57 protein-coding genes and 3 pseudogenes (2 of these 60 running past the window's edge) are annotated in these 55266 nt (G+C 72.6%); 28 read left to right on the top strand and 32 right to left on the bottom strand.

All coding sequences use genetic code 11. From position 1 onward, the window contains the following. The 9 genes from GTY67_RS20050 to GTY67_RS20010 all read right to left on the bottom strand — a co-directional run. Nucleotides 1-2739, bottom strand: the beginning of a protein-coding gene (locus GTY67_RS20050) for a hypothetical protein (RefSeq protein WP_343238713.1). It extends 2739 nt beyond the left edge of the window; 2739 of the gene's 5478 nt are visible here — the first part of the coding sequence; its start codon is at nt 2737-2739; its stop codon lies off the left edge, out of view. Between the two features lie 201 nt (nt 2740-2940). Continuing rightward, nucleotides 2941-3549 (bottom strand): TetR/AcrR family transcriptional regulator, encoded by a 609-nt coding sequence (locus GTY67_RS20045; RefSeq protein WP_161279564.1) that lies wholly within the window; start codon nt 3547-3549, stop codon nt 2941-2943. Further along, nucleotides 3537-4271, bottom strand: coding sequence for an enoyl-CoA hydratase family protein (locus tag GTY67_RS20040; protein ID WP_161279563.1), 735 nt, complete (start codon nt 4269-4271; stop codon nt 3537-3539). Before GTY67_RS20040 ends, GTY67_RS20045 begins: the two co-directional genes overlap by 13 nt. After that, entirely contained in the window at nt 4268-5851 is a 1584-nt protein-coding gene (locus tag GTY67_RS20035; protein ID WP_161279562.1) for a 4-coumarate--CoA ligase family protein, read from the bottom strand. The genes GTY67_RS20040 and GTY67_RS20035 overlap by 4 nt, the downstream gene beginning before the upstream one ends. A 142-nt stretch (nt 5852-5993) precedes the next feature. Continuing rightward, complete coding sequence (locus GTY67_RS20030) at nt 5994-7166, bottom strand: acyl-CoA dehydrogenase (RefSeq protein ID WP_161279561.1); 1173 nt, start codon at nt 7164-7166, stop codon at nt 5994-5996. Then, a complete protein-coding gene (locus GTY67_RS20025; protein ID WP_161279560.1) occupies nt 7163-9145 on the bottom strand; it encodes a biotin carboxylase N-terminal domain-containing protein in 1983 nt (660 codons plus the stop codon). Before GTY67_RS20025 ends, GTY67_RS20030 begins: the two co-directional genes overlap by 4 nt. Before the next feature lie 7 nt (nt 9146-9152). Beyond that, nucleotides 9153-10751: a carboxyl transferase domain-containing protein gene (locus GTY67_RS20020; protein WP_161279559.1), complete on the bottom strand. Its 1599-nt coding sequence runs from the start codon at nt 10749-10751 to the stop codon at nt 9153-9155. Continuing rightward, nucleotides 10748-12472, bottom strand: a complete 1725-nt coding sequence (locus tag GTY67_RS20015) for an acyclic terpene utilization AtuA family protein (protein WP_161279558.1) — start codon at nt 12470-12472, stop codon at nt 10748-10750. The genes GTY67_RS20020 and GTY67_RS20015 overlap by 4 nt, the downstream gene beginning before the upstream one ends. Next, entirely contained in the window at nt 12469-13281 is an 813-nt protein-coding gene (locus GTY67_RS20010; protein WP_161279557.1) for a TIGR03084 family metal-binding protein, read from the bottom strand. The genes GTY67_RS20015 and GTY67_RS20010 overlap by 4 nt, the downstream gene beginning before the upstream one ends. A 224-nt stretch (nt 13282-13505) precedes the next feature. Here GTY67_RS20010 and GTY67_RS20005 point away from each other — a divergent pair, with 224 nt between their 5' ends. Genes GTY67_RS20005 through GTY67_RS19995 form a run of 3 tightly spaced genes read left to right on the top strand, consistent with a single transcriptional unit; the run spans nt 13506 to nt 14951 of the window. Continuing rightward, a complete protein-coding gene (locus GTY67_RS20005) occupies nt 13506-14219 on the top strand; it encodes an NUDIX domain-containing protein (RefSeq protein WP_161279556.1) in 714 nt (237 codons plus the stop codon). Between the two features lie 58 nt (nt 14220-14277). Beyond that, complete coding sequence (locus GTY67_RS20000) at nt 14278-14520, top strand: CopG family transcriptional regulator (protein WP_078907951.1); 243 nt, start codon at nt 14278-14280, stop codon at nt 14518-14520. Continuing rightward, nucleotides 14517-14951, top strand: coding sequence for a PIN domain-containing protein (locus GTY67_RS19995; protein WP_161279555.1), 435 nt, complete (start codon nt 14517-14519; stop codon nt 14949-14951). The genes GTY67_RS20000 and GTY67_RS19995 overlap by 4 nt, the downstream gene beginning before the upstream one ends. 80 nt (nt 14952-15031) lie before the next feature. Here GTY67_RS19995 and GTY67_RS19990 read toward each other — a convergent pair whose 3' ends face one another. Further along, the gene (locus GTY67_RS19990; RefSeq protein WP_093694144.1) at nt 15032-15994 is read right to left on the bottom strand and encodes an EamA family transporter; all 963 of its coding nucleotides are present in this window, start codon (nt 15992-15994) and stop codon (nt 15032-15034) included. Nucleotides 15995-16250: 256 nt separating this feature from the next. On the opposite strand from GTY67_RS19990, the gene GTY67_RS19985 reads away from it, so the two are divergent. Then, on the top strand, nt 16251-17102 hold the full coding sequence (locus tag GTY67_RS19985; protein WP_161279554.1) for a LysR family transcriptional regulator: 852 nt from the start codon (nt 16251-16253) through the stop codon (nt 17100-17102). Between the two features lie 28 nt (nt 17103-17130). Here GTY67_RS19985 and GTY67_RS34645 read toward each other — a convergent pair whose 3' ends face one another. From GTY67_RS34645 to GTY67_RS19975, 3 genes are all read right to left on the bottom strand, one after another. Next, entirely contained in the window at nt 17131-17364 is a 234-nt protein-coding gene (locus GTY67_RS34645) for a hypothetical protein (protein ID WP_202462324.1), read from the bottom strand. Nucleotides 17365-17431: 67 nt separating this feature from the next. After that, nucleotides 17432-17965 (bottom strand): chloramphenicol phosphotransferase CPT, encoded by a 534-nt coding sequence (gene cpt / locus GTY67_RS19980; RefSeq protein WP_343238712.1) that lies wholly within the window; start codon nt 17963-17965, stop codon nt 17432-17434. Between the two features lie 44 nt (nt 17966-18009). Further along, on the bottom strand, nt 18010-20931 hold the full coding sequence (locus GTY67_RS19975) for an FAD-binding and (Fe-S)-binding domain-containing protein (RefSeq protein WP_161279553.1): 2922 nt from the start codon (nt 20929-20931) through the stop codon (nt 18010-18012). Nucleotides 20932-21173: 242 nt separating this feature from the next. Here GTY67_RS19975 and GTY67_RS19970 point away from each other — a divergent pair, with 242 nt between their 5' ends. The 8 genes from GTY67_RS19970 to GTY67_RS19935 all read left to right on the top strand — a co-directional run bounded on the left by GTY67_RS19970 (nt 21174) and on the right by GTY67_RS19935 (nt 28597). Continuing rightward, nucleotides 21174-22712 carry an ATP-binding protein gene (locus tag GTY67_RS19970; RefSeq protein ID WP_161279552.1) on the top strand — a complete coding sequence of 513 codons (1539 nt, stop codon included), beginning with the start codon at nt 21174-21176 and terminating at the stop codon, nt 22710-22712. Further along, nucleotides 22709-23146 carry a roadblock/LC7 domain-containing protein gene (locus GTY67_RS19965; RefSeq protein ID WP_093694139.1) on the top strand — a complete coding sequence of 146 codons (438 nt, stop codon included), beginning with the start codon at nt 22709-22711 and terminating at the stop codon, nt 23144-23146. Before GTY67_RS19970 ends, GTY67_RS19965 begins: the two co-directional genes overlap by 4 nt. After that, nucleotides 23143-23514 (top strand): DUF742 domain-containing protein, encoded by a 372-nt coding sequence (locus GTY67_RS19960; RefSeq protein ID WP_093694138.1) that lies wholly within the window; start codon nt 23143-23145, stop codon nt 23512-23514. The genes GTY67_RS19965 and GTY67_RS19960 overlap by 4 nt, the downstream gene beginning before the upstream one ends. Further along, entirely contained in the window at nt 23495-24154 is a 660-nt protein-coding gene (locus GTY67_RS19955; RefSeq protein WP_093694137.1) for an ATP/GTP-binding protein, read from the top strand. The genes GTY67_RS19960 and GTY67_RS19955 overlap by 20 nt, the downstream gene beginning before the upstream one ends. Further along, the gene (locus tag GTY67_RS19950) at nt 24151-25434 is read left to right on the top strand and encodes a cytochrome P450 (RefSeq protein ID WP_093694136.1); all 1284 of its coding nucleotides are present in this window, start codon (nt 24151-24153) and stop codon (nt 25432-25434) included. The genes GTY67_RS19955 and GTY67_RS19950 overlap by 4 nt, the downstream gene beginning before the upstream one ends. Beyond that, nucleotides 25431-26660, top strand: a complete 1230-nt coding sequence (locus GTY67_RS19945; protein WP_093694135.1) for a cytochrome P450 — start codon at nt 25431-25433, stop codon at nt 26658-26660. Before GTY67_RS19950 ends, GTY67_RS19945 begins: the two co-directional genes overlap by 4 nt. Nucleotides 26661-26758: 98 nt before the next feature. After that, nucleotides 26759-27877, top strand: coding sequence for a phosphoserine transaminase (gene serC / locus GTY67_RS19940; RefSeq protein WP_161279551.1), 1119 nt, complete (start codon nt 26759-26761; stop codon nt 27875-27877). A gap of 195 nt (nt 27878-28072) precedes the next feature. Continuing rightward, nucleotides 28073-28597 carry a DinB family protein gene (locus GTY67_RS19935; RefSeq protein ID WP_161279550.1) on the top strand — a complete coding sequence of 175 codons (525 nt, stop codon included), beginning with the start codon at nt 28073-28075 and terminating at the stop codon, nt 28595-28597. A gap of 13 nt (nt 28598-28610) precedes the next feature. On the opposite strand, the gene GTY67_RS19930 is transcribed toward GTY67_RS19935, so the two are convergent. The 5 genes from GTY67_RS19930 to GTY67_RS19910 all read right to left on the bottom strand — a co-directional run bounded on the left by GTY67_RS19930 (nt 28611) and on the right by GTY67_RS19910 (nt 31322). After that, nucleotides 28611-29024, bottom strand: coding sequence for a DUF4259 domain-containing protein (locus GTY67_RS19930; protein ID WP_093694132.1), 414 nt, complete (start codon nt 29022-29024; stop codon nt 28611-28613). 22 nt (nt 29025-29046) lie between these two features. Then, on the bottom strand, nt 29047-29769 hold the full coding sequence (locus GTY67_RS19925; protein ID WP_161279549.1) for a class I SAM-dependent methyltransferase: 723 nt from the start codon (nt 29767-29769) through the stop codon (nt 29047-29049). A 103-nt stretch (nt 29770-29872) separates the two neighbouring features. Then, nucleotides 29873-30157 carry a (4Fe-4S)-binding protein gene (locus tag GTY67_RS19920; RefSeq protein ID WP_161279548.1) on the bottom strand — a complete coding sequence of 95 codons (285 nt, stop codon included), beginning with the start codon at nt 30155-30157 and terminating at the stop codon, nt 29873-29875. 33 nt (nt 30158-30190) lie between these two features. After that, nucleotides 30191-30499 (bottom strand): GNAT family N-acetyltransferase, encoded by a 309-nt coding sequence (locus GTY67_RS19915; RefSeq protein ID WP_093694129.1) that lies wholly within the window; start codon nt 30497-30499, stop codon nt 30191-30193. A gap of 163 nt (nt 30500-30662) precedes the next feature. Beyond that, nucleotides 30663-31322: a hydrolase gene (locus GTY67_RS19910; protein WP_161279547.1), complete on the bottom strand. Its 660-nt coding sequence runs from the start codon at nt 31320-31322 to the stop codon at nt 30663-30665. Nucleotides 31323-31458: 136 nt separating this feature from the next. On the opposite strand from GTY67_RS19910, the gene GTY67_RS19905 reads away from it, so the two are divergent. Beyond that, on the top strand, nt 31459-31923 hold the full coding sequence (locus GTY67_RS19905) for a MarR family transcriptional regulator (protein WP_093694127.1): 465 nt from the start codon (nt 31459-31461) through the stop codon (nt 31921-31923). Between the two features lie 30 nt (nt 31924-31953). On the opposite strand, the gene GTY67_RS19900 is transcribed toward GTY67_RS19905, so the two are convergent. Further along, nucleotides 31954-32793 (bottom strand): ABC transporter permease, encoded by an 840-nt coding sequence (locus GTY67_RS19900; RefSeq protein ID WP_161279546.1) that lies wholly within the window; start codon nt 32791-32793, stop codon nt 31954-31956. After that, nucleotides 32790-33833, bottom strand: a complete 1044-nt coding sequence (locus tag GTY67_RS19895) for an ATP-binding cassette domain-containing protein (RefSeq protein ID WP_202461505.1) — start codon at nt 33831-33833, stop codon at nt 32790-32792. The genes GTY67_RS19900 and GTY67_RS19895 overlap by 4 nt, the downstream gene beginning before the upstream one ends. A 137-nt stretch (nt 33834-33970) precedes the next feature. Here GTY67_RS19895 and GTY67_RS19890 point away from each other — a divergent pair, with 137 nt between their 5' ends. Together GTY67_RS19890 and GTY67_RS19885 are read left to right on the top strand one after the other, a co-directional pair. Beyond that, nucleotides 33971-34852, top strand: a complete 882-nt coding sequence (locus GTY67_RS19890) for a TetR/AcrR family transcriptional regulator C-terminal domain-containing protein (RefSeq protein WP_161279545.1) — start codon at nt 33971-33973, stop codon at nt 34850-34852. Between the two features lie 31 nt (nt 34853-34883). Beyond that, a complete protein-coding gene (locus GTY67_RS19885; RefSeq protein ID WP_093694124.1) occupies nt 34884-35285 on the top strand; it encodes a PPOX class F420-dependent oxidoreductase in 402 nt (133 codons plus the stop codon). A gap of 45 nt (nt 35286-35330) precedes the next feature. On the opposite strand, the gene GTY67_RS19880 is transcribed toward GTY67_RS19885, so the two are convergent. Further along, nucleotides 35331-36365 carry a hypothetical protein gene (locus GTY67_RS19880; RefSeq protein WP_093694174.1) on the bottom strand — a complete coding sequence of 345 codons (1035 nt, stop codon included), beginning with the start codon at nt 36363-36365 and terminating at the stop codon, nt 35331-35333. Nucleotides 36366-36477: 112 nt separating this feature from the next. On the opposite strand from GTY67_RS19880, the gene GTY67_RS19875 reads away from it, so the two are divergent. Then, nucleotides 36478-37218 carry a GDSL-type esterase/lipase family protein gene (locus tag GTY67_RS19875; RefSeq protein ID WP_093694172.1) on the top strand — a complete coding sequence of 247 codons (741 nt, stop codon included), beginning with the start codon at nt 36478-36480 and terminating at the stop codon, nt 37216-37218. On the opposite strand, the gene GTY67_RS19870 is transcribed toward GTY67_RS19875, so the two are convergent. Both GTY67_RS19870 and GTY67_RS19865 read right to left on the bottom strand, forming a co-directional pair. Further along, nucleotides 37202-37945 (bottom strand): N-acyl homoserine lactonase family protein, encoded by a 744-nt coding sequence (locus GTY67_RS19870; protein WP_343238754.1) that lies wholly within the window; start codon nt 37943-37945, stop codon nt 37202-37204. The two genes, GTY67_RS19875 and GTY67_RS19870, sit on opposite strands and share 17 nt — an antisense overlap. Before the next feature lie 292 nt (nt 37946-38237). After that, a complete protein-coding gene (locus GTY67_RS19865; protein ID WP_093694123.1) occupies nt 38238-38879 on the bottom strand; it encodes a TetR/AcrR family transcriptional regulator in 642 nt (213 codons plus the stop codon). Nucleotides 38880-39252: 373 nt separating this feature from the next. On the opposite strand from GTY67_RS19865, the gene GTY67_RS19860 reads away from it, so the two are divergent. After that, nucleotides 39253-40299 carry an NADP-dependent oxidoreductase gene (locus GTY67_RS19860; RefSeq protein ID WP_161279544.1) on the top strand — a complete coding sequence of 349 codons (1047 nt, stop codon included), beginning with the start codon at nt 39253-39255 and terminating at the stop codon, nt 40297-40299. A 28-nt stretch (nt 40300-40327) separates the two neighbouring features. Continuing rightward, the gene (locus GTY67_RS19855; RefSeq protein ID WP_161279543.1) at nt 40328-40702 is read left to right on the top strand and encodes a MerR family transcriptional regulator; all 375 of its coding nucleotides are present in this window, start codon (nt 40328-40330) and stop codon (nt 40700-40702) included. 12 nt (nt 40703-40714) lie between these two features. On the opposite strand, the gene GTY67_RS19850 is transcribed toward GTY67_RS19855, so the two are convergent. Beyond that, nucleotides 40715-41239: a MarR family transcriptional regulator gene (locus tag GTY67_RS19850; RefSeq protein ID WP_161279542.1), complete on the bottom strand. Its 525-nt coding sequence runs from the start codon at nt 41237-41239 to the stop codon at nt 40715-40717. 19 nt (nt 41240-41258) lie between these two features. On the opposite strand from GTY67_RS19850, the gene GTY67_RS19845 reads away from it, so the two are divergent. After that, nucleotides 41259-42209 carry an EamA family transporter gene (locus GTY67_RS19845; RefSeq protein WP_161279541.1) on the top strand — a complete coding sequence of 317 codons (951 nt, stop codon included), beginning with the start codon at nt 41259-41261 and terminating at the stop codon, nt 42207-42209. A 64-nt stretch (nt 42210-42273) separates the two neighbouring features. Here GTY67_RS19845 and GTY67_RS19840 read toward each other — a convergent pair whose 3' ends face one another. After that, entirely contained in the window at nt 42274-44556 is a 2283-nt protein-coding gene (locus GTY67_RS19840) for a glycoside hydrolase family 3 N-terminal domain-containing protein (RefSeq protein WP_161280186.1), read from the bottom strand. A 207-nt stretch (nt 44557-44763) separates the two neighbouring features. Here GTY67_RS19840 and GTY67_RS19835 point away from each other — a divergent pair, with 207 nt between their 5' ends. Further along, complete coding sequence (locus tag GTY67_RS19835) at nt 44764-45363, top strand: TetR/AcrR family transcriptional regulator (RefSeq protein WP_161279540.1); 600 nt, start codon at nt 44764-44766, stop codon at nt 45361-45363. Nucleotides 45364-45479: 116 nt separating this feature from the next. On the opposite strand, the gene GTY67_RS19830 is transcribed toward GTY67_RS19835, so the two are convergent. Beyond that, entirely contained in the window at nt 45480-46421 is a 942-nt protein-coding gene (locus GTY67_RS19830; protein WP_161280185.1) for a type II CAAX endopeptidase family protein, read from the bottom strand. Nucleotides 46422-46712: 291 nt separating this feature from the next. Between GTY67_RS19830 and GTY67_RS19825 the strand changes: the two genes are divergently transcribed. Continuing rightward, complete coding sequence (locus tag GTY67_RS19825; protein WP_161279539.1) at nt 46713-47513, top strand: SAM-dependent methyltransferase; 801 nt, start codon at nt 46713-46715, stop codon at nt 47511-47513. A 19-nt stretch (nt 47514-47532) separates the two neighbouring features. Here GTY67_RS19825 and GTY67_RS19820 read toward each other — a convergent pair whose 3' ends face one another. Together GTY67_RS19820 and GTY67_RS19815 are read right to left on the bottom strand one after the other, a co-directional pair. Then, the gene (locus GTY67_RS19820) at nt 47533-48153 is read right to left on the bottom strand and encodes an alpha/beta hydrolase (protein ID WP_161279538.1); all 621 of its coding nucleotides are present in this window, start codon (nt 48151-48153) and stop codon (nt 47533-47535) included. 365 nt (nt 48154-48518) lie between these two features. Beyond that, complete coding sequence (locus tag GTY67_RS19815; RefSeq protein ID WP_161279537.1) at nt 48519-49097, bottom strand: TetR/AcrR family transcriptional regulator; 579 nt, start codon at nt 49095-49097, stop codon at nt 48519-48521. 98 nt (nt 49098-49195) lie between these two features. On the opposite strand from GTY67_RS19815, the gene GTY67_RS19810 reads away from it, so the two are divergent. Next, entirely contained in the window at nt 49196-49642 is a 447-nt protein-coding gene (locus GTY67_RS19810) for a DUF1772 domain-containing protein (protein WP_161279536.1), read from the top strand. 247 nt (nt 49643-49889) lie between these two features. On the opposite strand, the gene GTY67_RS19805 is transcribed toward GTY67_RS19810, so the two are convergent. Further along, the gene (locus tag GTY67_RS19805; protein ID WP_161279535.1) at nt 49890-50534 is read right to left on the bottom strand and encodes a dihydrofolate reductase family protein; all 645 of its coding nucleotides are present in this window, start codon (nt 50532-50534) and stop codon (nt 49890-49892) included. A gap of 210 nt (nt 50535-50744) precedes the next feature. Here GTY67_RS19805 and GTY67_RS19800 point away from each other — a divergent pair, with 210 nt between their 5' ends. After that, nucleotides 50745-50942, top strand: coding sequence for a hypothetical protein (locus GTY67_RS19800; RefSeq protein ID WP_161279534.1), 198 nt, complete (start codon nt 50745-50747; stop codon nt 50940-50942). On the opposite strand, the gene GTY67_RS19795 is transcribed toward GTY67_RS19800, so the two are convergent. Both GTY67_RS19795 and GTY67_RS19790 read right to left on the bottom strand, forming a co-directional pair. After that, complete coding sequence (locus GTY67_RS19795) at nt 50926-51249, bottom strand: hypothetical protein (RefSeq protein ID WP_161279533.1); 324 nt, start codon at nt 51247-51249, stop codon at nt 50926-50928. The two genes, GTY67_RS19800 and GTY67_RS19795, sit on opposite strands and share 17 nt — an antisense overlap. Before the next feature lie 121 nt (nt 51250-51370). After that, nucleotides 51371-52498: a hypothetical protein gene (locus tag GTY67_RS19790; RefSeq protein ID WP_161279532.1), complete on the bottom strand. Its 1128-nt coding sequence runs from the start codon at nt 52496-52498 to the stop codon at nt 51371-51373. Between the two features lie 275 nt (nt 52499-52773). Between GTY67_RS19790 and GTY67_RS35565 the strand changes: the two genes are divergently transcribed. Continuing rightward, nucleotides 52774-52872 carry a type II toxin-antitoxin system RelE/ParE family toxin gene (locus tag GTY67_RS35565; RefSeq protein ID WP_256063279.1) on the top strand — a complete coding sequence of 33 codons (99 nt, stop codon included), beginning with the start codon at nt 52774-52776 and terminating at the stop codon, nt 52870-52872. A 19-nt stretch (nt 52873-52891) separates the two neighbouring features. Here the strand turns inward: GTY67_RS35565 and GTY67_RS19780 are convergent. Continuing rightward, a pseudogene (locus GTY67_RS19780) lies at nt 52892-53265 on the bottom strand (hypothetical protein). Between the two features lie 81 nt (nt 53266-53346). Between GTY67_RS19780 and GTY67_RS19775 the strand changes: the two are divergent. The 4 genes and pseudogenes from GTY67_RS19775 to GTY67_RS35075 form a co-directional block, all read left to right on the top strand. Then, a pseudogene (locus GTY67_RS19775) lies at nt 53347-54173 on the top strand (helix-turn-helix transcriptional regulator). Further along, nucleotides 54170-54409: a DUF397 domain-containing protein gene (locus GTY67_RS19770; protein WP_161279531.1), complete on the top strand. Its 240-nt coding sequence runs from the start codon at nt 54170-54172 to the stop codon at nt 54407-54409. Before GTY67_RS19775 ends, GTY67_RS19770 begins: the two are co-directional and overlap by 4 nt. A gap of 40 nt (nt 54410-54449) precedes the next feature. Beyond that, nucleotides 54450-54944 (top strand): annotated as a pseudogene (locus GTY67_RS35080) (class I SAM-dependent methyltransferase); the annotation flags it as partial. Further along, nucleotides 54942-55266, top strand: partial view of an NUDIX hydrolase gene (locus GTY67_RS35075; RefSeq protein ID WP_237502838.1) — the 5' portion only. Its footprint extends 173 nt past the window's final position; the window shows 325 of its 498 coding nt (coding positions 1-325); the start codon lies at nt 54942-54944; its stop codon lies beyond the right edge, outside the window. The pseudogene GTY67_RS35080 and the gene GTY67_RS35075, both read left to right, overlap by 3 nt.

Genomic DNA, 55266 nt, shown 5'->3' with positions numbered 1-55266 from the left:
CACCGCGCGGGCCAGCTTCCGCTTCCGCGAGGTCATCGTGACGTCCACGTTCAGCCGCAGCGCCGCCCCGAACGCGCTCGCGCTCTCCGACCCGTTGGTGAGGACATCGGTGCGGGTGGAGGGGCCGGCCTGGTTGCGGCGGGTCCCGGTGTTCTGCCGCTCGTAGCGGACCGAGCCGGTGAGCACGCCCGGGACCATCCGGGCCTGGGCCAGCACCATGCCACCGATCGACCGCGAACTGCTGCGCCCGCTCTGGACGTTGGTGGCGACCCCGGCGTGGCTGCGCACCAGCCAGTCGTCGATGTCGCCGAGATGGCTCAGCGTTCCCATGGTGCCGTGGACCCGCAGCTGTACGTCGTGGGAGTGCATCGAGGACTTGCGGCGCAGCCGGACGCGGATGCCGGTGGACAGCAACTGGTCCTTGTTCACCCGCAAGTTGGTCTCCGAGAGGGCGGCCATCAGCTCGCGGTAGTTGGCGCGCTGCGCCTCGTGCTCCTCCTTGCTGATGTCCGCCGCGGGCCGCGTGGCGCCGAAGGCGGGCAGATATCCAGCCAGTTGGGGGTCGGTGGCGAACATGTTCTCCACGGCCCGCACCATGGGCCTGGCGTCGATCCGGCCGAGCGTGACACTCGATCCCATCGCGCCGAACGGCAGGTGCCGGGCGTCCGCCGCCGGAGCGGCCGTCCCCGGCGCCGCCGCGCCTGTCGCGCCTGTCGCAGCCGTTGACCCCGGTGCTGTCGCCGGGCCCACGCCTGTACCGTCCCCGGCCCCCGCCTGCGGCACCGGCCTCTTGATGAAGTCGCCCGCGGTCACCCCCGGCGGCAGCGGCAGTCCCAACTCCTTCGCCTCGTCGGCCCGCAGGCTGATCCAGACCTGCATCGCGTGTGTGGCGACCCGGGTCTCCGGGTGCAGGATCATCCGGGCCGACCGGGGCCCGGTGCCCTCCGCGGTGAACTGCACCGTCCCCCTGTACAGCACCTTCTCCCCGCGCACCTCCGCACCCTGCCGGGTCGAGACGGTCTGCTCGTTCACGCTGAACCGGGCCTTGCGGGCCGCGGCGACCGGCATCGCGGCGGCCCGCACCACGGCCGCGTTGGGGGCGCCACCGAACCCGATCGCCGGGCCGATACCGGCGGTGAGCGCGCGCCCCTTGCCCGCCGTCTCGGTCTTGGAGTGCTGAGCCTGCTGGTGAGTACGCAGCTGGGTCTTCCCGGTGCCCCAGGCGGGGGAGAGCCCGGTGACGACGGCGCGCATCCGGTACGTACCCGCGATGCTGCCGTCCTTGGACTGGAGGTCCTCACCGGTGACGCCGTCGCGCAGCAGCCGGGGCAGGTCCTCCAGCACGGTCTGGGTGGAGGTCGCCTCGTACAGCCGGGAGCGTCCGGGGGCGCCGGGCGCGGTCAGCGAGGGGTGCAGGACGGAGGCGACCGTGTCGAAGAGGCCCCCGCCGCCCTGGTGCGGCGCGGCGGTGTCGGAGACGCCGACCGGGGCCAGCGAGTCGGCGAGCGAGACCCGCCGCGCGAGGCCGCCGCCCACCGGCTGCGGCCGGGCCGGCGCATCGGTGCCGTCCGGCACGAGGTGCTCGGTGGGCACCCGCTGGGTGAGCCCTCCCGAGCCCCGGAAGACCTGCTCGCCCCCGCCCGCCTGGGGCCGGGTCCGTACGACGTACACCACCCGGCGGGGCACCTCCACCGAGCCCTTGTCGCTGCGCAGTACGCGGGGTTCGGCCATGCCGCGCTGGCTGCGGGACTCCCGCGAGGACTGCCAGGGCTGCACGCTGCCCGTCACCGCGGCGCCCAGCCACAGGCCCGGTACGACCGGGGCGAGCCCGAACGCCGTACCTCCCGCCCCCTTGCTGGAGGAGCTGCCGACCGTACTGCTCGCGGAGGTCGCGCTGTTGTGCTGGACGTCGACCTTGGTCTCCTTGCCCTCGGGGTCGTCCACCGCGGCGAACGGCGTCCCGTCCGGGTGCGGTGCGGCCGTCGCGATGTCGGCGGCCGGGTGGAACAGGGGCAGCTGGTCGTCGGGGGCGCGGGCGATGGACACGGTGACGTCGCACCCGTCACCGCCCTCGGCGCCCTCCACCGCGAACGCGCGGCCCTGGCCGAAGAACGACTCGGGCCGCCCGGCCAGTTCGGCGGTGATGGCGGCCACCGTGCCGCCGCTGTGCCCCACGACGGTCGCGATCGCGGTGCTCACGAACTCCTGGCCGGTCATCCCGTACGCCGTGGACAGCCCGCCCGTCTCCAGGTCCCGCAGGTACGACGGCAGTACGAGGCCCCGCTCGGCGCTCTCGGGGATGGGCGTGGGCAGGGCGACGGGCCGCCCCGCTCGCCGCACCGCCCGCCGGGGGCCTTCGTCGGCCATCCTCCGCCGCGCGCCCGGCACCCCCCGGGAGCCCCCGCCCTCAACCTCCTCCTCGACGCCCTCGTCGATACGCGGAGGCGGAACGAAGGGCTGCTTCCCGCGTCGAACCGACCGCCGAGAGCCCTCACCGCCCACCCCCCGCCGCGCGTCGAACCCGCCCCCGGAGCCCCCGCCCTCAACCTCCTCCTCGACGCCCTCCTCGATGACCGGAGGCGGCACGAAGGACGGCTGCTTCCCGCGCCGCACCGCTCGCGTGGTGGCCGCGTTGCCCAGCGTCTGCTGCATGCCCTGCAAGCCCTGGGGGCCGCCGCTGAGGACGCCGGGGCCGGCCGGGTGTGCCATGCGGGGCGCCCGCGCGGTCTCCTCGGACACGTCCCGCGCGCTCGCGCTCGAACTCGCGCTGCTGCCGACGCCGTCGTTCCCTGACCGCTGCTGCCTCCGCACAGCGTCAACGTAGCCAGCGGTACGGCGGCCTACGGCCGTTCGGGCGGCCGTACGGATGTTCGCCGCCGACTCCTCATCCGCGCGTCAACTCCCGTACACCGGAAGGTCGGGAGCGAACCCGGCCCGCACTCACCCCAGCCCGTCCTCCACCAGCGCCGCCCACTGCGCCACCACCCGCGCGCGCCGGGCGGTGTCGTCGGTGAGGAGGTTGGCGAGGCCGAGGCCCCGGGCCATGTCCAGCAGGCCCTGGACCGTTTCGCGGACGCCGGGGCGGGACTCGTCGGCGCCCAGGAGTTCGACGGCGATCCGGTGCGTCTCGCGGCCCACCCGCGCCTCCAGCTCCGTGACGCGCGGCCGCAGCTGCTCCTCGTTGGAGGCGGCGACCCAGAGCTGGAGCGCGGCCCGGAACAGCGGGCCCGTGTACAGGTCCACCAGCGCCGCGACCACCTCCGCGCGCCCCTGCACGGGGAGCGCGCGCAGGGCGGCCGAGCGCTCCTCGGCCACGTACTCCACCGCCCCCGTGAACAGGTCCTCCCGGGTGGGGAAGTGGTGCTGGGCCGCGCCCCGCGAGACCCCGGCCCGCTCGGCGACGACCGAGACGGTGGAGCCCGCCCAGCCGTGTTCGGCCAGGCAGGCCACCGCCGCCTCCAGGAGCCGCTGCCGGGTGGCCCGGCTGCGATCCTGCTTGGGGGCGTGAGCCGCTTTCGCGACGCTGGAGGAGGAGGTCACCGCACCCATGCCGGGTCCCGTCGTTCAAGGAAGGCCGTCATCCCCTCCCTGGCCTCCTCGGAGGCGAACAGCGCGGCGGAGCGGGCGATGAGGTCTTCGGCGTACTGGTCGAAACTCCTCAGCACCGTAGCCGTGACCAGCTCCTTCGATGCGGCCAGCCCCTGCGGTGAGGCCCGGCGCAGGCCGTCCAGGACCGGGACGAGGGCCTTGTCCACGTCCTCGGCGGCCACCGTGACCAGCGAGATCCGTGCCGCCTCCGCCGCGTCGAACCGCTCCCCCGTGAGGTAGTAGCGGTTCGCCGCCGTACGGTCCACGCGCGGCAGCAGCGTCAGGGAGATGACCGCAGGGGCCAGCCCCAGCCTCGACTCCGTGAGCGCGAACGTCGCCGCCGGCCCCGCCACCGCGATGTCGCACGCCGCCAGCAGCCCCAGGCCGCCCGCCCGGACATGGCCGTCCACGCGGGCCACCACCGGTTTCGGCAGCGCCACGATCTCCCGCATCAGGCCCACGAACGCCTCCGGGTCCGGCGGCGCCTTCAGGTCCGCCCCGGCGCAGAACGTCGTCCCGGTGTGGGTCAGCACCACCGCCCGTACGGTCTCGTCGGCGGCGGCCTCCGCCAGCGCCTCCCGGACCCCGCCCACCAGGGCGGCCGAGAGCGCGTTGCGGTTGCCCGGGGAGTCCAGGGTCAGCGTCGCCACGCCCCGGTCCCACGTCCGTACGATCAGCGTCACTGCTCCTCCGTCTTCTCCCGGTCGCGCAGCTCGCGCCGGAGGATCTTGCCGGACGCGGCCCGGGGCACCGCCGCGATGAACTCGGCCTGCCGCACCTTCTTGTACGGGGAGACCCGCTCGGCGACGTACGCCATCACGTCGTCCTCGGTCAGCCCCTCCACCCCGGGCCCCCGGACCAGGAACGCCTTCGGGACCTCATTGCCCTCGGCGTCGTACACCCCGATCACCGCCGCGTCCGCCACCTGCTCATGGGTGAGCAGCAGCGCCTCCAGCTCGGCGGGGGCGACCTGGTAGCCCTTGTACTTGATCAGCTCCTTGACCCGGTCGACGACGTACAGCCAGCCGTCCTCGTCGGCCCGGCCCACATCCCCCGTGTGCACCCAGCCGCCCGCGTCGATCATGTCGGCGGTGGCGTCCGGGCGGCCCAGATACCCCTTCATCACCTGGGGGCCGCGGATCAGGATCTCGCCGTCCTCGCCCGGCTCCGCGTCCCGCGCCGGGTCCTCCAGGGACACGATCCGCATCTCCGTGTTCGGCAGCAGCTTGCCCACCGTCCCCGGCGGCGGCTCCTCCACGGAGAGCGGCACCACATGCGTACCGGGCGACAGCTCCGTCATCCCGTACGCCTGCCGCACCGGCGGCAGCCCCAGCCGGGCCGAACAGGCGGCGGCCAGCTCGGCGTCCAGGGGCGCCGCGGCGCTGACGATGTACCGGAGCGAGGACAGGTCGTACTCCCCCACCAGCGGGTGCTTCGCCAGCGCCAGCACGATCGGCGGGGCCACGTACAGACCGGTGATGCGGTGCGTCTGGATGGCCTCCAGGAACTGCGCCAGGTCGAAGCGGGGCAGGACGACGACGGTCGACCCGCAGCGCAGGGGCGCGTTCATGAGCGCCGTAAGCCCATAGATGTGGAAGAACGGGAGCACCGCGAGGATGCGGTCGCCCTCCCCCATCGGGATGAACGGTCTCAGCTGCTCCAGGTTCGTCCCGATCGACCGGTGCGTCAGCATCACGCCCTTGGGCGTGCCGGTCGTGCCGGAGCTGTACGGGAGCGCCGCCACGTCCTCGCCGGGGTCGATGGCGACGGCCGGTTCGGGGGCGGTCGAGGCGAGCATGTCCAGGATGGAGGTGTGGCCCTCCGCCTGGTCGCAGACGTAGATCTCCTGTACGCCGCCGGTGAGTTCGGCCGCGCGGCGGGCGGTCTCCAGGAGCGGGGAGACCGTCACGATCCACTTGGCCCCGCTGTCGGCCAGCTGCTTGGCGAACTCCTCGGCCGTCGCCAGCGGGTGGACCGTCGTGACGGAGGCGCCGGCGCGCGTGGCCCCGTAGAAGACGGCCGGGTACGCGATGGTGTTCGGGCTGTGCAGGGCGAGCACGTCGCCCTTCCTGAGCCCGGCCTCGGCGAGCGCGGCGGCGATCCGCCGGTGGAAACCGTCGAGTTGGGTGTACGTGAGGGAGGTGCCGTTCACCCCGTCGATCAGGGCGACCGTGTCACCGAAGCTCGCGGCTTCGCCGAGGACCGCTTCGTGGATGGGCACGTCGAGGGCCGGTACATCTGCGTACTCACTGCGGAACACCATGGCGGTTACCCCTGTCGTCGCGGTGGCACGCGCCGCCCCGGAGGGGGCGGGCGCGGGGAGGCCGTGCGGGTGTGGAGAGTCAGAATCGCCCCTGGGGGTGGGGAAGGGCGAGAGGTCGGACGGGCCGGGTTCTTCGCGGGTTCTAGTAAGACTTGGGCAGGCCCAGCGACTGGTGCGAGACGTAGTTCAGGATCATCTCCCGGCTGACCGGCGCGATCCGGGCCACCCGGGAGGCGGTGATCAGGGAGGCGAGCCCGTACTCGCGGGTCAGTCCGTTGCCGCCCAGGGTGTGGACCGCCTGGTCGACCGCCTTCACGCACGCCTCACCGGCCGCGTACTTGGCCATGTTCGCCGCCTCGCCCGCCCCGATGTCGTCGCCGTCGTCGTAGAGCCGGGCGGCCTTCTGCATCATCAGCCGCGACAGCTCCAAGTCGATGTGGGCGGTGGCGAGCGGGTGCGCGATGGCCTGGTGGGCGCCGATCGGGGCCTTCCAGACCTGGCGCGTACGGGCGTACTCCACGGCCCTGCCGAGCGCGAACCGGCCCATCCCGATCCCGAACGCGGCCGTCATGATCCGCTCGGGGTTGAGCCCCGCGAAGAGCTGGAGCAGCCCCGCGTCCTCGTCGCCGACCAGGGCGTCGGCGGGCAGCCGCACATCGTCGAGGACCAGCTCGAACTGCTTCTCGGGGGCGTGGAGTTCCATGTCGATCTGGTTCCGCCCGAACCCTTCCGCATCGCGCGGCACGATGAAGAGGCAGGGCTTCAGCTTCCCCGACCGGGCGTCCTCCGTGCGGCCCACGATCAGGGTCGCGTCGGCTATGTCGACACCGGACACGAAGACCTTGCGGCCGGTGAGCACCCAGTCGGTGCCGTCGCGGCGGGCGGTGGTGGTGATCCGGTGGGAGTTGGACCCGGCGTCCGGTTCGGTGATCCCGAAGGCCATGGTCAGGCTGCCGTCGGCGAGGCCCGGCAGCCACCGCCGCTTCTGTTCGTCGGTCCCGAAGCGGGCGATCACCGTTCCGCAGATGGCGGGCGACACGATCATCATGAGAAGGGGCGAGCCCGCCGCCCCCAACTCCTCCAGCACGATGGACAGTTCGGCCATGCCTCCGCCCCCGCCCCCGTACTCCTCGGGCAGGTTCACCCCGAGATAGCCGAGCTTGGCGGCCTCCGCCCACAGCTCGCTGGTGTGGGCGCCCTCGCGGATGACGGTGGTCATGTAGTCGCGCCCGTACCGCTTGCCGAGGGCGGCGACGGCGGCGCGCAGCGCCTGGTGCTCTTCGGTTTCGAGGACGGCGGTACGGACGATGCTCATGCGTTCTCCTCCGGTGCGGATGCGGCTATGGGGGTGGCGTCCGGGCCCTCCTGGACCACGGCGAGCAGGGCGCCCACCTCGACCTGGTGGCCGGGGGCGGCGTGCAGGGCGGTGAGGGTGCCGGAGGCGGGGGCGAGGATGCGGTGCTCCATCTTCATCGCCTCCAGCCAGATCAGCGGCTGCCCGGCCTCGACGGCGGCCCCGGGCGCCAGGCCTTCCGCGAGGCGGACGACGGTGCCGGGCATGGGGGCGAGCAGCGAGCCGGGGTCGGTCTGGGTGGCCGGGTCGGTGAAGCGGGGCAGGGCGGTGAAGGTGTACGAGGCTCCGGCGGTGTCCACGTAACGGCGGTCCCGATCGGTGGTGACGCTGAAGTCCCTTGTCACGCCTTCCAGTTCGAGGGTGACGCGATCCGGAGTGGCGGCGAGGACGCGGATGCCGGGGGTGTCGTACGGCTCCGGGGTGCCGGTGCGCGGGGTGCGGTAGGCGATCTCGTGCTCGGTGCCGTCCGGTTCGCTGCGGTAGCGCTTGACCTGGGGCTGCGAGGGGACGTTGCGCCAGGCGCCGAAGCGGGTGGGGGCGGGGCCCGGGGCGCTCGTCGTGCGTACGGCTTCCGCGAGCGCGGCGGCGAGGGCGGCGGTGGCGGGGTCACCGGGTCCGGGGGCGGTCAGGTCGGCGAGGTGCCGGTCGTAGAAGCCGGTGTCGAGTCGGGCCGCCACGAAGTCCGGGTGGCGCAACGACCTTACGAGCAGGGCGCGGTTGGTGACCGGGCCGTGGATACGGGCGCGCTCCAGGGCCCCGGCCAGCAGCCGTACCGCCTCCGTGCGCGTCGGGGCGTGGGCGATGACCTTGGCGAGCATCGGGTCGTAGTGGACGCCGATGGTGTCGCCGCCGGTGTACCCGGTGTCCAGCCGCAGCCCGGGCGCGTCCGGCACCTCCAGCGTGAGCAGTGCTCCGGTCTGCGGCTGCCAGTCACGCGCGGGGTCCTCGGCGTAGAGCCGGGCCTCGACGGCATGGCCGGACGGAGACGGGACTGCCGGGTCCAGCGGCTCCCCCTCCGCCACCCGGAGCTGCCACGCGACCAGGTCCACCCCGAACACAGCCTCGGTCACCGGGTGTTCGACCTGGAGGCGGGTGTTCATCTCCAGGAAGTACGGCCTGCCCTCGGCGGAGACCAGGAACTCCACGGTCCCCGCCCCCCGGTAGCCGACCGCCCGCGCGGCCGCCACCGCCGCGTCGTGCAGCCCGGTGCGCAGGGCATCATCCAGCCCGGGCGCCGGGGCCTCCTCGATGACCTTCTGGTGGCGGCGCTGGAGCGAACAGTCCCGGGTCCCCAGCGCCCACACGGTGTCGTACGCGTCCGCCATGACCTGCACCTCGACGTGCCGGCCCCGCTCCACGTACGGCTCCGCGAACACCTCGCCGTCCCCGAAGGCGGACGCGGCCTCGGCGGCTGCCGCCAGCAACTCCCAGCCCAGCGCGTCGAGTTCCCGCACGATCCGCATCCCGCGCCCGCCCCCGCCCGAGGCGGCCTTCAGCAGCAGCGGCAGATCCTCCGGGGTGGCCGTCGCCGGGTCCACGGGGGCCAACAGCGGCACCCCCGCCCCGCCCATCAGCTCCTTGGCCCGGGTCTTGGACGCCATCAACTCGATGGCCTTCACCGGCGGGCCCACCCACACGAGCCCCGCGTCCTGCACGGCGGCGGCGAAGGCGGCGTTCTCGGAGAGGAAGCCGTAGCCGGGGTGCACGGCGTCCGCCCCGGCGGCCAGGGCTGCGGCCACGACGAGGTCGCCGCGCAGATAGGTGTCGGCGGGGGCGGAGCCCGGCAGGCGCACGGCGAGGTCGGCCTCGCGTACGTGAAGGGCGCCGGCGTCCGCGTCGGAGTACACGGCGACCGTGGTGATGCCCAGGTCACGGCAGGTGCGGAAGATCCGGCAGGCGATCTCGCCCCGGTTGGCGACGAGCAGCGTGGTGATAGTCATCTGGGCCTCACATCCGGAAGACGCCGAAGCCGCCACGGGCGCCCTCGACCGGTGCGGTGTGGATGGCGGACAGGCACATCCCGAGGACGGTCCGGGTGTCGCGCGGGTCGATGACCCCGTCGTCGTACAGCCGCCCGGACAGGAACATCGGCAGCGACTCCGCCTCGATCTGCTGCTCCACCATGGCGCGCAGCCCGGCGTCGGCCTCGTCGTCGTACGGCTGCCCCTTTGCGGCGGCCGAGGCGCGGGCGACGATCGACAGCACGCCCGCGAGCTGCTGCGGCCCCATGACGGCGGACTTGCTGCTCGGCCAGGCGAAGAGGAAGCGCGGGTCGTAGGCACGGCCGCACATGCCGTAGTGCCCGGCCCCGTACGAGGCGCCCATCAGGACCGACAGATGCGGGACGCGGGAGTTGGCGACGGCGTTGATCATCATCGCGCCGTGCTTGATGATGCCGCCCTGCTCGTACTCCTTGCCGACCATGTAGCCGGTGGTGTTGTGGAGGAAGAGGAGCGGGATGTCGCGCTGGTTGGCGAGCTGGATGAACTGGGCGGCCTTCTGCGACTCCTCGCTGAACAGCACCCCCTGCGCGTTGGCGAGGATGCCGACCGGATACCCGTGCAGCCGCGCCCACCCCGTCACCAGGCTCGTCCCGTACAGCGGCTTGAACGCGTCGAAGTCCGATCCGTCGACCAGCCGCGCGATGACCTCGCGCGGGTCGAAGGGCACCTTCAGATCACCGGGGACGATCCCGAGCAGCTCGTCCTCGTCGTACTTCGGCGGCTCGGCAGGACCCGGATCGGCATGCGCCTTGCGCCAGTTGAAGCGGGCGACGATGCGCCGGGCCTGGCGGATGGCGTCCTGCTCGTCGACGGCGAAGTGGTCGGCGAGCCCCGATGTACGGGCATGCATCTCGGCCCCGCCCAGGGACTCGTCGTCGCTCTCCTCGCCGGTCGCCATCTTCACCAGCGGCGGCCCGCCGAGGAAGACCTTGGACCGCTCCCGGATCATCACTGCGTGGTCGGACATACCGGGGACGTACGCGCCTCCGGCGGTGGAGTTGCCGAACACGACGGCCACGGTGGGGATTCCGGCGGCCGAGAGCCGTGTGATGTCCCGGAACAGCGCCCCGCCCGGGATGAAGATCTCCTTCTGCGAGGGCAGATCGGCGCCGCCCGACTCCACCAGGCTGATGCAAGGGAGCCGGTTGGCGAAGGCGATCTCGTTGGCGCGCAGGGCCTTCTTCAGGGTCCACGGATTCGAGGCCCCGCCGCGTACGGTCGGGTCGTTGGCGGTGATCAGGCACTCGACGCCCTCCACCACCCCGATGCCCGTGATGAGCGAGGCGCCGACCGCGTAGTCACTGCCCCAGGCGGCCAGCGGCGACAGCTCCAGGAACGGGGTGTCGGGGTCGACCAGCAACTCGATCCGCTCCCGCGCCGGGAGCTTGCCGCGCTTGCGGTGCCGGGCCAGGTACTTCTCGCCGCCGCCCGCGAGCGCCTTGGCGTGCTCGGCCTCCAGCTCGGTGAGCTTGGCCAGCATGGTGGCCCGATTGGCTGTGTATTCCGGGCTGTTGGGGTCTATCGCGGTGGGCAGGACGGTCATGCGGACACCTCCGGTACGGGGACGCCTTCCAGCAGGGCCACGGGGATGGGCAGCCACCGCGACCGCAGCCACTCCCCCACCGCCTTGGCCTGCGGATCGAACCGGGCCTGCGCGGCGACGCCTTCACCGAGGAGGCCGTGCACGGTGAAGTTCAGGGCGCGCAGGTTGGGCAGGACATGGCGTACGACGGTCAATTCGGCGGCCTCCGGCAGGAGTTCCTTCAACCGCCGGACGGTCAGCTCGTGGGCCAGCCACCGCCAGGCGTCGTCGTCGCGCACCCAGACACCCACGTTGGCGTCACCGCCCTTGTCCCCGCTGCGGGCGCCCGCGACGAGCCCGAGGGGAGCGCGGCGGGTGGGGAGATCGGAGGGGTACGGGTCGGGGAGCGGCGGTTCGCCCACGGCGGCCAACTCCTCCGTACGGTTGGGTGGTTCGACGACTTCTCGTGTCCCGTCCGGCAGCACGGCGGTGTGCGCGACCTCCCCCGCCGGTACGTGGATCGCCTCGAACACCCCGTAGGGCGCGCCCTTTCCGGGTGGGGCGGTGACATGGAAGCCCGGGTAGCTGCCGAGGGCGAGTTCGACGGCGGCCCCGGAGACGGTCCGGCCCACCGCCTCCGCGTCCTGGTCGCGGACGACGAGCCGGAGCAGGGCACTGGCCCGCTCCTCGGTGTCGGCATCGGAGCGGTCGGTACGGGCCAGCTCCCACCGGACCTCGGCCGGCGGCCGCGCACCGCCCCGCTCCAGGGCGTCGGCGAACTGGTCCTGCACCAGGCGGGCCTTGGCCTCGATGTCCAGGCCCGTGAGCACGAACACGACCTCGTTGCGCCAGCCGCCGAGCCGGGTGAGCCCGGCCTTGAGTGTGGGCGGCGGGGCCTCGCCACGCACCCCGTCGATGCGGACCCGGTCCGGGCCGTCGGGCGTGAGCCGTACGGTGTCGAGACGGGCGGTGACGTCGGGTCCGGCGTACCGGGCTCCCCCGGTCTCGTAGAGGAGTTGGGCGGTGACGGTGCCGAGATCGACGACACCTCCCGTACCGCTGTGCTTGGTGATGACGGAGGACCCGTCGGCGTGGATCTCGGCGAGGGGGAAGCCGGGGCGGCGGATGTCGTGGGCGCCGAAGAAGGCGTAGTTCCCGCCGGTCGCCTGCGTACCGCACTCCAGGACGTGCCCGGCGACCACGGCACCCGCGAGGGCGTCCAGGTCGTCCGGGCCCCAGCCGAAGTGGGCGGAGGCCGGGCCGGTGACGAGGGCCGCGTCGGTGACCCGGCCGGTGACCACGATGTCCGCCCCGGCCCGCAGGCAGGCGGCGATCCCGCCACCGCCGAGGTAGGCGTTGGCGGTGAGGAACCCGTCGGGCACGGGCAGGCTGTCGCCCTCGACGTGGGCGACGGTGACCGGGACCCCGACCTTGGCCGCCAACTTCCGTACGGCGTCGGCGAGGCCGGCCGGGTTGAGGCCGCCCGCGTTGGCGACGATCTTCACCCCGCGCTCATGGGCAAGGCCGAGGCCTTCTTCCAGTTGGCGCAGGAAGGTGGTGGCGTACCCCTTCTCCGGGTCCTTGAGGCGGCTGCGGCCGAGGATGAGCATGGTCAGCTCGGCCAGATAGTCGCCGGTCAGGACGTCGAGGGGGCCGCCGGTGAGCATCTCGCGTACGGCATCGAAGCGGTCGCCGTAGAAGCCGGAGGCGTTGCCGATGCGGAGGGGTGCGGGGGCGGTCACCGGTCACCTCGTACGGCTTGCCCGGCGCGGGGCGGGCGGCCCGGGCCAGGGGGACCTGCGAAGGCCTGGGCTATGGAGAGCCACTCGTCGGCGTCGCGCCCCTCGGCGGTGACCGCGAGGTCGGAGCGGTGAGCGCGCTGGGTGACCAGGAGGCAGAAGTCGAGGAGCGGCCCGGTGACACGCTGGGCGGCGCCTTCGGGCCCGTACGCGATCAACTCACCATCGGGCGATGCGAGTTCGACGCGGAACTGCTCCACGGGCGCCGTGATGCCGCGTACCGCGTAGGCGTAGTTCCGGGCCCGCACCCCGATCCGCGCGACGTGCCGCAGCCGGGCGGTGGAGGCTCGGGTGACCCCGAGGGCGTCGGCGATGTCCTGGCCGTGGGCCCAGGTCTCCATGAGGCGGGCGGTCGCCATGGACGCGACGCTCATCGGCGGCCCGTACCAGGGGATCCGGGTCCCGGCGGGGGCGTCCCGCAGCACCTTGCCCAGCCGCTGCCGCCCGTCCCGCCACCTGGCGAGCAGGGCGTCCGGGGCGTGGGCGGCGACCAGCGCCTCGGCGGCCTCGTCGACGAAGGACTCGGGGGCGGCGAGCGCCTTGGCCACCTCGTCGCCGAACCGGTCCGGCTCGGTGGCCGCCAGCAGCGCGACCTCGTCGGTCCAGGTCAGGTGGGCGATCTGGTGGGCGACGGTCCACCCTTCGGCGGGGGTCCGGTCGCGCCACCGGTCCGCCTCCAACGCACCTACCAGCGCGTCGAGTTCGCCGCTCTCCTCGCGCAGATCGTCGACCACCGCTGCGACATCGGACACGTGCGCTCCCCTCGGGACCGGGTGTGGTGCCCAGGAGCATGGCAGCGGAGCAGAAAACAATCAAGCACGCTTGCATGATTTTCTGTCCCGTCAGTGTCCGGCGACTCAGGGCCGGACACTCCCTGGCCGCCACCGACGCCGAGACCGGTCGGCGGCACCGGCCGGTGTCCGGTTCCCGTTCCCAGGCCCCGCCTGGCACCTCGTACCGCTGCTAATCTCCGCCGATGACCGCCGAACCGCACCTGGTGAACCCGCACTTCGACGGCGACCGGCTCATCCTGGAGGAGCGCCGCGAGGCCGGATACGTCCGCTACACCTTTCCCGGCACGGCGACACCCCCGGGCCCGCCGCACGCGCTCTCCCTGGCCGAGGCCCTGCACGCGCGCATCTGGCCGGCCGGCACGGCGGAGGTCGTCCTGCGGGCCTGGGCGGCAGGGGGCGGCCCGGGGGGGTCGGTCGAGGTGGACGATCCGGCCGCCGTTCCTCCCGTACGGGTGCGGGCCGGGGCGATCGTGATCCGGGACGGGCACATGCTGCTCATCCGCTTCCAGGAGCCGGACGAGGACGGCCCGTACTTCGAGATCCCCGGCGGCGGGGTCGAGACGGGCGAGACCCCCGAGGAGGCCGCCGTACGGGAGCTGCGCGAGGAGACCGGGCTGCGCGGGAGCGTCCGGCGCGAGGTGGCGCGGATCTGGAAGGGGGGCCGGCACGAGCACTACTTCCTCATGACAGCCGAGGGGAGCCCCGGCGCCCCCGAGACCCTGGACACCTACGGCGGAACCCTCGCCTGGATCCCCGTACCGGAGCTGCCCACCACCGCCCTGTGGCCGCGCCGGCTGTCCTGGCGGATCGCCCACTGGCACCAAACGGGGTGGCCCGCCCACCCGGCCGAACTCGCCGACTCCATCACCGACCTCCGGGCGCCGTGCACCTGGTGACCGGTGCGCTCGGATCTCCCACCCTGCCCTACGTAGGGCAGGGTGGTAATCTGGCGGCATGATAAAGACGACCGTGTACCTTCCGGAAGAACTGGAAGTGCGGCTGGACGCCGAATCGGCCGCGACCGGCGTCAGCAAGGCGGAGCTCATCCGGCGCAGCATCGCCCTGCTGCTGGACCACGCGGAGCGGCCGAAGCGCAGCCGGGAGCTGCCGGTCTTCGACAGCGGACGCCCCCTCACACCCGACGAGATGGACGAGTCGGTCTACGAACACATCAAGGAACGGGCCGCACGCCGTTGATCATCGTCGCCGACACCTCCGCCCTCTACGCCGCTTTCGACGCCGCGCAGGCGGAGCACTCCGAGGCAGCCCGGATCCTGGAGAACGAGAGGCTGGCCATCTCGCCGTTGGTGGTCACCGAGCTGGATCACCTGGTCCATCGCGACCTGGGGTTCTCGGCGGCGATGCAGGTGATGGAGGCGCTGAACTCCCGCATGGACGACGGGCAGTACCGCCTCGCCGAGCTCAAGCTCGCCGACCTGCGAACAGCCCAGGAAGTGCGGCAGAAGTACGAAGGCCTGCGGCTGGACCTCGCCGACGCGGTCGGGGTCGTCCTCGCCGACCGCTATCGGACAAACCGCATCTTCACCCTGGACCAGCGCGACTTTCGGGCCGTGGCCCCCCTCACCCCCGGGCTGGACGCCTTCCGGATCCTGCCTGCCGACAGCTGAGGCCCCGCCCGCCCTGCTCTGCCCTGCCGTGGAAGGCCAGGCGCCGTGCACCTGGTGACCGGTGCCCGCGGCCGAACCCCTCACCCCTTGCGCCGCGCCCCCGTCTGGCTGCGTACCGCGCCCATGCTCGCCCCGATGACCAGGGCGATGGCGAGGGCGTCCGTCGTGGAGAGGGCCTGGTTCAGGATCAGGAAGCCCGCCGTGGCCGCGATCGCCGGTTCCAGGCTCATCATGACCGCGAACGTGGAGGCGGGCAGGCGGCGCAGGGCCATGAGTTCCAGGGTGTACGGGAGCACCGAGCTGAGGACCGCCACCGCCGCCCCGAGCGCCAGGGTGGAGGGGACCGTGAGCTTCGCCCCGGACTCCAGGATGCCCAGGGGCAGCGAGAGGACCGCGGCGACCACCATCGCCAGGGCCAGCCCGTCCGCCTGCGGGAAGCGGCGGCCGGTGCGGGCGCTGAACACGATGTACGCCGCCCACATCGCCCCGGCCCCCAGCGCGTACGCCGCGCCCACCGGGTCCAGGCGGTCGAAGCCCCCGCCGCCCAGCAGGACCACGCCGACCAGGGCGAGCCCGGCCCACAGGACGTTGATCAGGCGGCGCGAGGCGAAGACGGAGAGCGCGAGCGGGCCGAGCACCTCCAGGGTGACGGCGATGCCGAGCGGGATGCGGTCCAGCGCCTGGTAGAACAGCGTGTTCATGCCGCCCATCGCGACGCCGAAGGCGACCACCGTGCCCCAGTCCGCGCGCGAGTGGCCGCGCAGCTTCGGCCGGCACACCACCAGCAGGATCAGCGCGGCCGCCGCCAGCCGGAGCGTGACGACGCCCAGCGCCCCCGCCTTCGGCATCAGCAGCGCGGCGACGGCCGAGCCGAACTGGACGGAGAGGCCGCCCGCGACCACCAGCACGATCGGCACCAGCGCGGTCCGTCGGCCCGGTCCGCCGTCGGCCCCCTTCTGCCCGGCGCCCTCCAGAGCGGGCACCGCCTCGGGTACGGCGACGGCTGCGGCGGCCGGCTCTGCGGCACTGCGCTGGACGTTCACGAGCGGCCTTCCGGGAACAGGAGAGGTGCGGGGGTGCGAGACGACGTACGGGCTCCACGTTAGGGACCCGCGCGCGTCCCGTGAAATGAGTTCTGGGCTCCCGTTATGCTCCGGACGCATGAGCCACCCGGAAGAGGCGGGAAACGCGGCGGTCCCGGGGCGCCCGGCAGCCCCTACAGCCCCACCGCACCCCGCAAGCCCGGCAGCCCCCACAGCCGCGCCGCACCCCGAACGCCCGGCGGCTGCCTCCCGGGCCGTGGAGCTCCGCCATCTGCGGGCCTTCCTCGCCATCGCCGAGGAGGGCAACGTCACCCGGGCCGCCGCACACCTCGGCCTCACCCAGCCCGCCGTCTCCCGCACCCTCGCCGCCCTGGAACGCCACCTGGGGCTCCGGCTCGTCGACCGGTCCACCCACCACCTCGCCCTCACCCCCGAGGGCGTCGCCTTCCGGGACAAGGCCGCCGCCGCGGTGGCCGCCTTCGACGAGGCCCTCGACACCGGGCGGCTGCGCCACTGGCCCCTGCGGCTCGGGCACGCCTGGTCGGCCTTCGGCCCGTACACCACACCGCTCCTGCGGGGCTGGCAGGAGCGGTACCCGGCCACCCCGCTGGAGCTGCTCCGCATCGACGACCGCACCGCCGGGCTCACCCGGGGCGAGGTCGACGCGGCGCTGCTACGCGGGCCGGTCCAGGCGCCGGGGCTCGTCACCGAGGTGCTGTTCACCGAGGCGCGGGTGGCGGCGGTGACGGCGGACGGGCCGTTGGCCTCCCGTACGTCGCTGCGCCTCGCCGACCTCGTGGGCGGCCCCGTCGTCCTGAACACCGTCTCCGGCACCACGACCCCCGAGCTGTGGCCGCCGCACGCCCGGCCCGCCGCCACCCTCACCGTCGCCAACACCGACGACTGGCTCACCGCCATCGCCGCCGGGCGCGGCAGCGGGATCTCGGCCGCCTCCACCGCCGCCGTGCACCCGCACCCGGGGGTCGTCTACGTGCCCCTCGACGACGCCCCGGGCGTCCCGGTCCTCCTCGCCCGCCGCGACGGCCCGGGCCACCCCGCCCTGCCGAAGCTGGCCGCGCTGGCCCGGGAGATCGTCGCGCGGGGGTGAGGCCGGGGGCACGGGGGCGTACGCGTGCCTACTCCAGCACTTCCGGCAGCTTCAGCCGGATCGGGCCGCAGCCGATCCGCTCCGCCTCGGCCTCCACGTACTTCGGCAGCAGCGCGCGGACCAGGTTCGGCCCCTTCCCCTTCTCACTGCTGACCGAGCAGCTGGTGATGCGCCGACGCCGGATATGAGCACCGCCCCGCCAGGACCGCGCCGAGGACCGCCCACCTCCTCCGCCGCCGCTTGCCACCGTCTTCCACGACATTCCCCGTTGCGAACCGCGACGACCACTGCAAACCCGTCGATGCCAGCGGTCAGCCCTCAGGAGCCCCTCACCTCACGTGCTCGGCGATCGTCCGCGCGCACACCAGCGATTCGGTACGGGTGGTGTCGACCTCCACGTCGTAGACCACGCCCCGGTGGACGACCTCCGCCTGCGCCACGGCCATCCCCACCGTCCGGTCGCCCCGGGCGGTCTCCCGCCCCGCCGCGACCTCGGCCTCGCACCGCACGCCGACCCACAACACCCCGAGCCCGCCCAGCCGTCGCTGCCACCGCCGCTGGCCCGCCGCCCCGCCGAGGAACACCTCGTCGACGATGATCCGGGCGCCCGCGCGGGCCATCGCGGCGACCCCCTCGGTCCAGGCGTCCTCCAGCTCCCGGAACCGGGGCCCGATGCTCACCCCGCCGTCCGGGCCGAACGCGATGCCCGTCTCCGAGGCCTGGAGGGCGGCGGGCATCGCGTCGACCATCGTGTCGGTCCCCAGCGCGAGCCACGGGTCCGGCAGGACGGCTTGCAGACACCGGACGATCCCGGACTTGCCGGAGCTGGAGCCGCCGTTGAGAACGATCACCTGAGTCTTCACGCGCGCCACCGTACAAGCGCCCGGGGAGCCACCTGAACCGCATTTCAGCGGCCGCCGCCCTCCTCCCCGTCCAGCCCCTCCGCGATCACCTCCGCCAGGTGACGGGCCCGCCGCCCGGCCAGCCGGTCCAGTTGCGTACGGCAGGAGAACCCGTCCGCCAGCAGCTCCGTTCCGGGCTCCGACCCCCGTACCGCAGGCAGCAGTTGCTCCTCCGCACACGCAACGGAGACCTCCCAGTGCCCCTTCTCGAAGCCGAAGTTCCCGGCCAGCCCGCAGCACCCGCCGCTCAGCTCCCCGGTCAGCCCCATCCGCTCCCGCAGCCGCCGCTCCGCCGCGTCCCCGAGGACCGCGTGCTGGTGGCAGTGGGTCTGGCCGACGACCGGGCGGTCCAGCCGGGGCGGGGTCCAGTCGGGGGCGTACTCCTCCAGGTACTGGGCCAAGGTCCGTACGCTCCCCGCCAGTTCGGCGGCGCGCGGGTCGTCGGGGAGGAGTTCGGGCAGGTCGGTACGGAGGGTGGCGGCGCAGCTCGGTTCGAGGACGACGAGCGGGTGGCCGGGGAGGAGGCCGATCCGGTCCAGGGTGCGGCGCATCACCGCGCGGGCCCGGTCCAACTGCCCGGTCGACACGTACGTGAGGCCGCAGCAGACCCCGCTCGGCGGCGGCAGCACCGTGCGTCCCGTCGCCTCCTCCAGCACCCGGACCGCCGCCCGGCCCACCTGCGGCGACAGGTGCTCGGTGAAGGTGTCCGCCCAGAGCTGCACCGCCCGGTCGGAAGAGAGGATGTGCGGCCCCCTGCCCTGACGTCCCCTCAGCCACCGGCTGTACGTCTCCGTCGCCAGCACCGGGATCGTCCGCTCGGGTGCGATCCCCGCCAGCCGTTTGGCCAGGGCGGCCAACGGGCGTACGCGGGCCAGGGCGTTGAGGGGGCGGGCGAAGGGCGCGGCCAGGCGCAGCCACTGCGGGAGGCGGCCCATCGCGTAGTGGGCGGCGGGGCGGAGCCGGCCCCGGTAGTGGTGGTGCAGGAACTCCGCCTTGTACGTGGCCATGTCGACACCCACCGGGCAGTCGCTGCGGCACCCCTTGCAGGAGAGGCAGAGGTCGAGTGCGTCCCGTACCTCCGTGCTCCGCCAGCCGTCCGTGATCACCTCGCCCGCCAGCATCTCGTGCAGCAGCCTGGCCCTCCCCCGCGTCGAGTGCGCCTCCTCGCCGGTCGCCCGGAAGGAGGGGCACATCACGCCCGCGCCCGGGGCCGTCTCCGTACGGCACTTGGCGACGCCGACGCACCGCCGTACCGCGCCCGCGAAGTCGCCGCCGTCCTGCGGGTAGCCGAACTCCACGTCCACCGGGCGCCTGGGCAGGACGGCGAAGCGGAGGTTGGTGTCGAGGGGGGCCGGGCGGGCGAGCATGCCCGGGTTCAGGCCGCCGTCCGGGTCCCACAGGTCCTTGAACGCGCCGAAGAGGGCGACGAGTTCTTCCCCGTACATCCGGGGCAGCAGCTCCGCGCGCGCCTGCCCGTCGCCGTGCTCGCCGCTGAGGGAGCCGCCGTGCGCGACGACGAGATCGGCCAGCTCCTCGGAGAAGCGGCGGAACCTTGCCACACCTGCCGATGTCAGCAGGTCGAAGTCGATGCGTACGTGGATGCAGCCGTCGCCGAAGTGGCCGTACGGCGTTCCACGCAGGTTGTGTTGGGCGAGCAGGGCTCGGAAGTCGCGCAGGTATGAGCCTAGTTGGGCGGGCGGGACCGCGCAGTCCTCCCAGCCGGGCCACGCCTCGCTGCCGTCGGGCACCCTCGTCGCGGTGCCGGAGGCGTCCTCGCGGATGCGCCACAGGGCCCGCTGCCCGGCCGGGTCGGTGACGATCGCTCCGTCCACCGCGTCGGCCGCCCGCAGGATGCGCTCGGCGTGCGCCTTCGCCTCGGCCGGGGTGGCGCCGCCCGTCTCGACGAAGAGCCAGGCGGCCCCGCGCGGCAGCCCGGCCAGTTCGCGTACGAGGTCGGCGGCCATGCCCTCGACGGTGAGCGGGCCGTACGGAAGGAGGCCGGGAGCCGCCTCGGCCGCCGCCGATTCGTCGGCGTACCCGAGGACGGCCAGGGCCCGGGCGCGCGGGGCCTCGACCAGGCGGACGGTCGCCTCGGTGACCACGGCGAGGGTGCCTTCGCTGCCGCAGAACGCCCGTACGGGGTCGGGGCCGCCGGGGTGTTCGGGGAGCAGCGCGTCCAGCGCGTAGCCGGAGATGCGGCGCGGGAGGTCGGGGTAGCCGGTGCGGAGGAGGGCCAGGTGCGCGTCGACCAGTTCCCGTACGCCTTCGGGGCCGAGGGTTGCCTTTGCGCGTACGCCGCCGGAGCCGAGGGCCGTCTGTTCCCGTACGCCTTCGGGGCCGCGCCCCCCTCCTCGCCGAGGCGCCCCCTGCTCCAGCCGCAGCGCCTCGCCCCCGTACCGCACCACCGACAGCCCCCGCACGTTGTCCGCCGTCGTGCCCCAGGCCACCGAGTGCGCGCCGCAGGAGTTGTTGCCGATCATGCCGCCGAGGGTGCAGCGGCTGTGCGTGGACGGGTCCGGGCCGAAGGTCAGGCCGTGCGGGGCGGCGGCCGCCCGCAGGTCGTCCAGGATGACGCCGGGCTGGACGGTGGCGGTGCGGGCGGCCGGGTCCAGGTCGAGGATCGCGCGCAGGTGGCGGGTGAGGTCCAGGACGAGGCCCGTACCGGTGGCCTGGCCCGCGATGGACGTGCCCCCGCCCCGTGCCACCACCGGCACCCCGTACTCCTGGCAGATCGTCAGCGCGGCCGCGATGTCGTCGGCGTCGCGCGGGGCGAGGACGCCGAGCGGGACGCGGCGGTAGTTGGAGGCGTCCATCGTCGTCAGGGCCCGGGCGGTCGGTCCGAAATCGCTCGCGCCGCGTACGGCGGAGCGGAGCGCGGCGGCGAACCCGGCGGGGGCTTCGGCGGTCGGGCGATGCTGTTCGGCCATGGCTTCAGCATGCCGTCGGTACAGATGAACTCTTGGGATGCGGGCGGACAAATTCCCTCAAGAGGCACAAAAAAGCCCACAAGATCTTCCCAAACAGACCGTCAAGTCTCCTATAGTGACCAAGACTTGAGCAGGAATTATCAGCTCCAGTTGTGCATGATCGCCCGTACCCGTGGTGAACTGTCCGGATTCGACCGGCGCGGTTCACCTCCTCCCGCCCCGTCCGCCACCGAGGACTCCGATTGCGCCCCTCATTCAGGCCCACCGCACTCGCCCTGCTGATCTCGGCAGCCGTCACCGGCACGCTGACTCTGTGGGCCGTGGCCGCGGCCCCCGATTCGGTACGGACCCCGCTGGCCTGGGGCGCGGGCGCAACCGCCGTGCTGCTGAGCCTCTGCGTGGCCGTCACCGTCCACACCCTGGGGACCGCGCGCACCCTGCGCTCCCTGCGGGCCGCCGACAACCAGCGGTTCACCTCCGAGACCTCGCACCTGGTCTCCGCCTCCGCCGCCGAGGCCCAGCGCTTCACCGCCGAGACGGCCAGGATCAAGGCCGCCGCCTCCGCCGAGACCGCCCGGGTCACCGCCGAGGCCCGCGCCGAGAACGAGCGGATCGCCGCGGAGGCCGCCGCCGAGCGGTCCCGGCTCTCCGTCACCGTCGACCGGCTCACCGCCCGCGCCACCCGCGCCGAGACCGAGCGGTCCGCCGCCGTCGCGGCCTGCGCCAACGCGGCCGGGCGCATGCAGGCCCTGGCCACCAGCATGCTGGCCGACCTGCGGGAGATGGAGCACCGGCACACCGACGAGTCCGTGCTCGGGGACCTGCTCCACCTCGACCACCGCACCGCCCAGGCGGGTCGGCTCGCGGACTCCATCGCCGTACTGACCGGGGCGCGTTCCGGGCGGCGCTGGGCCAAGCCGATCGTCATGGAGTCGATCCTGCGCGGCGCGATGGGCCGCATCGGCAGCTACCAGCGCGTCCGCCTCCACTCCACCAGCGATGTCGCGATCGCCGGGCACGCGGCCGAGGGCGTCATGCACGCGCTCGCCGAACTCCTCGACAACGCGGCCAACTTCTCGCCGCCCACCGCCGAGGTGCACGTCTATGTGGAGGAGGTCCCGGCGGGCATCGTCATCACCGTCGAGGACAGCGGCCTGGTCATGAGCGAGGTGCAGCTGCGCCGCGCGGAGAAGGCCGTCTCCGCCGAGAACCAGGACCTCACCAACCTCTCCGGCACCCGGCTCGGTCTCGCCGTCGTCGGCCGGCTGGCCCGTAAGCACGGACTGACCGTCTCCTTCCGGCCCTCGGCGCGCGGCGGTACCGGCGCGCTGATGATGCTGCCGCAGGACCTGATCTCGCGGGCGGCCGCTCCGGCCCCCGGCCCGGCCGCCGCGCTCCCGGCCGCTGCCGCGACCGCCGAGCCGGAGCCGTCCCACGCCTCCGCCGAGGGCACGGACACCTCCGACGCCGCGCCCACGGCCCGCTCCCTCGCCACCGCCGACACCTCCTCGTCGTCGCCGGCCCCCGCGGTGGAGCCGGCGCCGGAGTCGGAGTCCGAATCCACCGGCGCCGTACCCGCGTTCGGCGAGAGCGGCCTGCCCAAGCGCCGCCGCGGCCGCACGCTGGCCGCCGCCGAGTCCCGTACCGGCAACGCCACCCCCGGCGGAACCGAAACCCCCCGGGCCCGTACCACCGACCCGAAGGTCCAGGCAGCGCGCTTCAGCACCTTCAGCCGGGCCGTACGTGCCAACTCCCCGCACCCGGAAGGCAACACCCGATGACCGCGACCACCGACGAGAAGCTCAACTGGCTGCTGGAGGGGCTGCTCGACCGCACCCCCGGCACCCGCCACGCCCTCGTCCTGTCCCGCGACGGCCTCAAGCTGTGCCGCACGCCCGAGCTCTCGGTCGACCAGGCCGACCAGCTGGCCGCGATCTCCGCCGGGATCCAGAGCCTGTCGCACGGCGCGTCCATCGAGTTCGGTGACGGCACCGGCGGCGTACGCTCCGCGATGGCCGAGTTCTACGGCGGTGTGCTGTTCATCGTCGAGGCGGGCGCGGGCGCCCACCTGGCCGTCGTCGCCGACGAGGACTCCGACGTGGGTCTGGTGGGCCACAACATGAGCGAGCTCGTCGAACAGCTCGGCGAACACCTCGTCGCCCCGCCGCGCTCCCCCGCCGCCGACCTTCCGGCGGCCGAGAGCTCGGCCGTATGACGACGGCGCCCCGGCCCCGCCCGGGCCGCGACGACGACCCGGACCGGCTGTACACCCTCACCGGGGGACGCAGCCGCTCCGACTCGGCCGCCTTCGACCTGGTGACCCTCGTCGTCGCCGAGTGCGATCCGGCCCCCGGCATGCAGTCGGAGCACACCGCGATCCTGCGGATGTGCCAGGGCCCCACCGCCGTCGTCGAGATCGCCGCGAACCTGAACCTGCCGGTCAGCATCGTCCGCATCATGCTGTGCGACCTGCTGGACACCGGCCGGATCAGCGCCCGCCACCCCCGTACCGCCCGTGTCGCGGACCGGCTCCCCGACCCCGACATCCTGGAACAGGTGCTCGTTGGACTCCGCAACCTCTGACCGCGCCACCCTGAGCGACACCGCAGACAACGGACTCAAGATCGTTGTCGTGGGCGGCTTCGGGGTCGGCAAGACCACCATGGTCCGATCCGTGAGCGAGATCCGTCCGCTCAACACGGAGGAGACGATGACCCGCGCGGGCGAGGCCGTCGACCACCTCGACGGCGTGCAGGCCAAGACGTCCACCACCGTGGCGTTCGACTTCGGCCGCATCACCCTCGACGAACGCTCGGTGCTGTACCTCTTCGGCGCGCCCGGACAGGAGCGGTTCTGGTTCCTGTGGGACCGGCTGTTCTCCGGCACGCTCGGCGCGGTCGTCCTGGTGGACACCCGCCGGCTCGCCGACTCCTGGTACGCCATCGACCGCCTGGAGCACCACGGCACGCCGTTCATCGTGGCGTGCAACGACTTCGGCGGCCCGCTCCACAGCGAGCAGCAGATCCGCGAGGCCCTGGACCTCGCGGACGACGTGCCGCTGGTGGAGTGCGACGCCCGGGACCGGTCCTCCAGCAAGTACGTGCTCATCACGCTCGTGGAGCACCTCGCCGCGCTCTCCGCCGCCCGCCTGCGCGCCTCCGGAACGCCCGTCCCCGAGGCGGCACTGGCGGCGGCCGCCCCGACCCCGGAGCCCGCCCCGTGACCACCACCTCCGGAACGCCCGGCACCGCTTCCGGCTGCCCCGTCTCCCACGGGTCCGTACCCCTGTCCGGGCCCCGCTTCCAGAGCGACCCCGTCCAGCTCTACCGGGACATGCGGCGCGACCACGGCGCCGTCGCCCCGGTCGTGCTGGACGGCGACGTGCCCGCCTGGCTCGTCCTCGGCTACCGCGAGCTGCACCAGGTCACTGGCGACCCGGTCCTCTTCAGCCGGGACTCCGACCTGTGGAACCAGTGGGAGCGCATCCCCGACGACTGGCCGCTGCTGCCGATGATCGGGCGCAAGCAGCCCTCGATCCTCTACACGGTCGGCGAGCGCCACAGCGTCCGCGCGATGATGATCAGCAACGCGCTGGAGGGCGTCGACCCGTTCTCCCTGAAGCGGTACGCGGAGGAGTTCGCGGACGAGCTGATCGACCGGTTCTGCACCAAGGGCTCGGTCGACATCATCGCGGAGTACGCCAAGCTGCTGCCCGCGCTCGTGCTGGCCAGGATCTACGGCTTCTCCGACGAGGAGGCGTACCCCCTGGTCGGCGCGATCAACGACATGATCGACGGCCGGGAGCGGGCGCTCGCCGGACAGCAGCACCTGGGCGCCTCGATGTTCCAGCTGCTGGCCGACAAGCACGCCGAGCCCGGCGACGACGTCGCCAGCCGGATGATCGCGGACACGGGCGGGTTCACCGACGAGGAGGTCGCCCAGGACCTCATGGTGATGATGGCGGCCGGGCACCAGCCGACCGCCGACTGGATGGGCAACTCGCTGCGCCTGATGCTCACCGACGACCGGTTCGCCGCCTCGCTCTCGGGCGGCCGGCACAGCGTCGCCGAGGCGATGAACGAGGTGCTCTGGGAGGACACCCCGACGCAGAACGTCGCCGGCCGCTGGGCCGCCCGCGACACCCACCTCGGCGGGCGCCACATCCGCGCCGGTGACCTGCTGCTCCTCGGCCTCGCCGCCGCCAACGGGGACCCGCAGGTGCGGACCGACGGCTCGGCGCTGACCGGCGGCAACAACGCCTTCCTCTCCTTCGGCCACGGCGAGCACCGCTGCCCGTTCCCGGCCCAGGAGACCGCCGAGGTCATCGCCCGTACCGGCATCGAGGTCCTGCTGGACCGGCTGCCGGACGTGGACCTCGCCGTCCCCGCCGAGCAGCTCACCCGCCGCCCGTCGCCGTGGCTGCGCGGTCTGACGGACCTGCCGGTGATCTTCACGCCCACGCCCGCCCTGGGCAGACCCGGAAGCCTCGGAGGCCCCGCATGACCCGCATCGCACTCGACCCCTTCGTCAGAGACCTCGATGGCGAGAGCGCCGCGCTGCGGGCGGCCGGTCCGCTGGCCGAGGTGGAGCTGCCGGGCGGCGTACACGTGTACGCGGTCACCCGCCACGCGGAGGCCCGCGCGCTGCTCACCGACAGCCGGGTGGTCAAGGACATCAACGTCTGGAACGCCTGGCAGCGCGGCGAGATACCGATGGACTGGCCGCTGATCGGCCTGGCCAACCCGGGCCGCTCCATGCTGACGGTCGACGGGGCCGACCACCGCCGCCTCCGTACGCTGGTGGCGCAGGCGCTCACGGTGAAGCGGGTGGAGCGGCTGCGGGCGGGGATCGAGGCGCTGACGAACGCGAGCCTGGAGAAGCTGGCGGCCCTCCCGGCCGGGCAGCCGGTGGACCTGAAGGCGGAGTTCGCCTACCCGCTCCCCATGAACGTCATCAGCGAGCTGATGGGCGTGGACGCGGCGGACCACCCGCGGCTGAAGGAGCTGTTCGAGAAGTTCTTCTCGACGCAGACGCCGCCGGAGGAGGTCCCGCAGATGATGGCGGACCTCGGGACCCTCTTCACGAAGATCGTCAACGACAAGCGGACGAACCCCGGCGACGACCTCACCAGCGCCCTGATCGCGGCCTCCGAGAACGGTGACCACCTCACCGACGAGGAGATCGTCAACACGCTGCAACTCATCATCGCCGCCGGACATGAGACCACCATCAGCCTCATCGTCAACGTGGTGGAAGCGCTCCAGACCCACCCCGAGCAGCGCAAGCAGGTCCTGAACGGGGAGATCCCGTGGGACGGCGTGATCGAGGAGACGCTGCGCTGGAACACCCCGACCTCGCACGTCCTGATCCGCTTCGCCACGGAGGACATCGAGGTGGGCGACAAGGTGCTCCCGAAGGGCGAGGGCCTGATCATCTCGTTCGGCGCACTGGGCCGGGACGAGGAGCAGTACGGCCCGACGGCGGGCGAGTTCGACGCCACGCGCACCCCGAACCGCCACATCGCCTTCGGCCACGGCCCGCACGTCTGCCCGGGCGCCGCCCTGTCCCGCCTGGAGGCGGGCATCGCGCTCCCGGCGCTCTACGAGCGGTTCCCGGAGCTGGAGCTGGCGGTCCCGGCCTCCGAGCTGCGCAACAAGCCGATCGTGACGCAGAACGACCTGTACGAGCTGCCGGTTGAGCTGGGCTGCCCGTTCGGCCACGACGCGTAGTTCTCGAGGTGCGCCCGGCCGTCCACGGGTCGGAGTGCGCGTCTCACCGGACGGACACGGTTGCCGAGCCGTGCCACCGAGGGACTACGCTCCGACTCGTGGCCGACATCCAGATTCCCGCTGACATCAAGCCCGCCGACGGACGCTTCGGCGCCGGTCCTTCCAAGGTGCGGACGGAGGCGCTCGACGCGCTGGCCGCCACCGGCACCTCTCTCCTCGGTACGTCCCACCGCCAGGCCCCGGTCAAGAACCTGGTCGGCGAAGTGCGCGACGGTGTACGCAGCCTCTTCTCCCTCCCCGAGGGGTACGAGGTCATCCTCGGCAACGGCGGCTCCACCGCCTTCTGGGACATCGCGACGCACGGTCTGATCGAGACGAAGTCCCAGCACCTGAACTTCGGTGAGTTCTCCTCCAAGTTCGCCAAGGCCGCCAAGCTCGCGCCCTGGCTGTCCGACCCCACCGTCATCGCCTCCGACCCGGGCACCCACCCGGACCCTCAGGCCGAAGCGGGCGTCGACGTCTACGCCTTCACCCACAACGAGACCTCCACGGGCGTCGCGGCACCGGTCAAGCGCGTCGCGGGTGCCGACGAAGGCTCCCTCGTGCTGGTGGACGCCACCTCGGGCGCGGGCGGCCTCCCGGTCGACATCACCGAGTCCGACGTCTACTACTTCGCCCCGCAGAAGTCCTTCGCCTCCGACGGCGGCCTGTGGATCGGCGTGTTCTCCCCGGCCGCCCTGGAGCGCGCCGCCCGGATCCACGCCTCGGGCCGGCACATCCCGGAGTTCTTCTCGCTCCCGACGGCGATCGACAACTCCCTGAAGAACCAGACGTACAACACCCCGGCGCTGGCCACCCTCTTCCTGCTGAACGAGCAGCTGAAGTGGATGAACACCCAGGGCGGCCTGGACTTCACGACGGGCCGCACGGCCGCGTCCTCGGGCCACCTCTACGGCTGGGCCGACGAGTCCAAGTACGCGACCCCGTTCGTCACGGACCCGGCCAAGCGCTCGCAGGTCATCGGCACCATCGACTTCGCGGACGAGATCGACGCGGCGGCCGTCGCGAAGGTGCTGCGCGCCAACGGCATCGTGGACACCGAGCCGTACCGCAAGCTGGGCCGCAACCAGCTGCGCGTGGCGATGTTCCCGGCGATCGACCCGGCGGACGTGCAGGCGCTGACGGCGTGCATCGACTACGTGATCGAGAAGCTGTAGCGCTTCGGTTTTCCGGCTGTACGGAGGCGGCCCGGCACCCACGCGGTGTGCCGGGCCGCCTCCGTACAGCAGCCCGTTCAAGGCGGACCCGCACGGTCTGCGGACGCCGCCGAACTCGTGCGGACGGGCCGCACGAAACGCTGAGGGCAGGCCGGACACCAAGACGGGCCGGGGTGCGCCGCTAGGGTGCCGCCCATGAGCTCCCCCGTACCTCCCGCCACCCCCGCCACCCATGTCCCGTACTCCGGAGACGAGAAGGAAAGCCTCCACGTCAGTCTCGACCGGCACCGGGACGTGGTGCTGTGGAAGCTGGAGGGGCTGGACGACGAGCAGCTGCGCCGTCCGATGACCCCCACCGGGACGAATCTGCTCGGCCTGGTCAAGCACCTCGCGACCGTCGAATACGGCTGGTTCTGCTCGCCGTTCGGCCGGGCGACCGAGCCGTTCTGGTTCGACCCGGCGACCGAGGACATGGTGGCCGGCCCCGATGAGACGACCGCCGACATCCTCGCCTTCTACGCCCGCGCCCGCGCGGCCGCCGACGCCTCGATCCGGGAGACGGACCTGGGGACGACGGGCACCGTGTGGGACGGGCGGGTCGTGTCGATGCGGTGGGTGCTCATCCACATGCTGGAGGACACCGTGCGGCACACCGGGCACATGGACATCGTGCGGGAGCTGATCGACGGCGCGGTGGGCACCTACCCGGGCGCCGGCTGACCGGCCCCCCGCCTCACTCCCCCGGCGCCGCCGCCAGCACCGCGCGCAGGGCGGCTATCCCCGCCAGCCACTCCGCCTCCGCCCCGGCATCGGCCCACAGGTCCAGCGGCTCCGCGTTCGGCGCCGCCACCCGGTCCAGGGCGCGGACCGCCAGCGGGCGCAGGTCGGCCGGGAGCGGGGGCAGCGGGTCCTTGGGGCCGTACACGGTGGTGACGGGCTCCCCGCCAGGGCACTGGGCGGCGACCAGGGCGGCCGCCGCCACCGCCTCCTCGCCGCTGTCCAGGTAATCCTGCGGACCGGTGCCGGCCGCGGTGGTCAGGACGGCCCGGAGCACGTCCGCCTTCTTCTCCGGCTCGGCGTCGTCGACCCGCCCGCCGAAGTCGGCCGCGGTGTCGTTGTCGAAGTGGCCGATGTCCCAGGCGCCCATGGGGTCCCCCTCAGTCTCTGCCTCAGCGTTCTGCCTCGGTGTCCCCATCCTCACAGCCACCACTGACAACCGGCCTGCGCGCCAGCACGAAGCCCTGCGGCGCCCGCTCCGGGAACGGCCCCTCCGTCTCCCGCTCCTTCCACAGCACGGCCCGCACCTCCAGTCCCGCCGCCCGCAGCAGTGCGGCCATCCGCTCCGGCTGCCGCCGGTGGAAGACCAGCGAGATCTCGTGGCCCCAGGCCTCGGCCATCCGCAACGGCTCGTCGCCGACCTGGAAGCCGAGCTGTACGGGGGCGCCCGGGGCCAGGACGCGGTGGAACTCGGCGAAGGCGCGCGGCAGTTCCTCGTCCGGGACGTGGATGGTGGAGTACCAGGCGAGCAGCCCGCCGAGCGACCCGTCCGGCAGGTCGAGGCCGAGCATGGACCCCTCCTCGAAGCGCAGCCCGGGGTGGTCCCGCCGCGCCTCGGCCAGCATTCCCGGCGCGAGGTCGATCCCGAACACCTCGACGCCCAGGCCGAGTTTGTGCAGATGGCCGGTCACCCGGCCCGTACCGCAGCCGACATCGGCCAGCGGCAGCCCGCCTCCGTCCGCCACCACATGCTCGGCGAAGACGGCCAACACCCCGCGTTCCAGGGGCTTGGCGGCGAGTTCGTCGCGGGTCCACCGCGCGTATCCACCGGCGATGGCGTCGTACGAGCGGCGGGTGGCGCGCACGAAGTCCGGCGCCGGATCAGGTGAGGTCATGGCGCACCACCTTAGGGGGTGCCGTCACACGGCTGCCGTTGCCCGGAGGGCGACCGCACACCGGGCCGCCGTGTGACAGCGGGCCCCCTGCCGCGCGCCCGGATCACTCCGGGCGCGTGCCCTCCGTGGACGAGGGGCGCTGGGGCCCCTCCTCGCCGTCCGCGCGTTCGTACCGCAGCGCTCCCGAGGGACAGCGCCGTACCACTTCCGCCACCTGCCCGGCGTCGGCGGCGTCGGGCCGGATCCACGGCCGCCGGGCCGTGTCGAACACCTCCGGCAGCCCTCTGACGCACTCGGCGGCGTGCCGACAGCGCGCGGCCTCGAAGGTCACGGTGATCGCGCGGCCCTCGTACGACCTCCTGCCCGTGCCACCTGTCGTGTCACTCATACCGGCCTCCCGGTTCCGGCCGCTCCCGGCCGTTCAGTCGCTGACCTTGCTGCGGGACTGGTACAGCAGGTCCTGGTAATCGGGGTGCCGGGCGATCCAGGCCGCGAAGAACGGGCAGGTGGCCAGCACTCTCAGCTGCGCGGCGCGCGCCTCGTCGAGAGCCGTGCGGACCAGGGCCGAGCCGACTCCCTTGCCCTCGTACTCCGGCGCGACCTCGGTATGGACGAATGCCACGAGCTCCGGCGTACGGATGTAGTCCGCGAACCCCGCGACATCGGGGCCCCCGTCCACCCTCGCCTCGTACCGCTTGGCCTCGGGAACGTCATCGACCTGGACCGTCATGGGGCCTCCGTTCGCTCTATCTCCACCGTAAACCGATGCAGTTGATACATCATCTTCAGACGCCGGGCGGTCGGACGCCGGGCGGTCGGACGCCGGGCGGCCAGGCGCCGGGCGGCCAGGCGCCGGGCGGCCAAAGGCCCGTCGGTCACGGGCCCGTCGGCGGTCAGGCGCCGCTCCCGGCGCGCCCGGCGGCGAGGAGCTGCATCTCCCAGGCGAAGGCCACCCCGGACGCTCCGCCGTGCTGGGCCTGGACCTCGGCGGCGGCCGGAACGGTCTCCTCGCGGGCCCAGTCGCGCTGCCACTCGCCCATCACGGCCATCCAGGTGATCGGGACGACGCCCGCCTGGACCATGCGGCGCACCGCCATGTCGTGGGCCTCCGCCGAGACACCGCCCGAGGCGTCGGTGACGGCGTAGACGTCGAAGCCCTCACCTGCCGCCTGGATGGCGGGCATCGCCAGGCATATCTCCGTCCAGAGCCCGGCGAGGATCAGCTTCTTCCGTCCGGTCGCCTTGACGGCGTCGACGACGCGCCGGTCCTGCCAGGTGTTGATGAAGGTCCGGTCGATCGGCTTCTGCTCCGGAAACACGTCCTGGATGCCCTGGATCAGATAGCCGCCGCGCTCCTCCAGCACCGTGGTCAGGATGGTCGGGACGCCGAACGCCTTGGCCGCCTTGGCGAGTCCGACGACGTTGTTGACGATCGTCGCCGGTTCGTGACTGTTCAGGTTGGCGAACTGGAAGGGCTGGTGGTCGATCAGCACCAGGACGCTCTCCTCGGGCGTCAGCAGCGCGTCGAGTCCGGCCTTGTTCGAGGTGCTCATGGGGGTGTCCCTTCTGGAGCCGCACGCCATGTAGTTGACGTGTCACCCACCCTAGGCAGCAGGTGGTTGATGCGTCAACCACCCCACGTGACAGCCGGTTCACGGGAAGCCTCGGCGGCCTCGCTACGCTCCTTCCATGGATGCACCGCCTCGCTGGCTGACGCCGGAACAGCAGGCCGCCTGGGACAGCTTCATCCGCATGCAGGAGAAGCTCATCGGACGGCTCTCCCGCCGGGTCCAGTCCGACTCCCATATGTCGCCGGCCGACTATCTCGTGCTGGCCAAACTCACCGAGGCCGGCGGACGGATGCGCCTCACGGACCTGGCCAAGCTGCTGGAGTGGGAGAAGAGCCGCATGTCCCACCAGGTAGGACGGATGGCCAAACGCGGACTGGTCGCGAAGGAGGAGTGCGCCGACGACGGCCGCGGAGCGCTCGTCGTCGCCACTCCGGCCGGCCGCACGGCGATCGAGGAGGCCGCGCCGGTGCATGTGGACCACGTGCGGCGGCTGTTCGTCGACGCGCTCACCCAGGAGGAGCTGGACACGCTCGCCCGCATCTCCAACCGCGTCCTCGCCCACATGGAGAAGCAGCCCGACTGACCGGCCGCCGCACCTCCGGGCCCTGCTCCCTCACCGGCTCAGCCGCCGGAACCGCCGTACCGCCAGCGGCAGGAAGACCAGCGTGATCACCAGCGGCCACACCACCGCCATCAGCAGGGCGTGCTCCTCCACCCAGGTGGAGCCGCCGGCCACCGGGTTGCCGAACAGTTCGCGAGTGGCGGTCGCGGTCGAGGAGATGGGGTTCCAGGCGGCGACCGTGCCCAGCCAGTCCGGCATCAGGGACGGAGCGACCAAGGTGCTGGAGATCATCGTGAGCGGGAAGGCGACCGCGTACAGCCCGCCCGCCGCCTCCGGCGTGGGGACCAGCAGGCCGAGCCAGACGCCCACCCAGATCAGGCCGAACCGCAACAGCAGGAGCAGCCCGAACGCCCCGAGGGCCGCCGTCACGCCGCCGCCCGCGCGCCAGCCGATCAGCAGCGCCGTGACGGCCAGGATGGTCAGCTCGGCGGCGGCGACCACCAGGTCGGCCACCCCGCGCCCGGAGGCGAAGGCGGAGGGAGCCATCGGCATGGACCGGAAGCGGTCGACGACCCCCTTGCGGGCGTCGGTGACGACGGCCACGGCGGTGTTCATGAAGCCCATCGTCATGGTCATGGTGAACATGCCGGGCATCAGGAACTCCCGGTAGTCACCGCCGCCGGGCACCTTCATGGCGCTGCCGAAGATGTACCCGTACAGCAGGACGGAGAGGATCGGGAAGCCGAGCTGCCAGACGATGGAGGCGGGGCTGCGCCGGTAGTGGGTGAGGACGCGGCGGGTGGTGTTCCAGGAGTCGGAGACCGCCCAGTAGGCGGGGCCGTGTTCGCGGAGCCGGCCCGTCACCGCGGGCTTCCGTTCGAGCGTGGTCATGCCGCCGCCACCTCCACCGGTGCGTCGTCCGTCTCCGTGCCCTGGTCCGTGCCGTGTCCCGTCAGCCGCAGGAACACGTCGTCCAGGCTCGGCCTGCGCAGCCCGATGTCCTCCACCACGATCCCGTCGTCCTGGAGACTGCGGGCCACCTCGGTCAGCGCCGCCACCCGGTCGGCGACCTGGGCGTGCACCCGGCGGGTGGTGTCGTCGGTGAGGACGAGCCCGCCCCCGGCCACCCGGTCGACGGCCTTCGCCACGGCGGCCAGGTCGCCCTCCTCCGCGGCGACGACCTCGATCCGGTCCCCGCCGACGCGGTTCTTCAGCGCGTCCGGGGTGTCGTCGGCGATGGCCCGCCCCCGGTCGATGACGGTGATGTGCGAGGCCAGGCGGTCCGCCTCGTCCAGGTACTGCGTGGTGAGCAGCACCGTCGTACCGCCCGCCACCAGGGCCCGGACCGCGTCCCAGACCTCGCCCCGGCCGCGCGGGTCGAGTCCGGTCGTCGGCTCGTCCAGGAAGAGCACGTCGGGCGAGAGGATCATCGAGGAGGCGAGGTCGAGTCGGCGCCGCATGCCGCCGCTGTACTCCTGGGCGCTCCTGTCGGCCGCCTCCACCAGGCCGAACCGTTCCAGCAGCTCCCCGGCGCGGAGCCGGGCCCCGCGGTTGCCGAGGTGGAAGAGGCGCCCGAACATCTCCAGGTTCTGCCGCCCGGTGAGCCCCTCGTCGACGGCGGCGTACTGACCGGCGAGCCCGATCCTGCTCCGTACGCGGCGGGGTTCTCGCCGCACGTCGAGTCCCGCCACCTCGGCCCGGCCCTCGTCGTACCGCAGGAGAGTGGCGAGGACCCGTACGGCGGTGGTCTTGCCGGCCCCGTTCGGACCGAGCAGGCCGTGGACGGCGCCGGGGCGTACGGCGAGGTCGAACCCGTCGAGTGCCCGCTTCTCGACCGCCTCCTTCCCCCGCCCCCGGTACCGCTTGACGACACCTTCGGCGAGCACCGCGTATCCGGACGCGGGCCTCGGCCTGTTCTCGGACATGGACATGCGCGACCCCCTGCTTCCCCGGGCTTCTCCGACCGACCCGGAAGCGAATTGAGTACACCGTACCCCAAACCGAGTACGGTGTACCTAGATACGAGTACGGCGTACCCAAATCCCCTCCGGCGGACTACGCTGCCCCCATGGCGAAAGACGGATCGACTGCGGCGGCGACGGACGGCACGACGACCGGGAGCGGCGACATCGCGCGCAGCCTGGAACTCCTGTGGGGCACCGGGGACCGCCCCAGCCGGGGCCCCAAACCGGGCCTCACGCTGGACCGGATCGTCACGGCCGCCGTCGCCGTCGCGGACGCGGAAGGGCTCTCCGCCGTCTCCATGCGCCGGCTCTCCACCGAGCTCGGCACGGGCACGATGTCGCTCTACCGGTACGTCCCCGGCAAGGCCGAACTCCTGGATCTGATGCTGGACCGGGTGCTGGGCGAGCCCCTGCCCGCCGGGTCCGGACGTCCCGCCGCCGACCACCCCGCCCCCGAGGACTGGCGGGTGGCGATCGACACCATGGCCCGCACCTACCTCGACAACCTGCGCCGCCACCCCTGGCTGCTGAAGATCAACCAGGCCCGTACGGTGCTCGGCCCCAGCGCCCTGCGCGGTCTGGAGCTCGCCCTCACCGCGCTGCGGTCCATGGGGCTGCGCGACCCCGAGCTGATCGGCGTGATCATCACGGTCAACAGCTTCGTCGAGGGCCTCGCCCGCACCCAGGCCGACGCGGCGGAGGCGGTGGCGCAGACCGGGCTGAGCGACGAGGAGTTCTGGGAGAGCCAGCACCCCTACCTGGAGCGGGCCATGCTCAGCGGCGGGTACCCGATGATGGCGGGGATGTCGGAGGACACCTTCAGCGCCGACTTCGACCACTTCACGTTCGGACTTGACCGCTTGATCGCCGGTTTCGAGGCCCTGGTGGCGGAACGGACGGCAGCCTCGGCACCGGCCCCGGCGACAACCCCGGCGGCGGAGCGTACGCCGGACCCGGCACCGGCCCCGGCGGCGGACCGGACATGACAACACGCCCGGCCCGTGCCCCAATGGATATATGGACGCCAGCCGGGAGCTAGCCCCCTTCGTGAAGCAGTACGCCGTCCTGCTGAGCACCCACCGTCAGGACGGCACACCCGTCGGCACGCCCGTCAACATCGCCGTCGAGGGCGATCACGCCTTCATCCGCACGTTCTCCTCCGCCTGGAAGGTGGAGCGGATGCGGAACCACCCGAAGGTGGAACTCGCCCCCTGCACGGTCCGGGGCAGACCCACGGGCCCGGAGATCAGCGCCCACGCACGGCTGCTGCGGCCCGGCACGAAGGAGAACACGCACGCGGCGCGGATGCTGTCGCGGAAGTACCCGATCGTGCAGGGCGTGCTCGTCCCGCTGGTGCACCGGCTGAAGCGGGACAAGACGCTGCACTACGAGGTGTGGCCGATGACGAACGGCGACTGAGCGGGTCGGTCCACCGGCCCCCCACGGGCCTCACCCCTGGGGGCCTCACCCCTGCCCGCCGCGCTTCCGCCGCAGCGCGAACCAGAGGGCCCCGACCCCGACGATGATCACGGCACCCAGCCCCACGCTCCCCTTGCCGTCACCGTCCTGACCGTCGCCCGCCCCTTGCGCCGGACTCCCACTCCCCGAGGGCTTCCCCTTCTCCTCCCCGCCCCCCGTCGGCTTGCCGCCCCCTTCGACCTCCACGCGCACGACGCCGCTGCGCACACCCTCGGAGCCGAACATCAGGGCCGAGCCGTCCGCCGTGTACGTCACCGACTCCGCCTGCCGCTGGAACGGCGCGGCGACCGACCGGCTCTCGCCGAGGCGGCCGTCCTCGAAGTCGTACACGCGGGCGCTGAAGTACGAGCGCAGCACCAGCGAGCCGCCGTCGGGCGAGAAGGCCCCGTCGGTCACCCACGGCACCTCGCCGACCCGCCGGAAGGTGTTGACGGACCCGGCGGTGAGCTCGGCGGGCCCTTCGTAGAGCCCGCCGCCGTCCTCGTTCTTGGAGGCGATGTAGACGCGTCCGGTCTTGGGGTGGACCATCAGCGCCTCGGCGTTGCGGGCCCCGTCGGCGTACTTCACGTCGTACTGGGTGGCGGTGACGGTGGCGTCGCGCAGGGTCTTGGGCTCGGGAAAGCGGTAGATCCAGACGTGGGACCAGGTCCCGTCCAGGTTGTCCCCGATGTCACCGACGTAGATGTCCCCGTCGGGCCCGATGGAGATGGCCTCCACATCGCGCGGCTCCCCGATGCCCCGCATGGTGACGGTCGCGACGGTCTTCCCGGTGCGGGAGTCGACGGCGAAGACGTAGGGGCCGTCGTCGCTGTCGTTGTGCGTCCAGTAGACGCCGGGGTGCAGACGGCTGGCGGCGAGGCCGCTGGACTCGGTGATACGGGGGTCCTCGATCGTGAAGTCACGGTCGGGCTCCCCGTCGGCGGCGACGGCGGGGCAGGCGGCGCCGAGGAGCAGCAGGAAGGCTGCGGCGGGAGCGGCGAGACCTGCGACAGCACGGCGGCGGCTCGGATACGAACGCATGGCCCAAGTGTCCACGGTCCCGGCCCCGTCCACCGCCGGTCCGGCCCCGCCCCGCCCCACCGTGTCCATCGTCACGTCGCAGGCCACAGCCGTGATCGGCCATGATGACGCCATGCGTTTTCTCCCGGTCGGCGACTCCATGACCATCGGCGCCACCGGCGACTTCACCTGGCGCTACCGCCTGTGGCAGCACCTTGAGGCGGTCTGCCCGACTCCGTACGAGATCGTCGGGCCGCGCACGACGCTGTACGACCCCGAGGCGGACGCCCCGCTCTCCCATGCGTACGCCGACCCGTCCTTCCCGCCCGACGCGCGCCGACACCTGGCAGGGTGGGGCGAGGGGTGGCTGCACATGGCCCCGGCGATCGCGGACGCGGTGCGCGAGGCGGAGGCGGACGTACTGCTGGTCTCGCTGGGCCTGATAGACCTCGGGTTCTACACGGACGCCGAGCAGACGGCGGCCAACGCCCGCACGTTCATCGAGGCGGCCCGCACGGCCAACCCGCACATCCGGATGGTGCTGCTCCCGGTGATACCGAACATCCGGGCCGAGTCGGACGCCCCCTTCGCCGCCTCCTGCGCCCGCTTCAACGAACTCCTCGCCAAGGCCGTGGCCGACCTCGACACCCCGGCCTCCCCGCTCCTCCTGGCCTCGCGCCCGCCGGGCTACGACATCCATACGGACACGTACGACGGCACCCACCCGGGCCCGACCGGCGAACACCTCCTCGCGGCCGCCTTCGCCGACGCGATGCACCAGGCGTGGGGGCTGGGCGGGCGGTACGCGCGGCTGGACGCGACGTCGCAGCCGCAGCCGGCGCTCGTCGGCGGACCGGTCACCGCGGAGGGCTGACCCGCCCCGACGCCGGTTCCCACACCGAGCAGTCGTGCGCGAAGAACACCCGCCCCGGGTCGAACGCGGCCAGCCGGTCCGTCCAGGGCCGGTACGGCGGAAGCGGCTCCGCCACCCCGTCGCGTACGGCACGGCGGGCGAGCGCGTCGGAGGCGTAGTGCGACGCGAAGTCATGGGCCTGCCCGGCGAGGACGACGACGGTCCCGTCCCCCTCCCGGACGACCAGCGACTGGTGCCCGTCGGTGTGCCCGGGGGTCGGCACCACCCACACCCCGGGCCAGATCTCGGCCTCCCCGGAGAGCTCCTCGTACCGGGCGCCGGGGAAGTCGACGAGCGCGTCGATGGTGTACCCGCCCCTGCGCGCGGCCGCCAGCTCGGTCTCCTGTACGAGGACGGGCACGCCCGCAAGCAGAGGGTTGCCGCCGATGTGGTCGAAGTGGAGGTGGCAGTTCACGGCGACGCTCACGTCCTCAAGTGCCGTCCCCACGGCGGCCAGCGCCCCCTCCAGCGGCCGACGCCGGGGCCGGTAGTGCGCTTCGGCCCCCGGGTCCCCGGCCCCGATCCCCGTATCGAAGAGGAGCCGACCGCGCGGGTGCTCAACCAGGTAGGCGAGCACCGGTTCGACTCGGGGGTGCGGCCCGCCGACCTCGACTGCGGGCCGGACGAAGAAGCCTAGGTCGAGGCGGTGGACGGTGACGGTCCCGGGCCCGGACTCGGCCCTGGCCACGGCCCCGGTCGCGGCTTCGGTCCCGGTCACGGCCTTGGTCCCGGCCTCGGTCCCGGTCCTGGCCTTGGTCCCTGCTTCAGCCCCGGTCCCGGTCATGGCCTTGGTCCCGGCCTCGGCCCTGGCCCCGCTCCCGCTCCCTGTCGCGTTCGTACGCTGCGTCATCCGGCCAGCCTGGCAGCTGGGCGGGACGGTGTCCGGGCGCTCTGCCGACAGCAGAGCCGGCCCGCGCCTGGGGCCGCTGCGGTGAGGGTGACACCCCGCCTGCCCGGCCCCTCACCGAACCACGACCCCGTCACCCCACCCGCTGCGACCCCAGCATCGTCAGCGCCAGCTCCGTCAGTTCGCGCGAGACCTCCTCCGGGCGGGCCCGGCGGCAGCGGCGGGTGTGGTGGGCCATCAGTTCGTGGACCGTGCCGACCATCACCATGACGTCCACGCGGTGGTCCCGGTCCTCCGCCTCGCCCCGTTCCACCGCCCGCTCGGCCTCCCCCGTGAGGAACTCCGTCCACAGGGCCCGCCAGAGCTTGCAGTGCTCGTCCACCACCGCGCTGACGCCCAGCACCTCGACGAAGGTCACCCGGGCCTCGCGCGGATCCCGGGTGACGGCCTCCACGTACGCGTCGAAGAGGCGCCGGACCCTCTCCCCGATCGCGCACTCGTCGATCCCCTCGGAGAGCAGGGCGGCCTCCGCGGCCCGCAGGCCGATGGTGGTGACCCGGTTGTGCAGGGCGATGAGCAGGCCCTCCCGCGTCCCGTACTCCTGGCGGAGCACCTCGGGCGTGACCCCGGCCGCCTCGCACAGGTCCGCCTCGGAGGTCTCCCGGTAGCCGACGACCCCGTACAGCTCCCTTGCGGCATCCAGCAGTTGTTCCCTCGCCTGGGTACGGGCCTGGTCACCGGGCCCTGTCCGCTGAACCGCCCAGCCATCAGCCACCGGTCCTCCTTCAGCGCAAGGTGCGGGAGAGGGCCTCGGCACCTCTGCACGAACCGCCGCCCCATTGTGCTCGCCCCGAGGGCCGCCGGAGTGCCGCGCCACACCCGTACGGCGCAACGCTGTCAAGCCGAAACGCTTCTTCGCCGCACGATTCACCTTCGGTCTCCTCCGAGCCCGCGCCAATCCCCCTCCGAGACCGGGCCAATCCCCTCCCCTCCGGGCCGCGCCCACCCACCCCGGTCCGCGCCGATCCCCTCCCGCCCGCGCTTGACCCTGACCCACGGGTCAAGGGTTAGCGTCACCGCACCCGCCGCCCGGACACCTTCCGCGTGCCGCGCGCGCCGCCCCGCCGATGCCAGCCGAGGAGCCCCGCATGCCCGCCGTCACCCCGCCCCTCCCCCGTACCGCCCGCGAGGTCCGCCTGACCTCCGTGCCCCAAGGGCTGCCCACGGCACAGGACTTCACCGTCACCGAAGCGCCCCTCACCGCACCCGGAACGGGTCAGGTCCTCGTCCGGAACCGCTACTTTCTGGTCTTCCCCGGTCTGCGCACCCTCATCGGCGGCGAGGTCGAGGGGCTTCCGCTCCCCGCGCTGAACAGGGGCGACGCCCTGTTCGGGCCTGCCGTCGGTGAGGTCGTCGCGGCGCCGGACGACAGCCCCCTGCGGGTCGGGGACACCGTCACCCACCTGCACGGGTGGCGGGACCACGCCGTGGTGGACGCCGATCAGTGCACGGCCGTCGGGGACGCGCTGCCCGACCCGGCCGGGTACCTCTCCCAGGGGTCGTCCGCGTACGGGGCCCTCACCCGGCTCGCCCCTGTCCGCACCGGCGACACCGTCCTGGTCACCGGCGCTGCCGGAGCCGTCGGCACCCTCGCCGGCCCGATCGCCCGGCTGCTGGGCGCCGGGCGGGTGATCGGCACCACCCGGTCCCGCGGGAAGGCCGAACGGCTCTCCGACGAACTCGGTTACGACGCCGTGCTCCTGGGAGACCCGGGCGACTCCGGGGCCCCCTTCGCCACCCAGCTCGCCGAGGCCGCGCCCGACGGCATCGACGTCCTCGTGGACACCGTCGGCGGTGAACAGCTGGCGGCGGCCGTCGGCGCGGCCCGGCAAGGGGCCCGCTTCGCCCTGGTCGGGGCGTTGTCCGGGCAGATGTCGGCGCGGCGGGCGGGCGGCAGCGCGCCGGTGGAGATCGACTCGTTCCGGATCGTCGTGAAGGGCCTCTCGCTGCGCGGTTACAGCGGTACGGACCACCCCGGCATCGAGGAGGAGTGGACCGGGCGGTTCGGCGCGTGGCTGCGCTCCGGCGAGATCACCTTCCCGCACGTCCGGATCCCGGGCATCGATCGGGCGCCGCAGGCGTTGCAGGAGTTGATCGAAGGGCGGCACTTCGGGGCCGTCGTCGTGGAGTTGTAGCGGCTGTCGGGCGGCAGGGGTGGGCGTCATGCGGATCGGTGAGGCGGCTGCGGCGGCGGGGTGCACCCCCAGGGCGCTGCGCCTGTACGAACAGCGCGGGCTGCTCCCGCCGCCCGGCCGCACACCTTCGGGCCAGCGCGACTACCGGCCCGCCGAGGTCGCCCGGCTCCGCGTCATCCGTGAGCTGCTGGGCTCCGGCTTCACCATCGAGGACCTGCGCTCCCTGGCCGACCGCCTCCACCTCCTCACCGAGGGCCCGCCGCCCCGGTGCGGGTCCCCCGACGCCCCGGCGGGCGCCGGCGCGGGGGTCGTCGGCCGCCGCCTCGCCCTCCTCGACGCCGAGATCGACCGCCTCACCCGGCTCCGCGAGGAGCTGGCGCGCCGGGTCTACGGGGAGCAGTAGCGGGCCCGCCGGCTACTCCACCCGCGCCAGCCACGCCGTCAGCAGCCGCTCCAACTCCGCCGCCTCCTGCGGCTCCAGCGCGTCCAGCAGGTTCCGCTCGTTGCGCATGTGCTCGGTGAACGCCCGGTCGATCAGCGACCGGCCCGCCGGGGTCAGCGCGACCACCCGGCCCCGGCCGTCCGCCGCCGAGCGACGCCGGGTCACCAGGCCGGCGCGCTGGAGGCGGTCGATCCGCTTGGTCATCGCGCCCGTGGTGACCATCGTGTGCGCGGCCAGCTCGCCCGGCGCCCGCTCGAAGGGCGCCCCGGCCCGGCGCAGCGCGGCCAGGACGTCGAACTCGCCCTCCGACAGGCCGTGGGCGGCGTAGACGACGTCGAGGCGGGCGGTCAGGAGGTGGCCCAGGCGGTGCAGACGGCCGATGACGGCCTGCGGGGAGACGTCCACGTCCGGGCGCTCCCGCGCCCACTCGGCCTGGATGCGGGCCACATGGTCGGGTCCCGCGCCTCCCGGAGCCGCATCCCGAAGATTACCTTCCATGGAAGGCATAATAGCTTCCATGGAAGGTAACCTGAAATGGTCGCTGGTCACGGCGGTGGCCCCCGTGGCCTGGGGCACGACCTACTTCGTCACGCGCGAGTATCTGCCCGAGAGCCACCCCCTGTACGGCGCCGCCTTCCGGGCGGTCCCCGCCGGGCTGCTCCTCCTGGCCCTCTGCCGGAAGCTGCCGCAGGGGAGCTGGTGGTGGAAGTCCCTGGTGCTCGGCGCGCTGAACATGAGCGGCTTCTTCGCCCTCGTCTACGTGGCGGCGCAGCGCCTCCCCACCAGCCTGGCGTCGATCATCATGGCCCTCGCGCCCCTGTTCATGATGATGCTGGCCTGGCCGCTGGTCGGTGAGCGGCCGGGCTGGAAGCACCTCGCCGGGGCCCTGACCGGCGTCGGCGGCGTCTGCCTGATGGTGTTCACGGCAGCCGGTTCGGTGGACGCGATCGGGGTGCTCGCCTCCGTCGGGGCGATGGCGATGTCCTCGTACGGGTACGTCCTGGCCAAGCGGTGGAGCGGCGAGGTGGACGTACTCGCCGCCACCAGCTGGCAGTTGCTCGGCGGCGGGCTGCTGCTCGTGCCGTGCGCGGCCCTGGTGGAGGGCGCGCCGCCCGCCCTCGACGGCCCCGCGCTCCTCGGTTTCGCCTACCTGGCCGTGGTGGCGACCGCCCTCGCCTTCGCCGCCTGGTTCCTGGGGCTGAAGCACCTGCCGGCGGGGACGGTCGGGCTGCTGGGGCTGCTCAACCCCGTGACAGGCGTGCTGCTGGGGCTGCTGCTCGCCGGTGAGAGCCTCTCCGGCCGGCAGGTCGTCGGCCTGGTGCTCACGCTGTGCGGCGTCGTGCTCGGCCAGCGCGCCGCCCGGACGCCCGCACCGCCGCCCGAGGCGCCGGAACCCTCCGAACCCCCGGAGACACCCGGCACCCCCGCCCCCGGCGAGCGCCCCTCCCGTATCCACCGTTCACCGTGAACCCCGGGCGACCTGCCCACCGCTCACCGTGAACCCCGGGCGACCTGCCCACTCCTCCCGGGGCTCACCCCTTGACCGTGAACTCCGCCCGCAACAAAACCTCGTCGCGCGAAGACGGCCCCACCAGCAGCTCGAAGCGCCCCGGCTCCACCACACGCCGCCCCTGCGCGTCCACCAACGTGCAGTCGGCCACAGGCAGTTCGATCACCACCTGGCGTGACTCCCCCGGACCCAGCGGCACTTGCTCGTACGCCTTCAGCTCCTTCTCCGCCCAGGTCACCGAGGTCACCGTGTCGCTCACGTACACCTGAAGGGTCTCCAGCGCGGGCCGGGCACCGGAGTTGGTGAGCGTCACCCGCGCCCGTACGGTCTCGTCCGGTTCGACGACCGCCGTCAGCAGCTCCAGATCGGTGTACGTGACCGTCGTGTAGCTCAGCCCCTCCCCGAACGCGAACGCCGGGCTCTGCGTGAGGTCCGCGTACCGCGTGCCGTGCTGGCCGCGCACCTGGTTGTAGTACGTCGGCTGCTGCCCCGCGTGCCGGGCGAAGGAGAGCGGGAGCCGGCCGGTCGGTTCGATCAGGCCGAGGAGCAGCTCCGCCACCGCCGTACCGCCGAGCATCCCCGGGTTGGCCGCGTACACGATCGCCGCCGCACCGAGCGCGGACGGCGGCAGGACCAGCGGCTTGGAGCTGATGACCACGACGACCAGCGGCTTGCCCGTCGCCGCCAGCGCGTCCAGCAACGCGACCTGGTCGCCGACGAGTTCGAGGGTGGCGGTCGACTTGCCCTCGCCGATCAACTCGATCCGGTCCCCGACGACGGCGACCACGTAGTCGGCGGCCTCGGCGGCGGCCACCGCCTCCGCGACCATCGCCGGATCGGGCGCGGCCGGGACGACGACCTCGGGGCGGGGCTGCCCGTCGGGGAAGAACTCCCCCTCCGGGTCGGGCCCGACGTCCAGGATGCGGGCGCCGGGCGCGTACGAGACGGTCCAGTCGGCGGGCACCTTGTCGCGGAAGCCGTCGAGGACGGTACGGATCAGGGTGCGCGGCTGCCCGTCGGGGAGCCAGTCCGCCTGCCCGGAGGAGCCCGCCCAGTCGCCCAACTGGGTCTGCGCGTCATCGGCGTTGGGCCCGACGACGGCGACGGTCCGGGGCCCGGGCCCCGTGGCCCGTCCTTCCCCCGCCCCCTCCGGACCGCCTGCCAGCGGCAGCGTTCCGTCGTTGGTGAGCAGCACCAGCGAGCGCCGGGCGGCCTCCAGGTTGAGGGCGGCGTGCTCGGCGCTGCCGATGAACGCGGCCTGCCGGGCGGCGTCGGGGTGGCGGGGGTTTTCGAAGAGGCCGAGCTCGAACTTGAGCGTCAGGATGCGGCGTACGGCGGCGTCGATCTCGGCCTCCGTGAGGGTGCCCTCCGCCACCGCCTCCTGGGCGCCCTCGAAGAACTTCGACGTGGTCATCACCATGTCGTTGCCCGCGCGGACCGCCGCCGCCGACGCCTGCGCGTAATCGGCGTAGATCTTCTGCTCCCACACCATGCGGCCGACGTTGTCCCAGTCGGTGACCAGTGTGCCGGTGTAGCCCCACTCGCCGCGCAGCACCTCGCCCAGCAGCCAGTCGTTGACGGTGATCGGCACGCCGTCCATGGACTGGTAGCCGAGCATGAACGTCCGGCACCCCTCCTTGGCGACCCGCTCGAACGGCGGCAGGAACCACGAGCGCAGCTTGCGCCGTGAGATGTCCGCCTCGCTGGCGTCCCGCCCGCCCTGGGTCTCGGAGTACCCGGCGAAGTGCTTGGCGCAGGCCAGGATCGCGGTCGGGTCGCTGAGCCCCTCGCCCTGGTAGCCGCGCACCATCGCGGAGGCCAACTCACCGATGAGGTACGGGTCTTCGCCGAAGGTCTCGCTGACCCGGCCCCAGCGCAGGTCGCGGGTGATGCAGAGGACCGGCGAGAACGTCCAGTGCACGCCGGTCGCCGCGACCTCCACCGCCGTCGCCCGCGCGATCCGCTCCACCAGGTCCGTGTCCCAGGTGGCCGCCATGCCGAGCTGCGTCGGGTAGATCGTGGCGCCCTCCCAGAAGGAGTGGCCGTGGATGCAGTCCTCCGCCACGAGGAGCGGGATGCGCAGCCGGGTCTTCTCGGTGAGGGCGGCGGCCTCCAGCACCCGCTCGGGCGAGGCGTGCAGGATCGACCCCGCGTGCAGGTCCTCCACGAGGTGCCGCACGCCCTCCTTGGCGTTGAGCTGGAGCATCTGGCCGACCTTCTCGGGCAGCGTCATGCGGCCCAGGAGATCGGCGACCCGGTCCGCGACGGGGAGCGCGGGGTCGAGGTACGGCGGCAGGAGGCCCACAGGAGTTCCTTTCACGACGGCACTCCGCAGTACCGTACGCTCAATACCGACCGCTTGGTAAGTATTGGAATGGTAAGTATTCACCCCTGTGAGAATCTGGGCCGGAGCACCGGACCCGGCCAGGAGCGGGAGCAGGACCGGGAGCGGGCTCGGCGGCAACGCGGGGGCGGAACGAGAGAGGCATCCGATGACAGCGGGTGAATGCGCGTGACCTCGGGAACGCGGCGCGGCTACGCCAAGGGCCGGGCCAAGCGGATCGAGATCCTCGACCAGGCGATGGCCCTGTTCGGCGAGGCCGGCTACCGGGGCGCCTCGCTCCGCGTCATCGCCACCCGCTGCGGCATCTCCCACCCGGGCCTCCTGCACCACTTTCCGACGAAGGAGGCCCTGCTCCTCGCGGTGCTCCAGCGCCGCGACGACGTGGACGACGAGTGGCTGGCCCTCGGCGTCACCCGGGGCGTCGACCATCTGCGCCGCCTGGTGGACCTAGCCGAGCTGAACGCGAAACGGCGCGGGATCGTGGAGCTGTTCTCGGTGGTCGCGGCCGAGGCCACCTCCCCCGACCACCCGGCCCACGCCTACTTCGAGGCCCGCTACCGTACGTCGGTCGCCAACACCGAACGCGCCTACGTCCAGGCCCGGGAGGCGGGCGAACTACGCGCCGGCGTCGAACCGGCCGCCGCAGCACAGCAGTTGATCGCCCTGATGGACGGCCTCCAGATCCAGTGGCTGATCAGCGACTGCACGACGGACATGGCGGGCGTCCTACGGGCCCATGTTCAGGCGCAGTTGACCGTACGGTTCTGAGGCCGGGGGCCGACACGGGAAGGCTCCCGCAGGAGGGGCTCACCACGGGAGGGTCCGCTACGGGAGGGGCTCGCCACGGGAGGAGCTCACCACGTCGGCATCTCCTCACAGCAGGTTCAGGCACTCACCCGCTCGACACCGCGCCGGTCCGCGAGCCACGCCATGCCCAGGCAGTACAGCGGGGCGAAGACGAACTCGACGACCATCGCCTGCCAGGGCGCGTCGGCCGCCGTCTCGGTGGAGGCGAGTCCACCGAAGCCGGCCGCGAGGCCGAAGGCGAGCAGGTTGTTGGCGACGTGGAGGGTGATCACCGCCTCCAGGCCCCCGGTGCGGATCACCAGCCAGCCCCACCACAGCGCCGAGTAGAACAGCAGGATGAACCCGGTGAGCTGACCGAAACCGTGGGCCAGGGCGAAGAGGAGCGAGGCGAGTACGACGGCGGGCCACGGCGACCGCACGGTCCGCCCGATCACCTGGACGAGCCAGCCCCGGAAGACGTACTCCTCGGCCGCCGCCTGGAACGGGACCAGCGCGCCGAGCACGGCCAGGCTCACGAGAAAGGCGGTCCAGCCGGGGAAGCCGTCCCCGGCCGGTTCGGCGGACTCCTCGCCCCAGGTCCACGCGATCATGATGCCGAACTGGACGATGATCAGCGGAAAGGCGACAGCGGCACACAGCCCCAGCCACTTCCACCGCAGCCGCCCGACGACCGAGGAGACCGTGCCCGCCGGGCGCCTGCCCAGGTAGCGGGCGCCCCAGAGCACGATGGGTATCCCGATCGCGATGCCGATGAGCTGGTGGGCCATGTCGGCGACGGGGTCCTCGAAGAACACCTCGCTGTCCGCCGCAGTGGGCCCCGCGTCCAGCACCTCCGCGAGGACGGCCCCGATCCCGGAGACGACGAGGATGCCGACGACGACCAGGAGCAGGACGAGCGACAGCTCCCCGAGCCACCCGAACCTGCCGCCCAGCCCGTTGCGCCCCTGCTGGTCGTAGCGGGCCCCGGCCTCGGCCCGTACGGGACCGGGTGGCGGCGGTACGGGTCCGTACGGCGGCACCTGCCAGCCCTGCTGCGGGCCGGGCCCGGGACCTTGCGGCCAGGCGGGCCCGCCGGAGGCGGACGGGGGCTGGGGCGAGGGCGGATCCCAGGGCGAAGGAGGTATGTCAGGTTTCACACCAAGGATCTTGCTGGCGCCCGGCACCCGAGGTCAATGCGCCATCGGCCCGCCGAGCCCGCCACCGTACGCAACCCAACGCGCCAGGCGATCAACACCCTTCCACTGCCGGGAAGTTACTGTGCCAGACTCCTGCGAGGGAAAGGTCCGCACCACCTGCCCAGGGAGTCCGGCATGACCGCAGAGCTGCCCCACCCCCCGACGCCCCGTCCCCCGATCGACACCAGCAGGCCCCACTCGGCGCGGGTCTACGACTGGCTGCTCGGCGGCAAGGACAACTACCCCGTGGACCAGGCGGTGGCCGAACACCTGCCCATCGAGGCGAAGGCCGGCGCCCGCCAGAACCGGGCCTTCATGAACCGCGCGACGGCCTGGCTGGGCGGCGAGGGCGTGACGCAGTTCCTGGACATCGGGACGGGCATCCCCACGGCACCGAACCTGCACCAGATCGCCCAGGAGATCCGTCCCTCCTCCCGGGTCGTGTACTGCGACAACGACCCCATCGTCCTGCGCCACGCGGAGGCCCTGCTGATCAGCCGGCCGGAGGGGGCCACCGACTACGTCCACGCCGACGTACGCGAGCCCGCCACCATCCTCGACGCCGCACGCAAGGTCCTGGACTTCGACCGCCCGGTGGCTCTCTCGCTCCTCGGCCTCCTCCACTTCCTGCCCGACGACGAGGACCCGCGCGCCATCCTCCGTACGCTCATAAGCGCTCTGGCCCCCGGCAGTTACGTCGTCCTCTCGCAGGGCGCCTCCGATGTGAACCCCGAGGGCGGGCAGCAGGGGACCGACGAGTACCAGAAGGGCGGCATCCGGCTGGCGCTGCGGACCCGCGAGGAGTTCGCGCGCTTCTTCGAGGGCCTGGACCTCGTGGAACCGGGTCTGGTGACGGCCCCGGAGTGGTTCCACGGCCCGACGACGCCCGCGCCCGAGGCGAGCGGCCTGTACGTGGCGGTCGCGCGGGTGCCGTAGCGGGATCGGCCCCGGTGGCTCACCCCGCCTCGGCCCGGCCGAGCGACCCGACGAAGCGGTCCAGCCGGGCGACGACCTGCCGCAGCACCTCCACGGACCCCACGGCGTCGCCCGGAAGCTCCAGGCCGTGATCCGCCGAGGGAATCTCCAGGACGTCGTGGCGCAGGGAGGCGGCGACGTCCGCATCCCACAGCTGGTCGGCGGTGCCGCCGACCAGGAGGGTGGGCGCCTGGGCCCGCCGGAGCGCGCGGGCCACATGGCCGAAGGTCAGGAGCGGGGTGAGCCAGGCCGCCGCGATGCCCCGGTCGCCTGCGGTGGCGCAGGCGAGCGAGCCCAGGGACTTGCCGACGACGAGACGGCAGGCGCCCGCCTCGGCATCGATGACCCGGCCCACCTGCCACTCCACCCAGGCGGTCCGCTCGTCGACGCCGAACTCCCGGAAGCCGTCCGGGACCTGCCACCACAACTCCTGGACGGTCCACCCGTGTTGGCGGAGCACGCTGCTCGCACAGTGCAGCAACGGCCGGGCGGGCGAGTACCCGACGCCGGGAACGACGAGTGCGACACGGTCGGGATCACCGTCGAAGCGGGTGGGAACGGCTAAGGGCGAGGAGGCTGCGGCGGCAGAGGAATCAGGCATGGCGGCAGGCTACTGGGGCCCGACCGAAGACGTCCCGGACCGAGCACGCGCCGCCAGACAGCCGCCGAGCGCTCGCGGGCGCCTGCCGAGACCCCTCGGGCGTCCGCCGGGGTCCGGCGGGCATCCGCTGGGCGCCCGCAGGCGTCCGCCGGGGTCCGGCGGGCGTCTGCCGGACCCTGCGCGGGCGTCCGCTGGGCACCCGCGGGGTGTCTGCCGAGCACCCGCGGGCGTCCGCCGGGGTCCTGCGGGCATCCGCCGAGCACCCGCGGGCGTCCACCCAGGCCCTGCGGGCATCCGCCGAAACCCCGCAGGCATCCGCCAAGGCCCCGCAGGCGTCCGCCGAGCGCCCGCGTGAGAACGGCGCGTCAGACCACGGCGAGCCGGTCCACCAGCAGCTCCACCCGCCGCTCGGTGTGCTCGGGCGGCAGCCGTCCCGCCCGGGCCAGGGTGGCAAGCCCGTGCAGGGCCGCCCAGAACATCTCGGTGAACAGCCCCGGGTGGACGCCGTCCCCGGCGACCTCACCGAGGGTCTCCAGCAGGGCGGCGAAAGCATCCTTGAGCGGCGCAGGAGTCTCCTCGGCCGCGAACGCCAGGCCGCCGTCGAGTTGGAACATCGCGTCGTAGACCGCCGGGTTGCGCTCGGCGAAGTCGAGGTAGGTGCGGGCGAGGGCGGTGACCCGGTCGCGGGGGCCGTCCTCGGCGGAGGTCGCGGCCCGCAGCGCCACGGCCATCTCGGCGGCACCCTCAAGGGCGACGGCGCCGATGATCTCGCGCTTGCCACGGAAGTGGCTGTAGAGCACGGGCTGGCTGTACTCGATGCGCTCGGCGAGCCGACGCGTGGTGACCGCGTCCCAGCCTTGCTGCTCGGCGAGTTCACGGGCCGTCGCCACGATGAGGCGCTCACGGCTCTCCCGTTCCCGGGCCTTGCGTTCCTGTACCGACATGACCCGATCCTAGCACCGCTAGACAACAGAGCGGCAGCATGTCTAGCGTTGCCACATCATCTAGCGCCGCTAGATACCGAATCTCGGAAGGGCTCACCATGCTCAACGCACTAGAGGTCTTCACCACCGTGATCGTCGGCCTGATGGTGGGGGTGGAGTTCTCCGTCGCCTTCGTCATCAACCGGATCCTCGACGCACTCCCCGGCAACAACGGCCTGCGCGGCCGCGCCCACGGGGGCCGGATGCTCGGGGCCGTGATGCCGTTCTGGTACATCGGCTCGCTCGTCCTGAGCGCGGTCTGGGCCATAGCCGGATGGAACACCGACGGCGCCGGCCTCGTCGTCATCGCCGCCGCGTTGCTGATCGTGAGCGTGGTCATGTCGATCCTGCTGCTCGTCCCGATCAACAACCGGGGCAAGACGTGGGCCCCCGAGAACGCGCCCGCGGACTGGAAGGAGCAGATGAACCGCTGGGACCGCTACCACTACATCCGCGTCGCCGTCATCATCGCCGCCTTCACCCTGCTGGTCATCGCACGCGGCTGAGGCACGGATGGGGCGCGGCTGAGGCGCGGATGGGGCCCGACCGGGCGGCCCGACCGGCAGCGATCCGGCCGAGCACCTCGCCGCCCCCTCCTCGCGGGCAACCGCGCAGTGGGCCCCCTTCTCTCGCCGCCGTCCGAGGCGATAGACGTCGAACCACTCCCAGACCTGCGCCTCGTGCGAGGGCCGTCGGGAGAGCGCGAGCGCGAGTCATGCGGCCATGACCGGCGGCGGACGCTCCCCCTCCCCCTCACTTCCGCCAGAACAGGTGGTGCGTCACCCCGCTCGGGCTGGGCACGGCCTCCAGGTGGAACCGGTCAAGCAGCTCGTCGGGCGAATCCCAGAGCCGTAGCCCGGTCCCCAGCTTCACCGGCGCGACCACCACGTGCAGCGCGTCGACGAGGTCGGCGTCGAGGAACTCCCGGATGGTGCTGACCCCGCCGCCGAGCCGCACGTCCTTGCCCTGAGCCGCCTCCCAGGCCTGCGCGAGGACCTCGGCCGGGTCGCCGCCGACGAAGTGGAACGTGGTGTCGGAGAGCGTGAACGAGGGGCGCTCGTGGTGGGTCATGACGAACACCGGTGTATGGAACGGAGGCTCCTCACCCCACCAGCCGCGCCACGCGTGGTCGGGCCAGGGCCCACGCTGGGGGCCGAACTTGTTCCGCCCCATGATCTCGGCGCCGATGTTGCGGTCGAAGTCGCGCGTGAAGTAGTCGTCCAGCCCCCGGCTTCCGCCCGCGTCCGTACGCATCGGCCAGCTCGCCGTGGCACCGGCCCACGAGAACAGCTGCTCCGGCTGGACATGGCCGAAGGGCCGCTCCAGGGTCTGATCCTCACCGGCCGCGACCCCGTCACTGGAGACGGTGAAGTTCTGGACTCTCAGCAGTTGAGCCATGTGTTCCTCCTGCGTTGTCGACGACGGTACGAAGACTTGCCGAATCGGGAAAACTCATCGCGCGCACCACACAACGCCAGGACGGCCCGGGCGCAACCGGCCGTAGAAGCGCTGCCGACACCGATGCTGCCAGCCCCCTCTGACAACGCCCTCCGTCCACGCCGCGCGGACGGCCGCCGACCCCGACAACGCCCGCGAAATGCCGAGGTCATGACCACTCACTGCCGCGAGGCGATGAACAGCCACGTGAACGTGGACCGCGCCCAGCACGAAGACACCACCGCCTGCACCGCGCTGTTCTGCGCCGTCGGCCTCAAGACCGGGGCACCGGCGGCGGGCGAGCCCGACGGCTCCACCGAATCAGCTCCGCCCACCGCGAAGCACCGACCGGTCAGACGGGATCGGTGAAGGAGACCGGCTTGCCGGTGGCGCGGGCGTACGCGATCTCCCTGCTCGTGGACTCACCGACGTACCCGCCGGGGTTGACCACCAGAACCCGGTCGGCCAGGTCGATCTTCCGCAGATGGAGCGCGTCCAGCGCGGCCTTCTGCTCTCCGGTGATCCTTTCGCCCGTTTCGCGGTCCCCGGGGTGGGCGAAGACGCCTGGTGCGACGACGATGACACCCGCGAAGGTCAGGTCACGGTTGGCCGCGAGCATCTCTGCCGCGAACCGGGTGGAACCGCAGATGCACACAATCTCAGGCCGGTCGGGCACGGCTCAGTCCTTCGGGTCGAACGGCATAACCATCAGTGCGCGCAGGGAGATTACAGACAGCTCCATGTCGTCCGTCCAGCGCACCCCAGGGAGCCGCGGCCGAGACCTCCAGCAACCCGCCCTAGCAACCACTCCCCTCCGTATCAGATGCGGCTCCGCCCGCCGCGACGGCCGCGAACCGCTCCCGCCACGGCGGAGGCTCGGGAGCTGCCTCGGCCCGGGCCTGCGCGTCGGCCCAGAAGGCGCGTTGCTCCTCCCGGTAGCAGGGCCCACAGGTCGTGGCCCACGGGACATGGGGCCGGAACATGTGCTCCTCGCCCGGCCCCGCGCAGACGATCAGGGCCGGTGGCGGCGGGGGCGGCTCCGGCGCAGGCACGCTCTCGGGGGCGGCGGGCAGCTTCTCCCGTAGCCGGTGCGCCAGGAACCCCACCGCCGTCCGCACCCCCTCCGACGGCAGCCCGCTGCACAGGACCCGCCGCAGATCCGCAGCGGTGACGCCGCGCCGCAGCCACTCGGCGGCGAGCCCGGCGAGGGCACGGGCCTCACGCACGCCGAGATGGAGTTGGCGCTGCTCGTGGCGGAGAGACAGCAACACACGCTCGGCGACGGCCACTTCAGCCCCACCGGAGGACTCTTCGAAGGGTCCACCTGAGGAATCTTCGGCGGGTCCATCGTGGGGCTTTTCGGCCGACTCATCGGCGAGCTTCTCGTCGGGCTTCTCAGCGGGCTTCTCGGAGACCTCCCCCAGGCCCTCCGGCTGGTCCGCACCCGCTTCGGTGGGTGGGTTGGATTCATTCTTCCCCAGTTCTTCGCCTGCGGGTAATTGACCACCGACCCCCCGAGCACCCGGAACACCGACCGTCGGAAAACGCACACTCGGAGCGGAGGCCGTGCTTACCAGCTCGTACCCGTCGGCCGGAACCCCGGCCCGCATCCGCGCGGCCTGGTCCTCCGTCAGCGGGAAGTTGGAGAAGACCTGCACGGTCCGCCACCGCCCACCGGCGGCGGCCTCCCGCTTCTCGTGGAGGTAGCCGTTCACCAGCAACTCGGCCTTGGCCTTCTGGTACCGCCGCCCGGAGATGTGGAGGGCACGGGCGTGCTCACTGAGGGCCTTGTCGCGATCGCCTTCTGGCAGCCCTTGCACGTAGATGACCAGAATCTTCGCGTCACTGCCGAGGCGCGATTGGCGTACAAGTCCGTTGGGGACCTTCGTATAGCCCCGAGGGGGCGGGATAACATGCGACAGCATCGCGGGTGGACCTCTCTGGTGTATCCACTGGTGGTGAAGGTCCCCGGGCCGGTGCTCGAACACCGCCGGGGGCCGCTCCATATGCGCACGCGTCATCCGCATGCACGCACAGAACGTGATGACGCGATCACGGTACCGCAACCTGAGGACTCAGGTCCGCTTCCAGTTGCATCCTCGCCCGCCTGGCAGATCTCCAGAAGGCCCTGGATACGGGAGACTTCTCCGACTTCGACGTCAAGCCGCTCCAGGGACACCACGCCCGATGGCGTCTCGGCGTGGGCAGCTACCGAGCCGTGTACACCATCGAGGACGGCCGGCCCATCGTCTGGGTGCTGACCGTCGACCATCGGCGCGAGATCTACCGCAACCTCTGAACACACCTACCCACGCCGTTCACTCCTTCACCGCGCGCCCCGCCCGCAGCCACGCCATTTCGTGCAGCAGCGCCGCATCCACGAACGGGTCCTCCACCGTGGGCCGCGACCGCCAGTCCAGCGGCCAGGTCACCTCGTCCAACGCGGGCACCCCCACGAAGGCGTCGCCTCGCGCGCTCCGGCTCATCGCCTCCACCCCGGGCGGCCACCGGTGCCCGAGCGGACGATGGGCCCGGCGTGGAAATCGGTGCACTGCATGACCTCGTACGCGATTTCCTCACCCAGCATGCCGATGGCCCGTACGGCGTCGAAGTGGATGCCCACGTGACGGAGGGCGTGACCGGAGGCGGGGATCCAGGACGGCACCGAATCCAGTGAATTTCCCAGTTCCATACGCTCAGCTTTGCGGCGGACACGTACCGCGACCAGGGTCACAAGCAGGTTATGAACAGTGATGTACGGACGAGGTGACCCGTGCACTCCAGTGATCAGGCCGAGGCCGCCGCCGAGATGTTCGGCCTGCTACTCAGGCACTTCCGCGAGCGGGCCGGCCCGTCGCAGGAGCAGTTGGGCAAGCGGATCGACTACTCCAAGTCCCAAGTGGCGATGGTGGAACGGGGCGCGCGACCGCCGAAGGGCGTCTTCGTGCAGCGGGCGGATGAGGTGCTGGGTGCACAAGGTGCACTGATCTTCGCGGCACCGAAGCCGCCGAAGCATACGAAACAGCGCAGCCCGCTGCCGGACTGGTTCACGCCGTTCGCGGAAGAGGAGGAGGGGCGTGGGCTCGGCATGCGTACGAGAACCACGTCATCCCCGGCCTGCTCCAGACGGAGGCGTACGCACGGGCGGTCTTCACGAGCCGGTACCCGACCTATGACGAGGACAACATCGAGGCGAAGGTCGCCGCGCGGCTCGAACGGCAGAAGCTGCTGTCCCGCAGGCCGCTGCCCGACATCAGCTTCGTCCTGGAGACGATCGTGCTCACCCGGCCGATCGGCGGCCGCCGGGTGATGAAGGCCCAGCTCCACCACCTCGCCGACGTGGCGCGGCTCCGGCATGTACGCATCCAGCTGATGGACCCGTACCGCGAGGATCACGCGGCGCTGGACGGGCCCTTCGTCCTGCTGGAGACCGACAAGCGCCAGCAGCTCGCCTATATCGAGGGGCAGGGCGGCAGCTTCTTCGTCACCGAACATCCGCAGCTGAGCAACCTGTTCGGCAAGTATGGCGTCACGCGGGCCCAGGCATACACTCCGGAGAGGACGCTGGAAACGATCGAGAAGATGGCAGCGGAACTATGAGCACTGGCCTCCACTGGTTCAAGTCCAGCTACAGCGGCAGCGAGGGCGGCAACTGCATCGAGGTCGCGCTCACCTGGTCCAAATCCTCCTACAGCGGCAGCCAGGGCGGCGACTGCATCGAGGTCGCCACCTGCCCCCACACCATCCACGTCCGCGACTCCAAGGACCTCACCGTCCCCGCGCTCGCCGTCTCCCCCGAGTCCTGGACGTCGTTCGTGGAGTTCGCCGCCTCCTAGAGAGGTACGAAGAGGAACCACCGCGCCCGCGCACCACGACATCGCCGTCGAGACCGACCTGTGGGACGCCTACGCCGCGTCCGCCTTCAAAGAGGACGCCGAACCGGTCTTCTGCTGGACGCAGTACGCCGGTCATGGGCCCGGTCCGGAGGTGCTCGGGGGCCCGCGCTCCGTGCTGGAGGTCGGCTGCGGCACCGGCCGCGCCCTCGCGCACCTGGCTAAGCGGGGCGTCGTCGCCCGGAGTGTCGATCTGTCACCCGTCATGGTGAAGCAGACCACCGCCAAGTGGGCCGCCACAGGCGCGGAGTTCATCTGCGGGGAGGTCTTGGAGCACCTGCGTGATCATGGGGAGACGTACGACGCGGTCTACTCGATCTTCGGAGCCGCCTGGTTCACCGATCCCGGGCGGCTCTTCCCCCTCGTACGCCAACGGCTGTACTCCAGAGGCGTGTTCGCCTTCTCACAACCTCCGGCCATCCCGGGTGCGTACGGTCCGCAGGGCATGTACAAGGGCGGCTTCGCGGGCAGAGCGATGCCGTCCGGCCGTTCGCAGAAGCCGGAGCCGCCGCCAGAAGGACCCGCCGAAGTGACCTCGCTCCGCCCCGGCTCCCTCGCCGAGAGCCTCCTCGCCGACGCCCGGCGGGGCGGGATCGAGAAGTACGTCGTCGGCGCGCTCATCACCGACGAGGACGGCCGGGTGCTCCTGCTCAGGCGGCGGGCCGAGGACTTCCTCGGAGGGCTGTGGGAGCTGCCCAGCGGCGGGGCCAAGGCCGGGGAGCGGCTCGTGGACGCCCTGTGCCGGGAGGTTCTGGAGGAGACGGGCCTCACCGTCTCCGGGGTCACCGGGTATGTCGGCA

It is taken from the genome of Streptomyces sp. SID8374 (assembly GCF_009865135.1).
Taxonomy (GTDB): Bacteria; Actinomycetota; Actinomycetes; order Streptomycetales; family Streptomycetaceae; genus Streptomyces.
This window is presented reverse-complemented; position numbering and strand designations above follow the sequence as displayed.

Bases quoted from the DNA above. Each gene is read 5' to 3' on its own strand.
- GTY67_RS19805 (WP_161279535.1), bottom strand. From the start codon at position 50,534: ATGGCTCAACTGCTGAGAGTCCAGAACTTCACCGTCTCCAGTGACGGG.
- GTY67_RS20005 (WP_161279556.1), top strand. From the start codon at position 13,506: ATGACCGCCGAACCGCACCTGGTGAACCCGCACTTCGACGGCGACCGG.
- GTY67_RS19810 (WP_161279536.1), top strand. From the start codon at position 49,196: ATGCTCAACGCACTAGAGGTCTTCACCACCGTGATCGTCGGCCTGATG.
- GTY67_RS19845 (WP_161279541.1), top strand. From the start codon at position 41,259: ATGGAAGGTAACCTGAAATGGTCGCTGGTCACGGCGGTGGCCCCCGTG.
- GTY67_RS19860 (WP_161279544.1), top strand. From the start codon at position 39,253: ATGCCCGCCGTCACCCCGCCCCTCCCCCGTACCGCCCGCGAGGTCCGC.
- GTY67_RS19910 (WP_161279547.1), bottom strand. From the start codon at position 31,322: ATGAGCACCTCGAACAAGGCCGGACTCGACGCGCTGCTGACGCCCGAG.
- GTY67_RS19880 (WP_093694174.1), bottom strand. From the start codon at position 36,365: ATGCGTTCGTATCCGAGCCGCCGCCGTGCTGTCGCAGGTCTCGCCGCT.
- GTY67_RS19900 (WP_161279546.1), bottom strand. From the start codon at position 32,793: ATGACCACGCTCGAACGGAAGCCCGCGGTGACGGGCCGGCTCCGCGAA.
- GTY67_RS20035 (WP_161279562.1), bottom strand. From the start codon at position 5,851: ATGGTGTTCCGCAGTGAGTACGCAGATGTACCGGCCCTCGACGTGCCC.
- GTY67_RS19920 (WP_161279548.1), bottom strand. From the start codon at position 30,157: ATGAGTGACACGACAGGTGGCACGGGCAGGAGGTCGTACGAGGGCCGC.
- GTY67_RS19820 (WP_161279538.1), bottom strand. From the start codon at position 48,153: ATGCCTGATTCCTCTGCCGCCGCAGCCTCCTCGCCCTTAGCCGTTCCC.
- GTY67_RS19855 (WP_161279543.1), top strand. From the start codon at position 40,328: ATGCGGATCGGTGAGGCGGCTGCGGCGGCGGGGTGCACCCCCAGGGCG.
- GTY67_RS19770 (WP_161279531.1), top strand. From the start codon at position 54,170: ATGAGCACTGGCCTCCACTGGTTCAAGTCCAGCTACAGCGGCAGCGAG.
- GTY67_RS19890 (WP_161279545.1), top strand. From the start codon at position 33,971: ATGGCGAAAGACGGATCGACTGCGGCGGCGACGGACGGCACGACGACC.
- GTY67_RS34645 (WP_202462324.1), bottom strand. From the start codon at position 17,364: ATGTCGTGGAAGACGGTGGCAAGCGGCGGCGGAGGAGGTGGGCGGTCC.
- GTY67_RS19800 (WP_161279534.1), top strand. From the start codon at position 50,745: ATGACCACTCACTGCCGCGAGGCGATGAACAGCCACGTGAACGTGGAC.
- GTY67_RS20045 (WP_161279564.1), bottom strand. From the start codon at position 3,549: ATGGGTGCGGTGACCTCCTCCTCCAGCGTCGCGAAAGCGGCTCACGCC.
- GTY67_RS19960 (WP_093694138.1), top strand. From the start codon at position 23,143: ATGACGACGGCGCCCCGGCCCCGCCCGGGCCGCGACGACGACCCGGAC.
- GTY67_RS20000 (WP_078907951.1), top strand. From the start codon at position 14,278: ATGATAAAGACGACCGTGTACCTTCCGGAAGAACTGGAAGTGCGGCTG.
- GTY67_RS19975 (WP_161279553.1), bottom strand. From the start codon at position 20,931: ATGGCCGAACAGCATCGCCCGACCGCCGAAGCCCCCGCCGGGTTCGCC.
- GTY67_RS19945 (WP_093694135.1), top strand. From the start codon at position 25,431: ATGACCCGCATCGCACTCGACCCCTTCGTCAGAGACCTCGATGGCGAG.
- GTY67_RS19895 (WP_202461505.1), bottom strand. From the start codon at position 33,833: ATGTCCATGTCCGAGAACAGGCCGAGGCCCGCGTCCGGATACGCGGTG.
- GTY67_RS19885 (WP_093694124.1), top strand. From the start codon at position 34,884: ATGGACGCCAGCCGGGAGCTAGCCCCCTTCGTGAAGCAGTACGCCGTC.
- GTY67_RS19815 (WP_161279537.1), bottom strand. From the start codon at position 49,097: ATGTCGGTACAGGAACGCAAGGCCCGGGAACGGGAGAGCCGTGAGCGC.
- GTY67_RS20030 (WP_161279561.1), bottom strand. From the start codon at position 7,166: ATGAGCATCGTCCGTACCGCCGTCCTCGAAACCGAAGAGCACCAGGCG.
- GTY67_RS19905 (WP_093694127.1), top strand. From the start codon at position 31,459: ATGGATGCACCGCCTCGCTGGCTGACGCCGGAACAGCAGGCCGCCTGG.
- GTY67_RS19825 (WP_161279539.1), top strand. From the start codon at position 46,713: ATGACCGCAGAGCTGCCCCACCCCCCGACGCCCCGTCCCCCGATCGAC.
- GTY67_RS19965 (WP_093694139.1), top strand. From the start codon at position 22,709: ATGACCGCGACCACCGACGAGAAGCTCAACTGGCTGCTGGAGGGGCTG.
- GTY67_RS19790 (WP_161279532.1), bottom strand. From the start codon at position 52,498: ATGCTGTCGCATGTTATCCCGCCCCCTCGGGGCTATACGAAGGTCCCC.
- GTY67_RS19850 (WP_161279542.1), bottom strand. From the start codon at position 41,239: ATGGAAGGTAATCTTCGGGATGCGGCTCCGGGAGGCGCGGGACCCGAC.
- GTY67_RS20020 (WP_161279559.1), bottom strand. From the start codon at position 10,751: ATGACCGTCCTGCCCACCGCGATAGACCCCAACAGCCCGGAATACACA.
- GTY67_RS19915 (WP_093694129.1), bottom strand. From the start codon at position 30,499: ATGACGGTCCAGGTCGATGACGTTCCCGAGGCCAAGCGGTACGAGGCG.
- GTY67_RS20025 (WP_161279560.1), bottom strand. From the start codon at position 9,145: ATGACTATCACCACGCTGCTCGTCGCCAACCGGGGCGAGATCGCCTGC.
- GTY67_RS19930 (WP_093694132.1), bottom strand. From the start codon at position 29,024: ATGGGCGCCTGGGACATCGGCCACTTCGACAACGACACCGCGGCCGAC.
- GTY67_RS19875 (WP_093694172.1), top strand. From the start codon at position 36,478: ATGCGTTTTCTCCCGGTCGGCGACTCCATGACCATCGGCGCCACCGGC.
- GTY67_RS19935 (WP_161279550.1), top strand. From the start codon at position 28,073: ATGAGCTCCCCCGTACCTCCCGCCACCCCCGCCACCCATGTCCCGTAC.
- GTY67_RS19925 (WP_161279549.1), bottom strand. From the start codon at position 29,769: ATGACCTCACCTGATCCGGCGCCGGACTTCGTGCGCGCCACCCGCCGC.